This is a genomic window from Delftia sp. SD018, assembly GCF_017355445.1.
In the GTDB taxonomy this organism is placed as follows: domain Bacteria; phylum Pseudomonadota; class Gammaproteobacteria; order Burkholderiales; family Burkholderiaceae_C; genus Comamonas; species Comamonas acidovorans.
On record NZ_JADDRN010000015.1, the window covers coordinates 1 to 55,302 of the forward strand.

The 55,302-nt window shown below is 68.5% G+C and carries 54 protein-coding genes (1 of these 54 only partly in view); 32 read left to right on the plus strand and 22 right to left on the minus strand.

Annotated features, from left to right (window positions below; genetic code table 11):
- The 6 genes from INR38_RS15900 to INR38_RS15925 all read left to right on the plus strand — a co-directional run.
- The coding region (locus INR38_RS15900) for a hypothetical protein (RefSeq protein ID WP_207475976.1) at positions 1-208 on the plus strand (208 nt) is incomplete at its 5' end.
- Between the two features lie 26 nt (positions 209-234).
- Positions 235-555 carry a helix-turn-helix transcriptional regulator gene (locus tag INR38_RS15905; RefSeq protein ID WP_096914641.1) on the plus strand — a complete coding sequence of 107 codons (321 nt, stop codon included), beginning with the start codon at positions 235-237 and terminating at the stop codon, positions 553-555.
- Positions 539-1,792, plus strand: a complete 1,254-nt coding sequence (locus INR38_RS15910) for a type II toxin-antitoxin system HipA family toxin (RefSeq protein ID WP_207475977.1) — start codon at positions 539-541, stop codon at positions 1,790-1,792. The genes INR38_RS15905 and INR38_RS15910 overlap by 17 nt, the downstream gene beginning before the upstream one ends.
- 350 nt (positions 1,793-2,142) lie before the next feature.
- Positions 2,143-3,597 carry a SulP family inorganic anion transporter gene (locus INR38_RS15915; RefSeq protein ID WP_242699087.1) on the plus strand — a complete coding sequence of 485 codons (1,455 nt, stop codon included), beginning with the start codon at positions 2,143-2,145 and terminating at the stop codon, positions 3,595-3,597.
- Between the two features lie 397 nt (positions 3,598-3,994).
- The gene (locus INR38_RS28720; RefSeq protein WP_242699088.1) at positions 3,995-4,303 is read left to right on the plus strand and encodes a hypothetical protein; all 309 of its coding nucleotides are present in this window, start codon (positions 3,995-3,997) and stop codon (positions 4,301-4,303) included.
- 2 nt (positions 4,304-4,305) lie between these two features.
- Complete coding sequence (locus tag INR38_RS15925; protein ID WP_016449342.1) at positions 4,306-4,998, plus strand: hypothetical protein; 693 nt, start codon at positions 4,306-4,308, stop codon at positions 4,996-4,998.
- A 33-nt stretch (positions 4,999-5,031) separates the two neighbouring features.
- Here the strand turns inward: INR38_RS15925 and paaE are convergent, their stop codons facing one another.
- Genes paaE through paaK form a run of 6 tightly spaced genes read right to left on the minus strand, consistent with a single transcriptional unit; the run spans position 5,032 to position 10,180 of the window.
- A complete protein-coding gene (paaE, locus tag INR38_RS15930) occupies positions 5,032-6,129 on the minus strand; it encodes a 1,2-phenylacetyl-CoA epoxidase subunit PaaE (RefSeq protein WP_207444170.1) in 1,098 nt (365 codons plus the stop codon).
- Complete coding sequence (gene paaD / locus INR38_RS15935; protein WP_063327541.1) at positions 6,126-6,695, minus strand: 1,2-phenylacetyl-CoA epoxidase subunit PaaD; 570 nt, start codon at positions 6,693-6,695, stop codon at positions 6,126-6,128. The genes paaE and paaD overlap by 4 nt, the downstream gene beginning before the upstream one ends.
- Complete coding sequence (gene paaC / locus INR38_RS15940; RefSeq protein ID WP_043825951.1) at positions 6,695-7,477, minus strand: 1,2-phenylacetyl-CoA epoxidase subunit PaaC; 783 nt, start codon at positions 7,475-7,477, stop codon at positions 6,695-6,697. Before paaC ends, paaD begins: the two co-directional genes overlap by 1 nt.
- 13 nt (positions 7,478-7,490) lie before the next feature.
- The gene (gene paaB, locus INR38_RS15945) at positions 7,491-7,796 is read right to left on the minus strand and encodes a 1,2-phenylacetyl-CoA epoxidase subunit PaaB (RefSeq protein ID WP_012202743.1); all 306 of its coding nucleotides are present in this window, start codon (positions 7,794-7,796) and stop codon (positions 7,491-7,493) included.
- A complete protein-coding gene (gene paaA / locus INR38_RS15950) occupies positions 7,793-8,815 on the minus strand; it encodes a 1,2-phenylacetyl-CoA epoxidase subunit PaaA (protein ID WP_207444169.1) in 1,023 nt (340 codons plus the stop codon). The genes paaB and paaA overlap by 4 nt, the downstream gene beginning before the upstream one ends.
- A 45-nt stretch (positions 8,816-8,860) precedes the next feature.
- A complete protein-coding gene (paaK, locus tag INR38_RS15955; RefSeq protein WP_207444168.1) occupies positions 8,861-10,180 on the minus strand; it encodes a phenylacetate--CoA ligase PaaK in 1,320 nt (439 codons plus the stop codon).
- Between the two features lie 148 nt (positions 10,181-10,328).
- Between paaK and paaN the strand changes: the two genes are divergently transcribed.
- The gene (gene paaN / locus INR38_RS15960) at positions 10,329-11,987 is read left to right on the plus strand and encodes a phenylacetic acid degradation protein PaaN (protein WP_207444167.1); all 1,659 of its coding nucleotides are present in this window, start codon (positions 10,329-10,331) and stop codon (positions 11,985-11,987) included.
- 15 nt (positions 11,988-12,002) lie between these two features.
- On the opposite strand, the gene INR38_RS15965 is transcribed toward paaN, so the two are convergent.
- Complete coding sequence (locus tag INR38_RS15965) at positions 12,003-12,638, minus strand: TetR/AcrR family transcriptional regulator (RefSeq protein ID WP_207444166.1); 636 nt, start codon at positions 12,636-12,638, stop codon at positions 12,003-12,005.
- 191 nt (positions 12,639-12,829) lie between these two features.
- On the opposite strand from INR38_RS15965, the gene INR38_RS15970 reads away from it, so the two are divergent.
- Both INR38_RS15970 and INR38_RS15975 read left to right on the plus strand, forming a co-directional pair.
- Complete coding sequence (locus INR38_RS15970) at positions 12,830-13,513, plus strand: response regulator transcription factor (protein WP_016449578.1); 684 nt, start codon at positions 12,830-12,832, stop codon at positions 13,511-13,513.
- A 5-nt stretch (positions 13,514-13,518) separates the two neighbouring features.
- The gene (locus INR38_RS15975) at positions 13,519-15,495 is read left to right on the plus strand and encodes an ATP-binding protein (protein ID WP_207444165.1); all 1,977 of its coding nucleotides are present in this window, start codon (positions 13,519-13,521) and stop codon (positions 15,493-15,495) included.
- On the opposite strand, the gene INR38_RS15980 is transcribed toward INR38_RS15975, so the two are convergent.
- Both INR38_RS15980 and mnmA read right to left on the minus strand, forming a co-directional pair.
- Positions 15,464-17,023 carry a serine hydrolase gene (locus tag INR38_RS15980; RefSeq protein ID WP_207444164.1) on the minus strand — a complete coding sequence of 520 codons (1,560 nt, stop codon included), beginning with the start codon at positions 17,021-17,023 and terminating at the stop codon, positions 15,464-15,466. The genes INR38_RS15975 and INR38_RS15980 overlap by 32 nt on opposite strands.
- A 142-nt stretch (positions 17,024-17,165) precedes the next feature.
- On the minus strand, positions 17,166-18,284 hold the full coding sequence (gene mnmA / locus INR38_RS15985; RefSeq protein ID WP_063327547.1) for a tRNA 2-thiouridine(34) synthase MnmA: 1,119 nt from the start codon (positions 18,282-18,284) through the stop codon (positions 17,166-17,168).
- 242 nt (positions 18,285-18,526) lie between these two features.
- Between mnmA and INR38_RS15990 the strand changes: the two genes are divergently transcribed.
- The 3 genes from INR38_RS15990 (at position 18,527) to INR38_RS16000 (ending at position 20,981) form a co-directional block, all read left to right on the plus strand.
- Positions 18,527-19,105 (plus strand): hypothetical protein, encoded by a 579-nt coding sequence (locus tag INR38_RS15990; protein ID WP_202760243.1) that lies wholly within the window; start codon positions 18,527-18,529, stop codon positions 19,103-19,105.
- Positions 19,106-19,220: 115 nt separating this feature from the next.
- The gene (locus INR38_RS15995; RefSeq protein ID WP_192367478.1) at positions 19,221-19,934 is read left to right on the plus strand and encodes a Bax inhibitor-1 family protein; all 714 of its coding nucleotides are present in this window, start codon (positions 19,221-19,223) and stop codon (positions 19,932-19,934) included.
- Positions 19,935-20,054: 120 nt separating this feature from the next.
- Complete coding sequence (locus INR38_RS16000; protein ID WP_207444163.1) at positions 20,055-20,981, plus strand: LysR family transcriptional regulator; 927 nt, start codon at positions 20,055-20,057, stop codon at positions 20,979-20,981.
- Positions 20,982-20,983: 2 nt separating this feature from the next.
- Here the strand turns inward: INR38_RS16000 and INR38_RS16005 are convergent, their stop codons facing one another.
- The 6 genes from INR38_RS16005 to INR38_RS16030 all read right to left on the minus strand — a co-directional run bounded on the left by INR38_RS16005 (position 20,984) and on the right by INR38_RS16030 (position 27,789).
- A complete protein-coding gene (locus INR38_RS16005) occupies positions 20,984-21,766 on the minus strand; it encodes an enoyl-CoA hydratase (RefSeq protein WP_013804640.1) in 783 nt (260 codons plus the stop codon).
- A gap of 11 nt (positions 21,767-21,777) precedes the next feature.
- Entirely contained in the window at positions 21,778-22,782 is a 1,005-nt protein-coding gene (locus INR38_RS16010) for a tripartite tricarboxylate transporter substrate binding protein (RefSeq protein ID WP_207444162.1), read from the minus strand.
- A gap of 36 nt (positions 22,783-22,818) precedes the next feature.
- Positions 22,819-23,985: a CoA transferase gene (locus tag INR38_RS16015; RefSeq protein WP_207444161.1), complete on the minus strand. Its 1,167-nt coding sequence runs from the start codon at positions 23,983-23,985 to the stop codon at positions 22,819-22,821.
- A gap of 417 nt (positions 23,986-24,402) precedes the next feature.
- Positions 24,403-25,164, minus strand: coding sequence for a citryl-CoA lyase (locus tag INR38_RS16020; protein WP_207444160.1), 762 nt, complete (start codon positions 25,162-25,164; stop codon positions 24,403-24,405).
- A gap of 31 nt (positions 25,165-25,195) precedes the next feature.
- The gene (locus INR38_RS16025; RefSeq protein WP_207444159.1) at positions 25,196-26,695 is read right to left on the minus strand and encodes an AMP-binding protein; all 1,500 of its coding nucleotides are present in this window, start codon (positions 26,693-26,695) and stop codon (positions 25,196-25,198) included.
- A gap of 56 nt (positions 26,696-26,751) precedes the next feature.
- Positions 26,752-27,789 carry a tripartite tricarboxylate transporter substrate binding protein gene (locus INR38_RS16030; RefSeq protein WP_207444158.1) on the minus strand — a complete coding sequence of 346 codons (1,038 nt, stop codon included), beginning with the start codon at positions 27,787-27,789 and terminating at the stop codon, positions 26,752-26,754.
- Positions 27,790-27,942: 153 nt separating this feature from the next.
- Between INR38_RS16030 and INR38_RS16035 the strand changes: the two genes are divergently transcribed.
- The 5 genes from INR38_RS16035 to INR38_RS16055 all read left to right on the plus strand — a co-directional run bounded on the left by INR38_RS16035 (position 27,943) and on the right by INR38_RS16055 (position 33,555).
- A complete protein-coding gene (locus tag INR38_RS16035; protein ID WP_013804645.1) occupies positions 27,943-28,749 on the plus strand; it encodes an IclR family transcriptional regulator C-terminal domain-containing protein in 807 nt (268 codons plus the stop codon).
- 100 nt (positions 28,750-28,849) lie between these two features.
- Positions 28,850-29,812, plus strand: coding sequence for a LysR substrate-binding domain-containing protein (locus INR38_RS16040; protein WP_012202727.1), 963 nt, complete (start codon positions 28,850-28,852; stop codon positions 29,810-29,812).
- Between the two features lie 87 nt (positions 29,813-29,899).
- On the plus strand, positions 29,900-31,324 hold the full coding sequence (gene tcuA, locus INR38_RS16045; RefSeq protein ID WP_207444157.1) for an FAD-dependent tricarballylate dehydrogenase TcuA: 1,425 nt from the start codon (positions 29,900-29,902) through the stop codon (positions 31,322-31,324).
- A 5-nt stretch (positions 31,325-31,329) separates the two neighbouring features.
- Complete coding sequence (gene tcuB / locus INR38_RS16050; protein WP_207444156.1) at positions 31,330-32,532, plus strand: tricarballylate utilization 4Fe-4S protein TcuB; 1,203 nt, start codon at positions 31,330-31,332, stop codon at positions 32,530-32,532.
- Between the two features lie 42 nt (positions 32,533-32,574).
- On the plus strand, positions 32,575-33,555 hold the full coding sequence (locus tag INR38_RS16055) for a tripartite tricarboxylate transporter substrate binding protein (RefSeq protein WP_207444155.1): 981 nt from the start codon (positions 32,575-32,577) through the stop codon (positions 33,553-33,555).
- 15 nt (positions 33,556-33,570) lie between these two features.
- Here INR38_RS16055 and INR38_RS16060 read toward each other — a convergent pair whose 3' ends face one another.
- The 3 genes from INR38_RS16060 to INR38_RS16070 all read right to left on the minus strand — a co-directional run bounded on the left by INR38_RS16060 (position 33,571) and on the right by INR38_RS16070 (position 36,486).
- Positions 33,571-34,074, minus strand: coding sequence for a carboxymuconolactone decarboxylase family protein (locus INR38_RS16060; protein WP_207444154.1), 504 nt, complete (start codon positions 34,072-34,074; stop codon positions 33,571-33,573).
- 138 nt (positions 34,075-34,212) lie between these two features.
- Complete coding sequence (locus tag INR38_RS16065) at positions 34,213-35,199, minus strand: tripartite tricarboxylate transporter substrate binding protein BugE (RefSeq protein ID WP_207444153.1); 987 nt, start codon at positions 35,197-35,199, stop codon at positions 34,213-34,215.
- A gap of 51 nt (positions 35,200-35,250) precedes the next feature.
- Positions 35,251-36,486, minus strand: a complete 1,236-nt coding sequence (locus tag INR38_RS16070; protein WP_207444152.1) for an alpha-hydroxy acid oxidase — start codon at positions 36,484-36,486, stop codon at positions 35,251-35,253.
- Positions 36,487-36,597: 111 nt separating this feature from the next.
- Between INR38_RS16070 and INR38_RS16075 the strand changes: the two genes are divergently transcribed.
- Genes INR38_RS16075 through INR38_RS16085 form a run of 3 tightly spaced genes read left to right on the plus strand, consistent with a single transcriptional unit; the run spans position 36,598 to position 39,174 of the window.
- On the plus strand, positions 36,598-37,635 hold the full coding sequence (locus INR38_RS16075; RefSeq protein WP_047328020.1) for a LysR family transcriptional regulator: 1,038 nt from the start codon (positions 36,598-36,600) through the stop codon (positions 37,633-37,635).
- Positions 37,616-38,344 carry a HipA family kinase gene (locus INR38_RS16080; protein WP_207444151.1) on the plus strand — a complete coding sequence of 243 codons (729 nt, stop codon included), beginning with the start codon at positions 37,616-37,618 and terminating at the stop codon, positions 38,342-38,344. Before INR38_RS16075 ends, INR38_RS16080 begins: the two co-directional genes overlap by 20 nt.
- Complete coding sequence (locus tag INR38_RS16085) at positions 38,341-39,174, plus strand: DUF3037 domain-containing protein (RefSeq protein WP_207444150.1); 834 nt, start codon at positions 38,341-38,343, stop codon at positions 39,172-39,174. Before INR38_RS16080 ends, INR38_RS16085 begins: the two co-directional genes overlap by 4 nt.
- A gap of 49 nt (positions 39,175-39,223) precedes the next feature.
- Here the strand turns inward: INR38_RS16085 and INR38_RS16090 are convergent, their stop codons facing one another.
- Complete coding sequence (locus INR38_RS16090; RefSeq protein ID WP_347566758.1) at positions 39,224-40,243, minus strand: LacI family DNA-binding transcriptional regulator; 1,020 nt, start codon at positions 40,241-40,243, stop codon at positions 39,224-39,226.
- 178 nt (positions 40,244-40,421) lie between these two features.
- Here INR38_RS16090 and INR38_RS16095 point away from each other — a divergent pair, with 178 nt between their 5' ends.
- Genes INR38_RS16095 through INR38_RS16120 form a run of 6 tightly spaced genes read left to right on the plus strand, consistent with a single transcriptional unit; the run spans position 40,422 to position 46,489 of the window.
- Positions 40,422-41,411, plus strand: a complete 990-nt coding sequence (locus INR38_RS16095; protein WP_207444148.1) for a substrate-binding domain-containing protein — start codon at positions 40,422-40,424, stop codon at positions 41,409-41,411.
- Positions 41,412-41,424: 13 nt separating this feature from the next.
- On the plus strand, positions 41,425-42,924 hold the full coding sequence (locus tag INR38_RS16100; protein WP_207444147.1) for a sugar ABC transporter ATP-binding protein: 1,500 nt from the start codon (positions 41,425-41,427) through the stop codon (positions 42,922-42,924).
- Positions 42,917-43,951: an ABC transporter permease gene (locus INR38_RS16105; RefSeq protein ID WP_207444146.1), complete on the plus strand. Its 1,035-nt coding sequence runs from the start codon at positions 42,917-42,919 to the stop codon at positions 43,949-43,951. The genes INR38_RS16100 and INR38_RS16105 overlap by 8 nt, the downstream gene beginning before the upstream one ends.
- Complete coding sequence (locus INR38_RS16110) at positions 43,948-44,985, plus strand: ABC transporter permease (protein ID WP_207444145.1); 1,038 nt, start codon at positions 43,948-43,950, stop codon at positions 44,983-44,985. The genes INR38_RS16105 and INR38_RS16110 overlap by 4 nt, the downstream gene beginning before the upstream one ends.
- On the plus strand, positions 44,982-45,851 hold the full coding sequence (locus tag INR38_RS16115; RefSeq protein WP_207444144.1) for a sugar phosphate isomerase/epimerase family protein: 870 nt from the start codon (positions 44,982-44,984) through the stop codon (positions 45,849-45,851). The genes INR38_RS16110 and INR38_RS16115 overlap by 4 nt, the downstream gene beginning before the upstream one ends.
- A complete protein-coding gene (locus INR38_RS16120) occupies positions 45,848-46,489 on the plus strand; it encodes a nucleoside/nucleotide kinase family protein (protein ID WP_207444143.1) in 642 nt (213 codons plus the stop codon). Before INR38_RS16115 ends, INR38_RS16120 begins: the two co-directional genes overlap by 4 nt.
- 22 nt (positions 46,490-46,511) lie before the next feature.
- Here INR38_RS16120 and INR38_RS16125 read toward each other — a convergent pair whose 3' ends face one another.
- Positions 46,512-48,113 carry a gamma-glutamyltransferase family protein gene (locus INR38_RS16125; protein ID WP_207444142.1) on the minus strand — a complete coding sequence of 534 codons (1,602 nt, stop codon included), beginning with the start codon at positions 48,111-48,113 and terminating at the stop codon, positions 46,512-46,514.
- 18 nt (positions 48,114-48,131) lie between these two features.
- On the minus strand, positions 48,132-49,139 hold the full coding sequence (locus INR38_RS16130; protein WP_207444141.1) for a tripartite tricarboxylate transporter substrate binding protein: 1,008 nt from the start codon (positions 49,137-49,139) through the stop codon (positions 48,132-48,134).
- Between the two features lie 153 nt (positions 49,140-49,292).
- Between INR38_RS16130 and INR38_RS16135 the strand changes: the two genes are divergently transcribed.
- The 5 genes from INR38_RS16135 (at position 49,293) to INR38_RS16155 (ending at position 52,691) form a co-directional block, all read left to right on the plus strand.
- Entirely contained in the window at positions 49,293-50,213 is a 921-nt protein-coding gene (locus INR38_RS16135) for a LysR family transcriptional regulator (RefSeq protein ID WP_034389667.1), read from the plus strand.
- 436 nt (positions 50,214-50,649) lie between these two features.
- Entirely contained in the window at positions 50,650-51,318 is a 669-nt protein-coding gene (locus INR38_RS16140; RefSeq protein WP_034389665.1) for a hypothetical protein, read from the plus strand.
- The gene (locus INR38_RS16145; RefSeq protein ID WP_034389663.1) at positions 51,315-51,863 is read left to right on the plus strand and encodes an ATP/GTP-binding protein; all 549 of its coding nucleotides are present in this window, start codon (positions 51,315-51,317) and stop codon (positions 51,861-51,863) included. Before INR38_RS16140 ends, INR38_RS16145 begins: the two co-directional genes overlap by 4 nt.
- Positions 51,853-52,236: a roadblock/LC7 domain-containing protein gene (locus INR38_RS16150; protein ID WP_016449547.1), complete on the plus strand. Its 384-nt coding sequence runs from the start codon at positions 51,853-51,855 to the stop codon at positions 52,234-52,236. The genes INR38_RS16145 and INR38_RS16150 overlap by 11 nt, the downstream gene beginning before the upstream one ends.
- A 95-nt stretch (positions 52,237-52,331) precedes the next feature.
- A complete protein-coding gene (locus INR38_RS16155) occupies positions 52,332-52,691 on the plus strand; it encodes a hypothetical protein (RefSeq protein WP_099734941.1) in 360 nt (119 codons plus the stop codon).
- A gap of 27 nt (positions 52,692-52,718) precedes the next feature.
- On the opposite strand, the gene INR38_RS16160 is transcribed toward INR38_RS16155, so the two are convergent.
- Positions 52,719-53,432, minus strand: a complete 714-nt coding sequence (locus INR38_RS16160; protein WP_099734942.1) for a Crp/Fnr family transcriptional regulator — start codon at positions 53,430-53,432, stop codon at positions 52,719-52,721.
- Between the two features lie 87 nt (positions 53,433-53,519).
- On the opposite strand from INR38_RS16160, the gene INR38_RS16165 reads away from it, so the two are divergent.
- A protein-coding gene (locus INR38_RS16165; RefSeq protein ID WP_207443007.1) for an alkyl sulfatase dimerization domain-containing protein crosses the window boundary here: on the plus strand, positions 53,520-55,302 show its 5' portion. It continues 251 nt past the right edge of the window; only the first 1,783 of its 2,034 coding nucleotides appear in the window; it begins with the start codon at positions 53,520-53,522; its stop codon lies off the right edge, out of view.

The following is a 55,302-nucleotide window of genomic DNA, read 5'->3' on the forward strand; positions in this document are numbered from 1 at the left end:
ACATTCCGTTCTAAATCCGACAAGGATTGTTTTTGTTGATTCGGGCCCGCCTGCTCTTCGGAGAGGCGGGCTTTTTCTTTACCTGTCGCATGCCGACCCCGCTGAAGCGAACCGAGGCCCAGGCCGCAGCGGATGTGCCGCAGCTGTGCAAGCCAGCCAGACCTTGATCATCTCCTGTATAAAGAATAAAATATTTATCTTTGGATGAGTCTTTAATATTTAAAGACAAAAATAATGAATCTTGGGCTTTACTCTTCCTCACAGATCGCGGCAGAGCTATCGTCACGGCTGCGCAAGCATCGCATCGCCCAAAGGTTCACTCAGGCGGAACTGGCCAGCCGTGTAGGCGTATCCAAGGCCACCATCGTCAACATGGAGGCAGGCAAGAACGTCTCATTCGAGACCGTGATTGCCGTTGTACAGGTGCTGGGCCTTGCCATTCAGCTTGAAGAGCTGTTTCTTTATCAACCACGCACGATTGAAGAGCTTGAAAGGATTTCAACTCTTCCTCAGCGGGTGCGTTCCCCGAAAGCTTCACATGGTTCAGAAGATTAATGTCTACTACGAAGGCTGGGGCGACAAATTCCATTGGGCTACCCTTGGTGCAGCCGACGCCAGAAGCAGCATTATTTTTGAATATACCGACGAGGCTTTTTCCAAGGGACTGGAGCTATCGCCCTACCTTTTCCCGCTTGTAAAGGGACGCGATTTCTCCAAATCTCTACCAAGACACCAATTAGGTCTGCCAGGCCCAGTCTACGATTCCTTGCCGGATGGATGGGGTTTGCTCCTGATGGACAAACTATTCCAAAAGCGTGGTTTGGATCCTGCTCGGTTATCTGCGCTGGATCGATTGGCATATGTCGGCGACAGCGCATTAGGTGCAATGACATTTGCACCTGCTGATAGTTTCATGAAACAGCCTCAAGCAGATATTCCTATGGCAATGCTTGCACAAGAAGTGCAACAAGTGCTTGAGGACAAGGACACAGCTCTGCTCGCGCAACTCGCCCTGGTGGGTGGTTCGCCTCATGGGGCTCGGCCCAAGGCGCTGGTCTATCTGAATAGCGAGACACATCGCGCGAGCACCGTACCCATGGAGGGTGCTGAACCTTGGCTGGTGAAATTTCCCGCAATGAATGAACACTCCGAGGTTTGTGCCATTGAGGACCTCTACGTCAAGTCTGCCAGTGCATGCGGGCTTGAGGCGCCGCCTACCGTGAGCTTGGATCTGGGACAGGGTCTGTCTGCCTTTGGCATCAAACGCTTCGACAGAGAAGGCAAGTACCGCGTTCCTGTCCACACCTTGGCTGCATTTGTTGGCGCTGATTTCCGGGTAGCCGGGTCCATCGGCTATATCACCTTGATTCAGGCAACACGATTCCTGACCAGAGATTCAAGGGAAGTGAAAAAAGCCTTTGAACGCGCTGTGTTCAACGTGATTTTCAACAATCGGGATGACCACGGAAAGAATTTCTCCTTCAGGATGGGAAAGGATGGCCATTGGAAGCTTGCCCCGGTTTATGACATAACCTTCAATCGAGGGCCGGGCGGCTACCATCAAATGGACGTGGCAGGCGAGGCATCCATTATTCGATTGGCGCATCTGCACCAGCTCGGCAAGGAAGCTGGAGTCAGCAAGAAAGAAACAATGGAAGTCATTTCGAGAGTTGCGCAGGAGGCATCTTTATTCTCTGCACGAGTGCAGGAATACGATGGCGCCATCCGCAGGCAAACAGAACAGAATATCTCGAGAATTCTTCAAGCGAATATCAAAGCGGCCACATCATAGGCGCCGCATCCATAGCGCCTTCATGATCGGCGCGGCGCTTCCCGCCCCCGCACACCCACCCCCTCTTACAATCGCGCCCGTGATTTCAGTCCACCGGCACCGTCAACCCGAGGCTCGCCAAGCGCGCAGCCGCGATGCCGCACGCCTTCACAGCTTCACGCTGGCCCGCATCGCGCGCGGCTCGCAGAGCCGGCGCTCGGGCTGCACCCGCCTGGCGCCGCCGTAGCACGGCCGAACCGTACAAGCCGCCAGGTTGTTTCGGGCATCGCCCGACGCCCGGCATGTTCATTCCCGTCTACAAAATCCTGCCCCGCCCTGTCACATCCAGCGCGGCGGGGCTGGCCATTTCCATGTCGAAACACCCCCATCCCTTTCGCGCCGAGTGGGCGCCCAGCATTCCGCGCGAGCTCATGGCCGGCGCCGTGGCCACCTTTGCGCTGATCCCCGAGGTCATCGCCTTTTCCTTCGTGGCTGGCGTCGATCCCGCCGTCGGGCTGTTCGCCTCCTTCATCATCAGCATCGTCATCGCCTTCACGGGCGCGCGCCCGGCCATGGTGTCGGCGGCTGCGGGCTCGGTCGCCCTGGTGGCGGCGCCGCTGGTGCATGCGCATGGCGTGCAGTATCTTTTTGCGGCCGGCATTCTTGCGGGGGCCGTGCAGATCCTGTTCGGCCTGCTGCGCCTGGGCGTGCTGATGCGCTATGTGTCGGGCTCGGTGCGCACGGGCTTCGTCAATGCGCTGGCCATCCTGATCTTCTCGGCCCAGATGCCGCACCTGATCGGCGCCAATGCCGCCACCTGGGCCATGGTGGGCGCCGGCCTGCTGATCATCTACGGCCTGCCCCGGCTGACCACGGCCGTGCCCTCGCCCCTGGTCTGCATCGTGGTGCTGACGGTGGCGGCGCAATGGCTGGACCTGCCCCTGAAGACGGTGGCCGACCTGGGCCTGCTGCCGGACGGCCTGCCCAGCTTCGGGCTGCCGCAGGTGCCTTGGTCGCTGGAGACGCTGCGCCTGATCGCCCTGCCCGCGCTGGCGATCGCCATGGTGGGATTGCTGGAGTCCATGATGACGGCCAGCGTGGTCGATGAACTCACGGACACGCCCAGCTCCAAGAACCGCGAGTGCAGCGGCATCGGCGTGGCCAACATCGCGGCCAGCCTGTTCGGCGGCATTGCCGGCTGCGCCATGATCGGCCAGACCGTGGGCAATGTGCGCTACGGCGGCCGCGGCCGGCTTTCCACGCTGTTCGCGGGCGCCTTCCTGCTGATCCTGATGGTGCTGCTCAAGCCCTGGGTGTCCCAGGTGCCGGTGGCGGCGCTGGTGGCCATCATGGTGATGGTGTCGGCCTCCACGCTGGACTGGGGATCGGCCCGCGCCCTGCTCAGGCATCCCAAGCTGTCCAGCGCCGTCATGCTGGCCACCGTGGTGGTCACCGTGGCCACGGACAACCTGGCCGCCGGCGTGGGCGTCGGCGTGCTGCTCAGCGGGGTGTTCTTCACCTTCAAGGTCTCAAGGCTGCTGTCCGTCGAGAAGAAGGAGGACGGCGCAGGCCTGACCTACCGCGTCTCCGGCCAGGTCTTCTTTGCATCGGCCGACCAGCTGGTCGATGCCTTCGACGTGCGCGACATCGAAGGCCGGCCGGTGCGCATCGAACTGACCAACGCGCATTTCTGGGACATCACGGCCGTCAATGCGCTGGACAAGGTCTGCCAGCGCCTGCGCAAGCACGGCAGCACGGTCGAGGTGACGGGCCTGAACGAACACGGCCGGGCATTGGTGTCGCGGCTGGATATCGGCATCGAGTAGGAAACCTGCCCCGGGCATGGTTTTCCAGCGCTGGCAGACCACTTGCTTTCCTGGGGCAGACGCGGCCTGCTCGTTCGCAAAGAGAAATCCGTCAAATATCGAATGGGTCATTCAAGAAAATTCTCTATTTCAAAGAGTTACTCTTTTGAAATAAAGATTTCAGCCCGCTCATTTAGGATCTGGACCGCCGTCATCTCCCCGAACCCGTCCCACCTCTTCCATGCGACTCAGATCCGTTATCTTGGGCCTTGTCCTCCTGGTCTTTGCCGCATCCGCATCCTGGTTGGCCGTGTTTGGGTTTCTCATCTCCCAGGAGGACTACTCGCCTGAGAGGGGATCGCTCAGATATTACGTAGGCATCTCTTCCCTGATACGCAATGCGCCAGCGACAGGGACGATGGCGCAGCCCGCCTACTTCGGCTCCGTCGGTGATGGCAACAAGCCCCCGCAGTCCGAGATGACCTTCGAGACCAGCGCCAAGGACATCACCGAGGCCACTGCGGCCATCAACAGCTACCTGCGCCAGAAGGATTTCCACCAGAGATCCATCGATGCCGGAAATGCCGCCGCATCGTTTGTCCCCGAGGGAGAGCGCCTTGTCCAATACGCGCAATACGCGTCATCGGCCGGCGAAGTTGCCGTACTGGCGGTCACCCAGGCAATCGCAACAGGGCTGTGCAAAGTCACGCTCACCCATTACGACTGAACATGTCCAGCAGATCCCACATACCCCGAAGACTCATCTATACCTGCAACTGCGGATGGATTGACCTGGGCCACCTCCAATCGGTCGAGAGCCATCGCAATCGCTACGCCAGTGCGGCCTATCTCTGGAAAGACATACTGCATGAGCGCGGCATCGGGATTCCCGGTCACTCCGACAGCCATCTGATTCAATACAAGCAATCCATGGGGCGCTTTGGCCTGACCCAGGAATTTGCCAAGTTCTATCTCGTCAAGAAAGGCCTGTCTCTTTCAGCGAAGCGCTCCGTGGCCCTGGCCATATTCATGGAGGTTTCCATGGGCTTCGAGAGCCTGCAGGCATCCATGTCGCTCCTCACAGACAGTGGATTCAGCCAGGAAGACCTCGTTTCCAACCTGATTGGCTTTTACATGGTCGTGCACGGGGCACTGGACTGGAAGAACCTGTGCAAGCCGGTTTCCACCGAGGCATCGCTTGCCGTCTGGGATGCCAACGGTCCCGTGGGAAGCCATAAAAACAAAGTCTTCCAGCCGCAGTTCCACGCCTGCGAGGAATGCAAGAGCAAGCACCATGTGCAGTTGCCCCGCTTTCCTTCTGCGTTTCAGTCCATACAGCCCGCATCCAAGGGTCTGCACTTCATCGAAGCATCTGATGGACTGCCAGTGCCAAAGCACATGCTTTCGACACTGTTTCCCTGAGTCTTCCTGCCCTGCGCCAGAACGCAGGCGCCCTCACCGCTCATCGAACGACAGCACCACGCGCTCGGTCAGCGGATGCGCCTGGCAGGTCAGCACGAAGCCGCAGGCGACTTCGTTCTTGTCGAGGGCAAAGTTGCGCTCCATGCGCACCTCGCCCTCGACCACCTTGGCGCGGCAGGTGCCGCAGACGCCCGAGGTGCAGGAATAGGGCACTTCCAGCCCGGCCGAGGAGGCCGCGTCCAGGATGCTGGCCTGGCCGCGCGTGAAGGGGATCTCGCGCGAGAGGCCGTCGCGCACCAGGGTGATGCGGGCGGTGGCGGCGTCGCCGGGCTGGGCCTCGTGCACCACGGCGCCCACCGTGCCCTGGCCTGCGGCCGGCAGGGCCACGCCGAAGCGCTCGATGTGGATGCGCTCCTCGGCCACGCCGGCGGCCAGCAGGGCGGCCTCGGCCTCGTCGTTCATCTGGAAGGGTCCGCAGATGTAGACATGGTCGATGTGCGCGGCCGGCACCACGCCCTGCAGGAATTCGGCGATCTTGCTGCGGTCCATCACGCCCATGTTCAACGGCAGGTCGGTGTGCTCGTCCGAGAACACATGCTGCAGCGACAGCCGCGACATGTAGCGGTTCTTGAGGTCCTCTATCTCCTCCTTGAACATGGTGGACTGCAGCTGGCGGTTGCCGTAGATCAGCGTGAAGCGGCTGGCGGGCTCGCGCGCCAGCACGGTCTTCATGATGGACAGGATGGGCGTGATGCCGCTGCCGCCGGCGATGCCCACATGGTGGCGCGCGGCCCCGGGCTCGATGGGCACGAAGAAGCGGCCCTGGGGCGCCATGACCTGCAGCGTGTCGCCGGGGCGCAGATGCTCGTTGATCCAGTTGGAGAACTGGCCGCCGCGCACCTTGCGCACGCCCACGCGCAGCTCGCCGTCATCCACGCCTGCGCAGATGGAGTAGCTGCGGCGCAGGTCCTGGCCGTCGATCTGGTGGCGCAGCGTCAGGTACTGGCCCTGGGTGAAGCCGAAGACCTCGCGCAGCTCGGGGGGCACGTCGAAGGAGACGACCACGGCCTCGGCCGTGTCGGGCGCAATGCTGCGCACGCGCAGCGGGTGGAACATCGTGGTCGTGGTCATATCGGCTTGAAGTGTTCGAAGGGTTCGCGGCAGTCCAGGCAGCGGTGCAGGGCCTTGCAGGCCGTGGCGCCGAAGGCCGACAGCCGCTCGGTGTGCACGCTGCCGCAGTGCGGGCAGGCAACGGGCTCGGGCACGGCAATGCCCTGGCGGCGGCGCACCAGGCGAATGGGCGAAGTGCCCTCCGGCAGGCCGGAGTCGCCGCAGCGCCCGGGGGGCGCGATGCCGTACTCGCGCAGCTTGCGCCGGCCGTCGTCGCTGATCCAGTCCGTGGTCCAGGCGGGGGCGCGGCGCAGCACGGCACGCGCGGGGCCCAGGCCTGCGGCCTCGATGGCATCGAGCACGCTGCGCTCGATGACCTCGGTGGCCGGGCAGCCCGAGTAGGTGGGCGTGAGCACGATCTCCATGCCCTGGCCTTCGGGCAGGGCATGGACCTCGCGCACGATGCCCAGCTCGCAGACCGAGATCACGGGCACCTCGGGATCGGGCACGTCCTGCAGCGCGGCCCAGGCCAGGCGCTCGCGCTCGGCCGAGGCGGATGTGACGGCCACAAGCCGTGCGGCAGCCATCACCACACCCCGCCCGGATAGGCGCGCTGCAGGTGCTGCATCTCGGCCAGGATGAAGCCCATGTGCTCGCTGTGCACGCCGTTGCGGCCCGTGCTGCGGAAGGCGGATTCGGCCGGCATGTCCAGCGTGGCCTCCTGCAGCAGGGCGGCCATTTCGGCCTGCCAGGGCTCGCGCAGCTCGGACCAGGCCGGGCCCAGGCCGCTGGCGCGCGCGGCAGCGTCCGTGGCGTCGTCGGTGAACAGCTCGGCCGCATAGCGCCACAGCTGGGCCAGCGCCGCCTCCATGCGCTGGCGCGATTCCTCGGTGCCGTCGCCCAGGCGCACCACCCAGTCGCCCGCGTGCTGCTCGTGGTAGCGCGCTTCCTTGAGCGCCTTGGCGGCGATAGCGGCCAGCTCGGCGTCGCTGGAGTGCACCAGGCGCTCCCACATCAGGCGCAGCCAGGTGGCGGCCATGGCGTTGCGCAGCACGGTGAAGGCGAAGTCGCCGCGCGGCAGCTCGGCCAGCGTGGCGTTGAAGTAGTCGCGCTCGTCGCGCAGAAAGGCCAACTGGTCCTCGTCGTGCGCGCGGCCTTCAAGCTGGCCGGCGCGGGTGAGCAGCGCACGTGCCTGGCCGACCAGGTCCAGCGCCATGTTGGTCATGGCGATGTCTTCTTCGAGGATGGGCGCGTGGCCGCACCACTGGCCCAGGCGCTGGGCCAGGATCAGGCAGGTATCGCCCAGGCGCAGCAGGTACTGCACCTCGGGCCGGGCGTCGATGGCGATGGAGGAGGCGGAGGCGTTCATGGCTGCGCCCCGCTCACATGTGGTCCACCGAGGGCGGCAGCTGGTAGAAGGTCGGATGGCGGTAGACCTTGTCCTGGGCCGGGTCGAAGAACATGTCCTTGTCGCCGGGGTCGCTGGCCACGATCTGGTCCGAGCGCACCACCCAGACGCTCACGCCCTCCTGGCGCCGCGTGTAGACATCGCGCGCCATCTGCAGAGCCATCTGCGGGTCGGCCGCATGCAGGCTGCCGCAGTGCTTGTGGTCCAGGCCGGCCTTGCTGCGGACGAAGACTTCCCACAGCGGCCATTCGTTGGTGATGTTCTGTTCGACGGCGGTCATGCGGCCTCCTTGCGGGTCTGGTTTCTCTGTGTCTGCTTGCGGGCATGGGCCAGGGCGGCCTCGCGCACCCAGGCGCCTTCGTCCCAGGCCTTGACGCGGGCGCCCAGGCGCTCGCGGTTGCAGGGGCCGTCTCCGGCGATCACGCGCCAGAACTCGTCCCAGTCGATGGGGCCATGGTCATGGGCCTGGCGGGCCTCGTTCCATTTCAGGTCGGGGTCGGGCAGGGTCACGCCCAGCACCTTGGCCTGGTCCACCGTGGCGTCGATGAACTTCTGGCGCAGCGCGTCGTTGGAGATGCGCTTGATGCCCCAGCGCATGGACTGCGCGCTGTTGGGCGACTGGTCGTCGGGCGGGCCGAACATCATGATGGACGGCCACCACCAGCGGTTGACAGCGTCCTGCACCATGGCCTTCTGCGCCTCGGTGCCCTGCTGCATCATGGTCAGCAGCGCCTCGTAGCCCTGGCGCTGGTGAAAGCTCTCCTCGCGGCAGATGCGCACCATGGCGCGTGCATAGGGCGCATAGGAGCAGCGGCAGATGGGCACCTGGTTCATGATGGCCGCGCCATCCACCAGCCAGCCGATGGTGCCCATGTCGGCCCAGGTCAGCGTGGGGTAGTTGAAGATGGAGCTGTACTTGGCCTTGCCCGTGTGCAGCGCGTGCAGCATCTGGTCGCGGCTGCTGCCCAGCGTCTCGGCGGCGGCGTAGAGGTACAGGCCATGGCCGCCCTCGTCCTGCACCTTGGCCAGCAGGATGGCCTTGCGCTTGAGCGTGGGCGCGCGGCTGATCCAGTTGCCCTCGGGCAGCATGCCGACGATCTCGCTGTGCGCGTGCTGGCTGATCTGGCGCAGCAGCGTCTTGCGGTAGTTGTCGGGCATCCAGTCCTTGGCCTCGATGAATTCGCCGGCATCGATGCGCTCGTCAAAGCGCTGCTGCAGGCGCAATTCGTCGGCCGAGCGCACGGCCTTGCCGCCATCGCCCGCTTCCTTGCCCATGGTGTCCATGGCCTGGGTATACATGTGCGATCTCCTTGAATGAAATGGTTGACGACGGCCGGCGGTGCCTCAACGCGGCCGCTTGTCGTACACGCGCCGGGCCTTGCCGGTCTGCGTGCGCTCGATGGTGTCGGGATCGAAGACGCGCACCGCCGTGGAAATGCCCACCAGGGTCTTGATGCGCTGCTGCACCCACTGCGCGATCTCGCCGCGCTCGGCATCGCCCAGGCCGCGCCGCTGCGGCTGCAGCTCGCAGTGCACCTCGACGGTGTCCAGCAGGCCTTCACGGCTGATGTGCATCTGGTACAGGCCCGTGAGGCTGGCATTGGCCAGCACGATTTCCTCGATCTGGGTCGGAAAGACGTTGACGCCGCGGATGATCATCATGTCGTCGCTGCGACCCACGATCTTTCCCATGCGCCGGAAGCTGCGCGAGGTCGGCGCCAGCAGCCGCGTCAGGTCACGCGTGCGGTAGCGAATGATGGGCATGGCTTCCTTGGACAGCGACGTGAAGACCAGCTCCCCCTCGCTTCCATCGGGCAGCACCTCGCCCGTGTCGGGGTCGATGATCTCGGGGTAGAAATGGTCTTCCCAGATCACCGGCCCGTCCTTGCTCTCCACGCATTCGCTGGCCACGCCCGGGCCCATGACTTCGGACAGGCCGTAGATGTCCACGGCATCCAGCCCCGCCTTGCCCTCGATCTCGCGGCGCATGGCCTCGGTCCAGGGTTCGGCGCCGAAGATGCCGATCTTGAGCGAGCTCTCGCGCGGGTCCATCCCCTGGCGCTGCATCTCCTCCACGATCACCTGCATGTAGCTGGGCGTGACCATGATGATGTCGGGCCGGAAGTCCTGGATCAGCTGCACCTGCTTTTCGGTCTGCCCGCCCGACATGGGCACCACCGTGCAGCCCGCGCGCTCGGCTCCGTAGTGCGCGCCCAGCCCGCCCGTGAACAGGCCGTAGCCGTAGGCCACATGCACCATGTCGCCGGGCCGCCCGCCCGCCGCGCGGATGGAGCGCGCCACCAGGCTCGCCCAGTTGTCGATGTCCTTCAACGTGTAGCCCACGACCGTGGGCTTGCCCGTGGTGCCCGAGGAGGCATGCACGCGCGCCACCTTCTGGCGCGGCACGGCGAACATGCCGAACGGATAGTTCTCGCGCAGGTCCTTCTTGGTGGTGAAGGGAAAGCGGGCCAGGTCGGACAGCGTGCGCAGGTCGGACGGATGCACGCCCTTTTCATCGAAGGCACGGCGGTAGTGCGGCACGTTGTCGTAGGCATGCTGCAGCGACCAGCGCAGGCGCTGCAGCTGCAACGAGGCGATCTCGTCGCGGCTGGCGGTTTCGATGGCGTCGAGGTCGCCGGGGGCGGGGCGCAGGTCTTTGTTCATCGGGGTTCTGGCGTCGTGAGGCAAGGGGTTCAGAATAATTGACCGACCGGACGGTAGGATTATAAGATGCAGCTTTCTTGAGCAACAAGGCTTGTTGTCCGGTACTAACCCTGATAGCGACGCCACATTCCAAACCAGGAGACATCCCATGCCCGCCCACGCCCTCTACGAACGCCACCGCCCCCTGCTCGACGACGCCCTGCAGGCCCTGTCCCGCCGGGGCCACTGGTCGCCCTTCCCCGAGGCGCCCTCGCCCAAGGTGTATGGCGAGACCGCCCAGGCCCAGGGCCACGCCGCCGTGCAGGCGCTGTTCGGCAAGGACTATCCGCTGCAGCAGCCCGGTGAACGCGCCCGCGTGGCCACCGAGCAGTCGCCCTATGGCGTGGCCCTGGACATCCGCTACCCCGAGTGCGATGCCCAGGCGCTGGTGGATGCCGCCCAGGCGGCCGAGCCCGCATGGCAGGCGCTGGGACCCCAGGGTCGCACCGGAGTGCTGCTGGAGGCGCTGACGCGCATCCACCAGCGCAGCTTCGAGATCGCGCATGCCGTGATGCTGACCACGGGCCAGGGCGCGATGATGGCCTTCCAGGCCGGCGGCCCCCATGCCCAGGACCGTGCCCTGGAAGCCATTGCCGTGGCCTGGAAGGCCATGGCCGACGTGCCTGCCGAGGCCGTCTGGGAAAAGCCCCAGGGCAAGCATGCGCCCGCCGTGCTGCACAAGCGCTTCGAGATCGTGGGGCGTGGCGTGGCCCTGGTCATCGGCTGCGCCACCTTCCCGACCTGGAACACCTACCCGGGCCTGTTCGCCGCGCTGGCCACGGGCAACCCCGTGATCGTCAAGCCCCACCCCAACGCCGTGCTGCCGGCCGCGCTCACCGTGAGCGTGCTGCGCGATGTGCTGACCGAGCAGGGCCTGGACCCCAACCTCGTGACCCTGGCCGTGAGCGACAAGCCCGAATTGACCCAGGCCCTGGCCACGCATGCGGCCGTGGCCTCCATCGACTTCACGGGCGGCAATGCCTTCGGCCAGTGGCTGCAGTCCAACGCGCCGCAGGCACGCCTGTATGCCGAGATGGCCGGCGTGAACCTGGTGGTGATCGAGTCCACCGATGCCTACGCAGGCATGCTGCGCAATCTGGCCCTGTCACTGTCGCTGTACAGCGGCCAGATGTGCACCACCACGCAGAACCTGCTGATTCCGGCTGGCGGCATAGAGACTGACCAGGGCCACAAGAGCTTCGAGCAGGTCGGCGCCGATCTGGCCGCCGCCATCGACCAGTTGCTGGCCGATCCCAAGGTGGCCTTCACCGTGCTGGGCGCCATAGGCTCTGCGCAGACCGTGGAGCGCGTGGAACAGGCCGCCACCGTGGGCCGCGCCGTGCGCGCCTCGCAAAAGCTCACCCATCCCGAGTACCCGCAGGCCGAGGTGCGCACGCCCGCGCTGCGCGCGCTGGACGTGGCGGACGCCGCCATCTACGAGCGCGAATGCTTCGGCCCCGTCTCCTACCTGGTGGCCGTGCCCTCGGCCCAGGCTGCGCGCGAGCTAGCCGAGCGCAGCGTGCGCGCGCATGGCGCGATGACCCTGGGCCTGTACTCCACGGATGCGGCCTTTGTCGATGCCGTGGCGGCCTCGGCGCTGCGCTCGCGCGTGGCCCTGTCCATCAACCTCACGCAGGGCGTGATGGTCAACCAGTCGGCAGGCTTCTCGGACTTCCACGCCACGGGCGGCAATCCCGCGGCCAATGCCAGCTACACCACGCTGGCCTTCGTGGCCGACCGCTTCGTGGTCGTGCAGCGCAGGTGGTGAGGGACCGGGCCGAGCCTAGGCCTGGCGGGCCTTGCGCGGCTTCTTGCCGTCAGGCACGCTGACCGCGCGCACGCCGCCGAAGAACAGCTGGGACACCATGGTGCCTATGGCGTCATGGTCCAGCGTGCCGCCCGGCTTGAGCCAGGTGAAGGTCCAGTTGATCATGCCGAACAGCAGCATGGCCAGGGGCTTGCCCAGGACGCTGTCGGCGGGCTCGCCGCGCACCTGGGCAATGGTCTGCGCAAAGGCGGCGACCACGCGGCGCTCCACGTCCAGGATGCGCTGCTGGTCTTCCTCGCGCAGGAAACGCACGTCCTCGGTCAGCACGCGGTGGGCATTCTGGGCCTGGGCGTACTCCTGGCCGAAGCCGCGGATCAGTGCATGCAGGCGCTGCTCGGGATCGGCATGGGCCTGCAGGGTGTCGTTGACCAGGGCTTCGAGGCGCAGCACATGCTCTTCGGCAATGCGCACGGCCAGGTCGTGCTTGTCGATCACATAGTGGTAGAGCGTGGCCTTGGAGACGCCGCAGGCCGCAGCCACCTCGTTCATGGAGGTGCCCGCATAGCCGCGCTGCGCGAACAGCTGGGCGGCGTGGGAGAGGATCATTTCACGCTGGCCATCGTAGCCAGCAGGGTCACGTACGCGTGCCATGCGGCGGCGTCCTTTCGGTAGGTGTCGTTGCCAGGGTCCGCCCGTGCGGCCCGGGCCGGAATTATGGACGGCGCAGCGGCGCGCGCCCCCGCGATTACCAGTTTTCAGGGATATGCAAAGATGCGGGCTTCGCCCACAGTCGGGCGGCCATCCTGCCCCTTATTACGCCCGCCGCTGCGCACGCCTTTTCCATGCCCGCCCACCTGCTTGTCCCAGAGTCCACGCTTCCGGCCCCGGTGCTGGTGGTGGAGGACGAGCCGCTGATCCGCCAGCGGCTGCAGTCCGTGCTGGGCCAGCTGGGCTACACGCCCGATGCCCTGCTGTTCGCCGGCTCCCTGGCCCAGGCGCGCGCCTGCCTGGCCGAGCCCGTGGCGCTGGCCCTGGTGGACCTGGGCCTGCCCGACGGCAGCGGCATCGACCTGATCGCCGAGATGCGCAGCGCAGACCCGGCCGTGGGCATCCTGGTGATCTCGGCCTGGAGCACGGAGGACGCCATCCTGGCGGCGCTGCGCGCAGGCGCCACCGGCTATGTGCTCAAGGAACGCGACGACCTGGAAGTGTCGCTGTCCATCCGCAGCGTGCTGCGCGGCGGCGCCCCCATCGACCCCTTCATCGCGCGCCGCGTGATCGCCGAGCTGCAGGGCGCGGCACCCGCCACGCCGGAGAGCACCGGCACCGAGTCCACGCTGAGCGCGCGCGAAAGCCAGATCCTGCGCCTGGTGGCCGATGGCCTGACCAACCGCGAGATCGCCGAGCAGCTGCACCTGTCGCGCTACACGGTGGAATGCCACATCAAGCACATCTACCGCAAGCTGGCCGTGTCCTCGCGCACGCGCGCCGTCAACACGGCACGCGTGCGCGGATTGCTGGGCTGACGGCCATGGGCGGGTGGCGCCGGTGGTTCGGCCCGGTGCGGCACTTCGCCCTGGGCCTGGGCCTGGCGGTCCTCCTGTGCAGTACCTGCGCCCTGGCCCAGGCCTGCCTGCCGCAGATCCTGTCCATCCAGTCCGCCAAGGCCGCAGGCCTGGGACCGCCGCCCATCGCCAGCGCGGTACGCGACTGGCACAACGTGACCCTGCCCGACCACTGGCTTGACCGCTGGCCCGGCTACAGCGGCGCCGCCTGGTACCGCATCGACTGGCAGCGCGGCTGCCCTCACCCCGCTGCCGCTTCTGCCACCGCTCCCGCCGCCGCCGATCCCGTGGCGCTGGCCCTGCACTCCATGGTCATGGCCGGCGAGGTCTTCGTGAACGGCGACCTGCTGTGGCGCGACCGGCACCTGGTCGAGCCCCTGTCGCGCAGCTGGAACATGCCGCGCTTTTGGCTGCTGCCCGAATCCGCCCTGCATGCGGGCACCAACAGCGTGTGGATCCGCGTGCACGGCCTGGCCGAGCAGACGCCGGGCCTGGGCGAGGTGCGCCTGGGCGAGCCCGAGGCGCTGCGCCAGTGGCACGAGCAGACCTGGTGGAACCAGCGCACGCTGTTTGCCATGAACATCGTGGTCTCGCTGGTGCTGGGCGTGCTGTTCGCCTTTGCCTGGCTGCAGCGGCGCGCCAGCAAGGCCTTTGGCTGGTACGCGCTCAATGCCTTCTGCTGGGCGCTGTTCCTGGCCAATATCCTGGCCACCGAGGCCTGGCCCTTCCCCGACACCCTGGCCGTGGCACGCGGCAATTTGCTGGTCTTCTTGCTGTTCGGCCAGAGCTTTTGCCTGTTCACCTGGCGCTTCGGCAGGCTGCACCTGCCCCGGCTGGAAAAGCTGCTGTGGGCGCTGACGCTGGCCGGCATGGCCGCCGCCATCTTCGCGCCCTGGTCGCTGGTGGACGGCGTGCTGCACATCGGACTGGTGTACTTCGGCATCTGCGTGGCCGTGTCGCTGCACTTTCCGCTGCACGCCTGGCGCACGCGGGAGCCGGGCCACCTGGTCTACGCGGCCTGCCTGCTGGTCTTCCTGTGCGCGGGCCTGCACGACATGCTGGCGCTCAAGAAGGTGATCGGCCCCGCCACGCCCTGGATGCCCTATACCGCACCGCTGACCATGCTGGCCCTGTCCATGGTGCTGGGCCGACAGTTCGTGCTCAGCATGCGCCGCATCGAACAGTTCAACCAGGAGCTGACCGACAGCGTGGCGCGTGCCTGCGACGAGCTCGGCGGCACGCTGGCGCGCGAGCATGCGCTGGCACTCAGCCACTCGCGGCTGCAGGAACGGATGCAGCTGGCGCACGACCTGCACGACAGCCTGGGCGGCTCCCTGGTGCGCTCCATCGCCATGGTGGAGCAGGCGGGCGGCCCCATGCACAACCGCCAGTTCCTGTCCGTGCTCAAGCTGCTGCGCGACGACCTGCGCCAGATGATCGACAGCGGCACCAGCGTCTCCGTCACCGTGCCGGACACGCCCCAGGCCTGGATCGCGCCGCTGCGCCACCGCTTTGCCAGCCTGTTCGACGCGCTGGACATGCAGTCCGACTGGCAGGTGCCTGCCGCCTGGCCGCAGCCGCCCGGTGCGCTGCAGTGCCTGGCGCTGACGCGCGTGCTGGAGGAGGCACTGGCCAATGTGATCAAGCACAGCCGCGCCCAGTGCGTGCAGGTGCAGCTGCAGTGGCCCGAGCCGCATTGGCTGATGCTGCGCATCACCGACGACGGCGCAGGCTTTGACGTGGCCGCCGTGCAGCAGGCCGGCATGGGAGTGGGCCTGCGCAGCATGCAGGCGCGCCTGCAGCGCCTGGGCGGCCATCTGGACATGGATTCAGAGCCCGGCGCCACCGTGCTGGCCGCCTGGCTGCCCGTGCCCGGCGATCACCTGCACGACGGCACGGAGCAGGCCACCCTCAGCGCGAAAAGCGCCCTATCCCCGCACTGACGCCGGCCGGGGTCAGCACATCGTCGAAATACTCCAGCGTGAGCTGGTTGCCGTCGAATGTGGCCTTGGACAGGCTGCCCGGCGAATCGCCCTCGGGCACGAAGCTGAAGACCTCGCCATCCCAGTGGCTGAGCAGCATGCGCTGCGAACCCAGGCTGACCTGCAGTCCACCGCCACCCGTCTGCAGGCTGACCTGGGCCGGCCCGTAGAAGCGGTTGGCGTAGCTGCCCACATAGGCGCCCAGCGGCCGGGGCGGTCGGGGGAAAGGGGGCCGGGTCTTGCCTACCAGCTCGCCATGCGGCTGCATGATGGGTGCCAGCCGCTTGGTCCAGATGCTCTCCCAGTCCTGGCGCTGGCGGCCCCATTCGACCTGGTCCAGGAACTGCGAGACCACGATCTCGGGCACGCCGATGGGCATGCCGTTGGTCAGCACCACGATGCCCAGCTTGAGCTCGGGCATGACTGTGAAGCTGGTCGCGCTGCCCGTGCCGAAGGCGCCCGAGTGGCTGTAGGTGGTGCGCCCTGCCTCGGACACGCCCACGTTGAAGCCGAAGCCGTAGTAGCGCGCAGGCTCGCCGTTGCCGGCCGGCGACTGCAGCATCTGCGGCGACAGCGCCGTGCGCAGGGCCTGCGCATCGACCACCTGGCGGCCCTCGAAGCGGCCCTCGTCCAGCAGCATGGTCATCCAGCGCGCCATGTCGCGCACCGTGGAGCTGACGCCGCCTGCAGCCGACTGCGCATCGGGCCGGCGCACCGGCCCGGCCTGCCACACGCCGTTGACGCGCAGGTGGCCGGTCGCGCGGTTGGCGCGCGCCTCGAAATCGGCAAACAGCGAACTGGTCTGCGTCATGCCCAGCGGGCCGTAGACGGCTTGCTGCGACAGCGCAGCCCAGGACTGGCCCGCGATGGCAGCCACCGCCTCGGCGCCCGTGGTCAGGCCGAAGTTGCTGTAGGCGTACTGGGTGCCCACGGGCCGCAGCGGCAGATAGCGCAGGCGCTCCAGGATCTGGCGCTGGCTGTAGCCCAGCTCCTCCAGCGCATCGCCGGCCTGGCCGGGCAGGCCCGAGCGGTGGGCATACATGTCGCCCACGGTGATGCGCTGGGCAGCGTCGGCGTCCTCCAGCGTCCACCAGGGCAGGCCCTGCTGCACGCGCGTGTCCCAGGACACGCGGCGCTGGCCCACCTGCTGCGCCACCACGGTGGCGCCCACGGACTTGGAGACGGAGGCGAGCTGGAACACCGTGTCCGCATCCACGGCCAGCGACGAGCCCAGACGGCGCACGCCCATGCCCTGGGCATAGACCAGGCGCCCTTCATGCACCACCGCCACGGCCACGCCGGGCACGCCCGTGCGCCGCATCTGCGCGCGCACCTGGCCGTCGAGTTGATCGAGCGCACGCTTGACGCGGTCCGTCACGGGCGGATCGATGGGATCGCCCCAGGACACCTCGCCGTTGCATCCGGCCGTGGCCACGGCGCCCAGGGCCGCTCCCAGAAAATGCCGGCGCGCAAGAATCGATGAAGCCATGGGGTCTCCTGTGGTGCTGTCGTGAAGAACAAAAGGAAAAAGAAAAAGGGGCGGTTGTGCCGCCCCCCGTGACGATAGCAAAACGCGCCGGGCCGAATCCTGCCCGGCATCAATGCCGCGTCAGTGCCGCATCAGTGCTGCATCAGTGCGGATCCACCGCCGCGATGATGCCGCCGCCCAGGCACACGTCGCCGTCGTAGAGCACGGCCGACTGGCCGGGCGTGACGGCCCATTGCGGCTCGGGAAAATCCAGCCGGAAGCCTTCGGGCGTGGCGCCCGAGATCAGGGCCGGCGAGTCGGGCTGGCGGTAGCGCGTCTTGGAGCCGTAGGCCTTGCCCTCGGCGGGCGCGTGGCCGGCCACCCAGCTGACCTGGTCGGCCAGCAGCGACTGCGACAGCAGCCAGGGATGGTCATGGCCCTGCACCACGCGCAGCGTGTTGGTGTCCAGCTCCTTGCGCGCCACGAACCAGGGCTCGTGGTCGCCGCCACCGCGCGGCGCGCCCTTTTCCTTGACGCCGCCGATGCCCAGGCCCGAGCGCTGGCCCAGCGTGTAGAACGACAGGCCCACATGCTTGCCCAGCTTGCGGTTGCGGTCGTCGAGGATGTTGCCGGGCTCCTTGCTGATGTAGCGGTTCAGGAAGTCGCGGAAGGGCCGCTCGCCGATGAAGCAGATGCCCGTGGAGTCCTTCTTCTTCGCGTTGGGCAGGCCGATCTCCTCGGCAATGCGGCGCACCTCGGTCTTCTTCAGCTCGCCCACGGGGAACATGGACTTGGACAGCTGGGCCTGGTTGAGGCGGTGCAGGAAGTAGCTCTGGTCCTTCGCCGGGTCCAGCCCCTTGAGCAGCTCGAACAGCTGCGTGTCGGGGTTCTGGCGCACGCGGGCGTAATGGCCCGTGGCGATCTTCTCGGCGCCCAGGCGCATGGCGTGGTCCAGGAAGGCCTTGAACTTGATCTCGGCATTGCACAGCACGTCGGGGTTGGGCGTGCGGCCGGCCTGGTACTCGCGCAGGAACTCGGCAAAGACGCGGTCCTTGTACTCGGAGGCGAAGTTCACATGCTCGATCTCGATGCCGACCACGTCGGCCACGGCGGCGGCATCGACGAAATCGACATTGGACGAGCAGTATTCGCTGTCGTCGTCATCTTCCCAGTTCTTCATGAAGATGCCGACCACTTCATGGCCCTGTTGCTTGAGGAGATGGGCCGTGACAGCGGAGTCCACACCGCCCGACAGGCCCACCACGACGCGGTGTTTAGTCATGGGCAGCGATTATCCCCGCGCCCTTCAAAGGCTGCGCGCCACGGGCTTTGCGAGCGCTTTCTACACCGGCGCGGCCGCCCTGCACCCCGCCAGGATGTCCAGTGCGGTACGGCACCCACATTGAAACAATCATTTACACAAGCAACAGCCGGTTCGCAGATGATCGGGCGCAGCCAAGCTCTGCCCCTTCGCAGGCGCCCAGCCAGGCACATATCAATTCACAACAGCAAAGAGGGGGTTCCATGCCCGGTTTCGTCCGCAAGATCCTTATTTTCATCACCGGCTACGCGTGGCTGGTTCTCTTGGCAGGCCCTGGTCTGGCCGCACTGTCGCTGTACAGCGGCTGGAAGGCCGAAGGTGACCATGCCTACGTGGCCCGCGAGCAACTGGCCACGGTCACGGGCAAGGTGGTCGAAGCCGCCGAGGTCACCGTCAAGAAAAAGCGCCGCTCCACCAAGCACTACTACCAGATCAGCGTGCAGCCTGATGGCGGCGGCGAGGTGCGCAAGCTGCGCATCGACTACAGCACACCCCAGCAGCTGGTGGCGTCCCTGATCGACGAGCAGGTCACCGCGCTGGCCGACCCGGATGACAGCGACCTGACCTATGAGGTCAGCGTGGCCGGCAAGGCCCTGATCAGCTACGAGGAAACACGCCAGCGCCTGCTGGCCGAAGCCAGCGCCTCGGCCCAGTCCTTCAGCGGAGCAGGGCTGTGGATTGCCGCCCTGATCCTGACGCTGATCGGCGCCGGCGGCGTCTGGCTCAACCGCCGGCTGCGCGCCGCACAGGCCAGCGCCGAAAGTCAGGCCGTGGCCGCCTGAGCCGCGCGGCTCGCTGCACAGCGCGGCACGCACACATCCCATCACGAGAGAGAGAGGGGGCCGGGCGCCTGCGCGCCCCGTCCCTGTGGTCCTGCAACCTTTGGAGAAGTGATCCATGAATCCCAACGTCCTGACCCCCGAGTCGCCCGACGGCGCACCATTCGAGCGCCGTGATTTCATCGTCGCCACCTACAAGCACCTGGGCGCGGCCATCCTGGCCTTCGTCGTGCTGTCCGCGCTGCTGATGGTCAGCGGCTTTTCCGGCGCCACCGCCAAGATGCTGGTGGCCAGCGGCAGCAAGTTCCTGTGGCTGGGCGTGATGGGCGCCTTCATGCTGGTGGGATGGCTGGCCTCGCACCTGGCCGACAACGCCGAAAGCCCGCAGACCCAGTTGATGGGCCTGGGCCTGTACGTGCTGGCCGAGGGCCTGATCTTCGCGCCCATGTTCGGCATTGCCCAGCTGGTGGCGCCGGGCGCCATTGGTGCGGCGGCCTTCATCACGCTGCTGCTGGTGGGCGCGCTGACCTGGACGGCGTTCACCAGCAAGACCGATTTTTCCTTCCTGGGCGGCACCCTCAAGGTGGTGGGCCTGGTGGCCCTGGGCACCATCATCGCGGGGGCCATCTTCGGCTTCAAGCTGGGCATCTGGTTCTCGGGAATCATGGTGGCCTTCGCGGGTGCCTGCGTGCTCTACGACACCTCGCGCATCATCCGCGACTACCCGGCCGACCGGCCTGCAGGCGCGGCCCTGCACCTGTTCGCCTCTATCGCCCTCATGCTCTGGTATGTGCTGCGCATCCTGATCAGCCTGGCCAGCAGCGACGACTGATCACGGCACACGGCAACGCAGACGACACGGGCGGCATGCGCAGGCATGCCGCCCGTGTCGTCTTTTCTTTGGCCACCCTGAAATAATGACCGCTTCCCGACCCCTGCACCGCCAGCCCGCATGCGCTACGACCTGACCGATCTCAAGCTGTTCATGGCCATCGCCCAGGCCGGCAATCTCTCGCGTGCCAGCCAGGCGCGGCACCTGACGCCCTCGGCCGCCAGCCAGCGGCTGCGCAATCTGGAGCAGGCCCTGGGCTGCCAGCTGTTCACGCGCGAGCACAAGGGCATGCGGCTGACCGAGGAAGGCCACGCCATGCTCGAGCATGCGCGCGGCGTGTTCGCCGCCATCGACGGCATGGAGGCCGAGGCCGCCCTGCTGGGCAGCAGCCTGCAGGGCAAGGTGACGCTGGCGGCCAACAGCTCCTCGCTGCACGGCTTCATCGGTCCGCACATCGGCGAGTTCCTGACCGCCTTTCCCGAGGTGAACCTGACCCTGGTGGAGCAGACCAGCGAGACGATTGCCGCCAGCGTGGCCGAGGGCGAGGCCGACCTGGGCGTCTACGCGGGCGAGCCCATGGCGGGCGCCGTGGCCTGCGAGACCTTTGCGCTGGACCGCCTGGTGGTGATTGCCCCGCCCGGCCATCCGCTGGTGCCCCAGCCGGGCGAGAGGCAAGACGACGGCGAAGGCCCTTCCTGCCGGTTCTTCGACACCCTGTCCCATGCCTTCGTGGGCATGGCGCTGACCAGCAGCAACTACGCCTTTCTGCGCGAGCTGGCCAAGCGCCATGGCCGGCCGCTGCGCTGCCGCATCCACGTGGACGATTTCACCTCCATCGTGCGGCTGGTCTCGCAGGGCGTGGGCCTGGCCATCATTCCGCACAGCATCTACCGCAGGCTCGGCACCGCGCATGCGGTGGCCTGCCTTCCGCTGGAGGAAACCTGGGCACGGCGCCCGCTGCAGCTGGTGCGCTCCAGCGAACGGCCGCTGACGCCCACCGCGCAGCGGCTGCGCAGCTTTCTGAAAGGGCTGGCCGACAAGGCGTAGGTTCAGGGCTGGGGCTGGGCTTGGGCCTTGGCCTGCTTGCGCTCCAGGAAGGCATTCATGTGATGCTGCGGCTCGCCCGTGTTGAAGGCCGCGCCGAACTCGGCCACGCTGTCGGTGATGGCCGAGTCCACGCCCATGCCTTCCCAGCGGCGCAGCAGGCGCTTTTGCTGGCGCAGCGCCTCGATGCCGATCCCGCCCAGCCCCTCGGCAATCTGCGCGATGCGCGCATCGAGCTGGTCGCCGGGCACGCATTCGTTGAGCAGGCCCCAGCGCTCGGCCTGCAGGGCGCCGATGTTCTCGCCCGTGAGCAGCAGCCAGCTGGCGCGCGTGCCGCCGATCTGCGCGGGCATCATGGCCGCGTGGATCACCGAGGGAATGCCGACCTTGACCTCGGGCATGCCCACCACGGCATCATCGGCCGCGATGCGCAGGTCGGCCGCCATGGCCAGCTCCAGCCCGCCGCCCAGCGTATGGCCCTGCAGCCTGGCGATCACGGGCACGGGGAAATGCCGCACCGCGTTGCACAGGTCGCGCAGCCCGCTGATGAAGGCGCGTGCCGAGGCGGCGTTGAGCGACGCCATCTCGCGGATGTCGGCCCCCGCCACGAAGGCGCGCGTGCCCGATCCGCGCAGCACCAGGCAGTGCAGATCGGGGCGCTCGGCCAGCTCGGCCAATTGCGCGGTCAGCGCGCGGATCACGGGCGTGCCCAGGATGTTCAGCGGCCCGCCGCCGGTGATGGTGAGCACGGCGGTCTGCGGGGTGGGAAAGGTCACTTGTGCATGCACGGCAGATCTCCTCAAAGTTTCTCGAATCCGATGTCGCGGATCAGCTGGGACCAGGCGCGGTTGGAGCGCTCCACCGTCTGCCTGAACTGCGCAGGCTCCTGGAAGTCCACGACGGCGCCCTGCTGCTCTATGGTCCTGATCAGCTCGGGCTTTTGCAAGGTCTTGCGCATGGCTTCGCTGAGCCTGGCAAGAATGGCGGGATCGAGCCTGGCAGGCGCGCCCAGGCCGTACCAGGACATGTCGTTCATGGGCTTGAGCCCGGCCTCGGCATAGGTGGGCACGCCGGGCAGGGCCGGCAGGCGCACGGGGCTGGACACGGCCAGCGCACGCAGCTGGCCGCCTGCGATGAGCGCACCGGAAGACGGCATGTTGTCGAACACCACATCGAGCTGCCCCGCCATCAGGTCGTTGAGCGCCGGCCCCAGGCCCTTGTAGGGCACATGGGTGAGGGTGGTGCCCGTGGTGCTGCCGAACAGCGCACCGCTCAGGTGGCTGAGCCCGCCATTGCCCGAGGAGCCGTAGTTGAGCTTGCCCGGCGCGGCGCGCGCCGCGTCGCTCACATCCTTGGCGCTCTTGTAGGCCGAGCCTGCGCTGACCACCATCACGCCCGGCACGTTGGCGATGTTGGTGATGGGGGTGAAGTCCTTCACCGGGTCATACGCGGGCTTGGCGTAGACGTTGGGGTTCACGGCATGCGAGCTCTCCACCATCATCACCAGGGTGTAGCCGTCGGCCGGCTGCTTGGCCGCATAGGCCGAGCCCGTGCTGCCGCCCGCGCCGGGGCGGTTTTCCACCACTACGGGCTGGCCCAGCGTCTCGCCCAGGTAGCGGGCCGCCACGCGCGCGATCACATCGGTGGCGCCGCCCACCGCATAGGGCACGACCAGGCGTACGGGCCGCTCGGGATAGCTTCCTGCCCCTGCCGCCCCCGCTGCCCCTGCTGCATATGCCAGCGGCATCCCCGCCAGCGCGGCGGCTGCCACGGCGGCCTTCAGTGCTTTCATGCGTTTCGTCATCCTTGTCTCCTTCTTGGCTTGTCGATGTCTAGTGATTCAGGGGTCCTGCGGCGCCGCTCCGAGCACGGGCGGCGGCGGCACCTGGGCGCCGCTGCCGGCCGGCACCATGGGGTTGCGCACCAGCTTCAGCGTGCCCAGCTGCGGGTGCTCCACCGTCTGCAGCATCTGGCGGTGCCGGACCTGCGGATGGGCGAAGACCTGTTCCATGGTGTTGATGCAGCCCCAGGGCACCTGGGCGGTGTCCAGCGCATCGGTCAGGGCCTGCAGCGGCCAGCGGCCCAGCGCCGCGTGCAGCAGCGGGCGCAGCTGCGGCATGCCGGTCAGGCGCGCGGCATTGGTGGCAAAGCGCGCGTCCAGGTGCCAGTCCGTGCCCAGCACGGAGCACAGGGCGGCGAACTGCCCGTCATTGCCGATGGCCAGGATGAAATGCCCGTCTTCGCAGGCAAACACCTCGTAGGGCGCGCAATTGGGATGGGCGTTGCCCGTGCGGCGCGGGTTCTCGCCGCTGACCAGGTAGTTGGCCGCCTGGTTGGCATTCATGGCCACGGCCACGTCCAGCAGCGCCAGGTCGATGTGCTGGCCGTGCCCCGTGCGCTGGCGCTGCACCACGGCCGCCAGCACGGCGCTGGTGGCATACATGCCCGTCATCAGGTCCACCACGGCCACGCCCGTGCGCAGCGGGCCCGCGCCCTCCTCGCCATCGGCCACGCCCGTGTAGCCCATGAGGCCGCCCAGCCCCTGGAACACATAGTCGTAGCCGGGCTTGTGCGCAAACGGGCCGCTCTGGCCGAAGCCCGTGATCGACAGGTAGATCAGCCCGGGGTTGATGGCGGCCAGCGCCGCGTAGTCCAGGCCGTGGCGCGCCAGCGCGCCGGCCTTGTAGTTTTCCACCAGCACGTCGGCCTCGCGGATCTGGCGCAGCAGCCAGGCATGCGAGGCCGGCTCGGTGAAGTCCAGCGCCACCGACTGCTTGCCGCGGTTGCAGGACAGGAAATAGGCCGACACGGCCTCGCCACCGGGCGCCTGCACGAAGGGCGGGCCCCAGGCGCGCGTGTCGTCGCCCGTGCCGGGACGCTCGATCTTGAGCACCGATGCGCCCAGGTCGGCAAGGTTCTGGGTGCACCAGGGTCCCGCCAGGATGCGGGACAGGTCCACCACGCGCAGGCCGTCGAGGGCGCCGGACAATCCATGGGTTTGTTGCATGGGGGTGATGGTCGCGGCAGGGGGGCTGGCGGTCCATCGGTCATTGCTTCATGCTGCGTTCGCGTGGGCTTCATGCTGCTTGTGCCTTGGCGTGTCCAGCGGCTTGCCTGCGCGGCAGGCAGGGGCCGGGTCTCGGCCCGGCGGCCGACCCCCTTTCTTGATCGCCAAGAAAGGGGGACAAAGAAGGCGACCCCGAATGTCCGCGACCCTTCGCTTCGCTGCGGGCAACCTGCACCGGGCCGCCTGCGGGGTTCGCCGTGAAACTCACTTCGCGCTACGCGCTCCGTTCAGACAATCACGGCGAGTCAGAAGACGAAGCAGTCCTGTCCTTCGGCAGGACTGCAACCCCGCAGACAACCCGGCGCAGGCGCTGACATACGGGGGAGTTGCTGCGGGCCGTCGCTGCGCTCGGCCCCTTTACCGGGCATGCGCTACTGCTTCCTCCACCGTTTCCCAGATGAACCGGCCCGACGGGCTTTGCTGCTCCTCCACCACATGCGCCACCAGCCCGGCCGCCCGCGAGATGACGGCAAAGCCGCGCATCACGGCCGTGGGCACGCCGATCTCGCCCAGCAGGGCGGCCACGGCCCCCGTGGCGTTGATGGTGATGGGCCGGCCCGCTGCGGCGTCCACGGCGGCGGACAGGGTTTCGAGCGCGCGGATTCTGCTGCCCGCCAGTTCGGGTTCGGCGCGGCCCATGTCCAGCAGCTTGTAGGCGCGCGGGTCCACGGGCTTGTGCAGGTGGTGGCCGAAGCCGGGCACGGGGCTTTTCAACGCCTTGTGGTGCCGGGCGATGGCGCAGGCCTCGGCCTCGAAGTCGGCGGCGGCGGCAATGCGGTCGAGCAGCGCGGCGCAGTTCTCCATGGTGCCCACGAAGGAGCTGCCCACGGCCAGCAGGCCGGCCGAGACGGCGCCCTGCAGGTTCTCCGGCGCGCTCATGTAGATGAGGCGCGTGGCGATGGCGCTGGGCGTGAGGCCATGCTCCATGAGCACGATAAGCACCACATCGGCGATGCGCAGGTCCACGGGGCGCGGCGTGCGCCCCAGGATCTGCATCAGCATCACCTCGGTGAAGGTCTTCTTGCCCATCAGGTCCTCGACCAGGTCGGCATCGCGGTAATGCAGGCTGGTGAGGGTGTGGGTGCACAGGCGGGTGACGGGGGGTTGGGGGGTTGCCATGGCCAGGGTTTCCTTGTGATGGTATGCGGGATCAACGGGGTGCCAGCGCAAGCTCGCGCACGGCCGTCTTGAGCAGCTTGCCCACGGGCGAGCGCGGCAGGCTGGCGTGAAAGTGGATGTGCTTGGGTGTCTGCACGGGGCCCAGGCGCTGGCGCACGAAGGCGATCAGCTCGGCCTCGTCAGGCCGCTGGTCGGGGCGCAGTTCGGCGCGCAATTGCACGGCGGCCTGCACGGCCTCGCCCCAGTGATCGTCGGGGATGCCGAAGACCACGCACTCGTGCACGGCCGGGTGCTGGCCCAGGGCGTTTTCCACATCCACGGGATAGACGTTGAAGCCGCCCGTGATGACCAGGTCCTTCAGGCGGTCCTTGAGGTGCAGGTAGCCCTGCGCATCGATCAGGCCCCGGTCCCCCGTGTGCAGCCAGCCGTTCACCAGGGTCTCGGCCGTCTTGCCTGGCAGGCGCCAGTAGCCGCTCATCAGCAGATCGCCGCGCGCCACGACCTCGCCCACCTCGCCCCGGGGCAGCAGGCGGCCGTCGGGCGCCATGATGGCCAGGTCGCTGAACCAGGTGGTCCGGCCCACGGAGGTCCACAGGCCTTCGTCCTCGAAGTCCTCGGGCCGCATGGCCGTGAGTATCTGCGGCGCCTCGGTCTGGCCATAGGTGGTGGCCAGCACGGGGCCGAAGAAGGCGCGCACCTGGCGGATTTTCTCGGGCGGCATGGCGGCGCCGCCGTAGATGAGGCGGCGCAGGCCGGGGAAGTCCGCACGGCTGGCGCCCGGCAGCGCCATCAGCATGTAGATCAGGGTGGGCGGCATGAAGCACACGGTGCCGCCGCGCAGGGCAAAGGCGCTGCGCACGGCCTCGGCACCCGCACCATCCAGCAGCACATGGCAGCCGCCCTGCGCCAGGATGGGCAGCAGGTAGGTGGACGTGCCATGCGTGATGGGCGCGGCCATGACGTAGCGGTCATGCTCATCGAACCCCCAGGCCTGGATCTGGTTGGCAATGCCGGCCATCCAGGCGCGGCAGGGCTGCATCACGCCCTTGGGCAGGCCCGTGGTGCCGCCCGTGAACTTGATGGCCTGGATGGCATCGGCGGGCAGGTCGGGCATCACAGGCAAAGCGCCGGTCTGCGCCTGCTCCAGCGCCGCCGTGCCCTCGCCCAGCACCAGGTGGATGCCCGGCGCCCCTTGCACCAGTGCAGCGCCACCCGCATCGCACAGCACGATGGAGGGCTCGGTGGCATCGATGATGCGGCGCACCTCGGACTGCGTGCTCTTGGGATTGAGCGGCACCCAGACCTTGCCGCTGGCCATCACTGCCAGCAGGGCGGCGATGTGGTCTGCACTGTTGCCCGCGCAGATGCCCACGCGGCTTTGCACGGCGGGCTCCAGCGCCTGCAGGCCGGCCGCAAGCGCGGCCACCTTGCGGGCCAGCGCGTCATAGCGGATGCAGCCGCCCGGCGCGTCGATGGCGATGCGCTGCGGCCAGCGCTCGGCCGCGCGCCAGAAAAAATCAATGGGTTGCATGGGGGTCGTCTCCTTGTGGGGCGGTTGTGTTGAGCTTTTGCCGAACGTGTGTCGAACTACTGGGCGGTGGCGCCCGAGGCCTTGACCACCTCGCGCCAGCGCTTGATCTCCGACGCCGCAAAGCTGCGCATCTGCGCCGGGGTGCCGGGCTCGGGCGTGGCGGCCATCTCGCCCAGGCGCTGGCGCAGCTCGGGTGCGGCCAAGGCGGTATTCAGGGCATGGTTCAGGCGCTCGATCACGGCGGGCGGCGTGCCCGCAGGGGCGGCCAGGCCGAACCACGACTGCACGTCGAATCCCGCATAGCCCGACTCCGCCAGCGTGGGCACATCGGGCAGCAGCGCCGAGCGCCGGGCGCTGGTGATGGCGATCGCGCGCAGCTTGCCGGCCTGCACGTGGGGCAGGGCCGAGGGCGCGTTGTCGAACATGGAATCCACCTGCCCGCCCAGCAGGTCGGTGATGGCCGGTGCGCTGCCCCGGTAGGGCACGTGCAGCATGCGCAGGCCCGACAGCTGCCGGAACATCTCGCCCGACAGGTGGATCGACGAGCCGCTGCCCGACGAGGCGAAGCTGATGCCCTGCGCACTCTGCCGGGCGTAGCGCACATAGTCGGCCACGTTCTGTATGGGCAGGCGCGGGTTGACCACGAGGATGTTGGGAATCTTGGCGATCAGGCCGATGGGCTCGAAGTCCTTGACCGGGTCATAGCCGAGCCGGGGGTAGAGCGAGGCATTGATGGTGTTGGCAATGGTGTAGACATACAGCGTGTAGCCGTCCGCAGGCGCCCGCGCCACGGCTTCGGCGCCCACATTGCTGTTGGCGCCCGTGCGGTTGTCCACCACCACGCTCTGGCCCAGCTGCTCGCCCATCCGGGCGGCCACCAGGCGTGCGATCACGTCGGTGGCGCCGCCCGCCGCATAGCCCACCACCAGCCGCACGGGCCGGGCAGGCCAGGCCGCCGGCTGCGCCAGCACGGGCGCGGGCGCCATCGCCACGGTCGCGACAGTCGCGGCGGCCATGCCGGCCAGTGCGCAGGTGAAGGAACAGGCCAGCAGGCGCCGGCGCGCCCACGGATTGAAACGGGCAGGGATTGTCATGTCTTGTCTCCAGGTGATCGTTCTGATGTCTGCTTATGTCTGCTTGTGTCCGCTTATGTCTGCCTGTGTGGGCTTTCGACGGCCTGCGGCACACTGCGCGCTGCACGCAGGCCCTTTTCTGCCCTGCCTGCAATCACCGGGAAATTCTTTTCCATGCCTTCGCGCAGCACCAATCCAAACGTCCGGCCAGCGGACATTCCAGTCTCCGCCGACGATGCCGGCAGCCGCACGCTGCGCCGTGGCCTGCAGGTGCTGGACGCCGTGCTGGCCGCAGGCCGCGAGGGCCTGCGCGTCGCTGACCTGTGCCGCGCCACGGGGCTGGAGCGCGCCACGGTGTACCGCCTGCTGTCCACCCTGGTGGACAGCGGCTATGTGGCGCACAGGGGGCGCTTCGGCTATGCGGCCGGCCACCGGCTGGCGGCCACGGCCGCCAGCGCGGGCCAGCCCAACATGGCCGTGCGGCTGCAGCCCGTGCTGGAGCGCGTGAGCGCGGGCTGCGCGGACGCGGCCTTTGCCATCGTGCGCGAAGGCGCGGCATCGCACTGCATCGCCCGCCATGTGGGCACGCATCCGGTGCAGATCCTGGTGATCCAGGTGGGCACGCGCCAGCCGCTGGGCGTGGGAGCGGCGGGCCTGGCCCTGCTGGCCGCCCTGCCCGATGCCGAGGTGCAGGCCGCGATGGCGGCCAACGCGCCCGTGCTGGAGCAGTACGGCGGCATGACGCCCGAGCGCATGGCCCTGCTGGTGAAGGCCACGCGCCAGCGCGGCTGGTCCGTCATCGGCAACCACGCCACGCGCGGCGTGCTGGCCGTGGGCATGGCGGTGCGCAATGCCGAAGGCGAGCCCGTGGCCGCCGTCAGCGTGGCCTCCACGCTGGAGCGCATGCCCGGCGAGCGCCAGAAGCTGATTGCGCGCTCGATAGGCGAAGCCCTGGCGGCCCTGCTGCCGCGCGGCATCTGAGGCCAAGCCCCCGGTGCAGCGGCCCGCCCGGTCTGCACCGAGAATCTGCACCGACGATCTGCACCGACAATCGCCGCTGCCATCCACAAGCGCCGCCCCCATGGAACTGAGACAACTCCGCTACTTCGTCCGCATCGTCGAACTGGGCTCCATGAGCCGCGCCGCCCTGGACCTGGACATGGTCCAGTCCGCGCTGAGCCAGCAGGTCAGCCGCCTGGAAAGCGAGCTGTCCACCCGGCTGCTGCAGCGCACGCCGCGCGGCGTGGTCCCCACCGAGGCGGGCGTGGCCTTCTTCCGCGAGGCCCAGCTCACGCTGCGCCATGCCGAGCAGGCCGTGCGCAGCGCGCAGCAGGCGCGGCTGTCGGGCTCGGTCAGCGTGGGCCTGGCGCCCACCACCTCGGCCATGCTGGGCCTGCCCATGATGCAGGCCATGCGCGCGCGCTACCCCGATGTGCGCCTGCACATGGTGGAGGGCATGTCCGGCCACCTGACCGACATGCTCAATGCGCGCGCGCTGGACATGGCCGTGCTGTTCGACGCCCGCCTGCACGGCGGCCAGGCCCGCGCAGGCGGGCGGCGCTGGCAGGTGCACCCGCTGATCGAGGAAGAACTGTTCCTGATCCGCGCGCGCGGCCACCACCCCGAGCCGCTGCCGCCGCAGATGGCGCTGGCCGACCTGGCCGGCGAATCGCTGATCCTGCCCACGGGCCTGCACGGCCTGCGCAGCACGCTGGACACGGCCTTCTCGCAGGCGCGCTTCACGCCGCATCTGGTGCTGGAGGTGGACTCGCTGTCCATGGTCATGGCGGCCGTGGATGCAGGCCTGGGCAGCACGGTGCAGCCCTGGGCCTCCATGGGCCGCTATGCCGATGCCGCGCAGCGCTTCGAGTGGTCGCGTATCACGGACAAAGATGCCCTGCGCACCAACCTGCTGTGCAGCCTGTCCGAGGATGAGCTGTCGCCCGCCGCCCTGGCCGCGCGCGTGGTGCTGATCGACTGCGTGCGCCAGCTGCTGCGCGGCGGCGCCTGGGCCGGCACGGCCCTCATCCATCACGAAGACTGATACCCCCATGCCGGCGGGCCCCTGCCCGCCGCACGGCGTTCTCCCTACATTCGCAATCCCCACGATGGCGAATGCAAGGAGAACTCCATGGACCCCGATGTCCTGGTCATAGGCGGCGGCAATGCCGCCCTGTGCGCGGCCCTGATGGCGCGCGAGGCAGGCCGCAGCGTGCTGCTGCTGGAGGCGGCGCCGCGCGACTGGCGCGGCGGCAATTCCGGCCACACGCGCAACCTGCGCTGCATGCACGACGCGCCCCAGGACGTGCTGGTCGAGGCCTATCCCGAAGAGGAGTTCTGGCAGGACCTGCTCAAGGTCACGGGCGGCATCACCAACGAGCACCTGGCGCGCATGGTGATCCGTGCCTCCTCCACCTGCCGCGACTGGATGCGCCGCCACGGCGTGCATTTCCAGCCGCCGCTGTCGGGCGCCCTGCATGTGGCGCGCACCAATGCCTTCTTCATGGGCGGCGGCAAGGCCCTGGTCAATGCCTACTACCGCAGCGCCGAACGGCTGGGCGTGCAGGTGCGCTACGCGTCGCCCGTGGACCGGCTGGAGATCGAGGGCGGCGAGTTCAAGGCCGCCTGGGTGGGCGAGCAGCGCATCACCGCAAAGACCTGCGTGCTGGCGGCGGGCGGCTTCGAGTCCAACCGCGAGTGGCTGCGCGAGGCCTGGGGGCAGAACGCACGCGGCGAGTGGCCGTCCGACAACTTCCTGATCCGCGGCACGGCCTTCAACCGCGGCGTGCTGCTGCGCCACCTGCTCGAAGACCATGGCGCCGACCGCATCGGCGACCCCACCCAGGCCCACATGGTGGCCATCGATGCGCGCGCGCCGCTGTACGACGGCGGCATCTGCACGCGCATCGACTGCGTCTCGCTGGGCGTGGTGGTCAACCGCGAGGCCGAGCGCTTCTACGACGAGGGCGAGGACTTTTGGCCCAAGCGCTATGCCATCTGGGGCCGCCTGGTGGCCCAGCAGCCGGGCCAGACCGCCTGGTCCGTCATCGACGCCAAGGCCATTGGCCGCTTCATGCCGCCGGTCTTCCCGGGCGTGCGCGCCGACTCCCTGCCCGAGCTGGCACGCAAGCTGGGCCTGGACGAGGAACGCTTCATGCAGACCCTGGATGCCTACAACGGCGCCTGCCGCGTCGGCCACTTCGACCACACGGCGCTGGACGACTGCCATACCGAGGGCCTGGCGCCCGCCAAGACCCACTGGGCCCGCCCCATCGACACGGCGCCCTTCTACGGCTACCAGTTGCGCCCCGGCGTGACCTTCACCTACCTGGGCCTGGAGACCGACGACACGGCGGCCGTGCGCTTTGCCGGCCAGCCCAGCACCAGCCTGTTCGTGGCCGGCGAAATGATGGCCGGCAACGTGCTGGGCAAGGGCTATACGGCCGGCGTGGGCATGTCCATCGGCACGGCCTTCGGCCGCATCGCGGGCCGCAACGCGGCCCTTGCTGCCGCCGGACAACCCGCCGTGCGCGGCGCAGTGACAGAGAAGGCTTGACCGAGATGCAGACCCTGAACGCCCTGGCCCAAGAAGCCCAGGACCTGGCCGCCGGCCGGGTCATCCCCATCCTGCCGGTCTCCACCGAAACGGCCGCCGAAGGCGAGGTGGCGCGCGCCCTGCAGATCTGCAACGCCTGCCGCTACTGCGAAGGCTTTTGCGCGGTCTTCCCGGCCATGACGCGGCGCCTGGAGTTCGGCAAGGCCGATGTGCACTACCTGGCCAACCTGTGCCACAACTGCGGCGCCTGCCTGCATGCCTGCCAGTACGCGCCGCCGCATGAATTCGCCATCAACATCCCCAAGGCCATGGCCGAGGTGCGCGGCCAGACCTATGCCGACTACGCCTGGCCGCCCGCCCTGGGGCGCCTGTACCAGAGGAACGGGCTCACGCTGTCGCTGGCGCTGGCCGCAGGCCTGTCGCTGTTCCTGGTGCTGGCCGTGGCCCTGCAGGGCGGCCTGGGCCGGCTGTGGGGCGCCGACCTGGGCGCCAACTTCTACAACCTGTTCCCGCACAACCTGCTGGTGGGCATCTTCGCGCCCGTGTTCCTGTTCGTGGTGCTGGCGCTGGCCATGGGCGTGCGCCGCTTCTGGAAGGACGTCAAGCCCGCCACCGGCGGCGTGGACGTGGGCACGCCAGCGGCGGCCGAGGCCGCGCACGATGTGCTGCGCCTCAAATACCTGGACGGCGGCCACGGCGACGGCTGCCACAACGAGGACGATGCCTACACCCTGAGCCGCAGGCGCTTTCACCACCTGACCTTCTACGGCTTCCTGCTGTGCTTTGCGGCCACGGCGCTGGCCACGGTCTACCACTACGTGTTCGGCTGGGCGGCGCCCTACGAATTCCCCAGCCTGCCCAAGCTGCTGGGCGCCGTGGGCGGCACCAGCCTCATGCTGGGCACCGCAGGCCTGTGGCGCCTGAACCGCAGGCGCCACCCGCTGCATGGCGACGCGCGCCAGAAACCCATGGACCTGGGCTTCATCGCCCTGCTGTTCCTGGTCGCGGCCAGCGGCATGGCGCTGTGGCTGGGCCGCGGAACGCCGGCGCTGGCCCTGCTGCTGTGCCTGCACCTGGGCGCGGTGATCGCCCTGTTCGCCACCCTGCCCTACGGCAAGTTCGCGCACGGCGTGTTCCGCACGGCGTCCCTGCTGCGCCACAACACCGAAAAGCGCCAGCCCAGCCCCATCGGGCTGGGCGCCGACTAGCCGCATGCGCCCCGATTCCCAGCCAATGACGGAGACAACCCCATGATGAACAAGCGCAACTTCCTGCACGCCAGCGCCCTGGCCGCCTTCCTGCTCGCACTGGCCGCCAGTGCGCAGGCCCAGGACTTTCCTCCCAAGAAGCCCGTGTCCCTGGTCGTGGGCTTCGCCGCAGGCGGCGCCGCCGATGCGGCCGCGCGCCTGATCGCCAAGAAGCTGGGCGAGAACATCGGCCAGAGCGTGGTGGTGGAGAACAAGGGCGGCGCGGGCGGCAACATCGCCCACCAGCAGGTGGCCAATGCGGCGGCCGACGGCTCGGTGCTGCTGTTCGGCTCGGTGGGGCCGCTGACCATTGCGCCGCACCTGATGAAGCTGCCCTACGACCCCTTCAAGGACCTGGCACCCATCTCGGGCGGCGTGAACTTTCCCAACGTGCTGGTGGTGCACAAGGGCGCGGGCGTGAAGACCCTGGCCGAGTTCGTGGCCAAGGCCAGGAAGAACCCGGGCACGGTGGACTACGCCTCGACGGGCGCGGGCTCGGCCTCCCACCTGGCAGGCGAGCTGTTCAACCAGCGCGCGGGCATCGACATGGTGCACGTGCCCTACAAGGGCGGCGCGCCCGCGCTGCAGGACCTGCTGGGCGAGCGCGTGACCAGCTACTTCGCCGCGCCGCCCACGGCCCTGCCCCACATCGAGGCCGGCAAGCTGATCCCGCTGGCCACCACGGGGCTGACACGCCCGGCGTACATGCCCGACATCCCCACGGTGGCCGAAGCCGGCTATCCCGGCTTCGAGGCACTGAACTGGTATGCCTTCGTGGCACCCGGCAAGACGCCCAAGCCGATGCTGGACCGCTGGAACACCGAGATCGTCAAGGTACTCAATGACCCGGGCGTCAAGGAGGCGCTGAACAAGCACGGCCTCACCCCCCAGCCCACCACGCGCGCCGAGTTCGCGGCCTTCATGAAGAAGGAATACGAGCAGTGGGGCAGGCTGGTGAAGGAGCGAAAGCTCTCCGCGGAGTGAGCGGCTTGCAGGCGTTCAGAGCTTGATGGGCTTGCGTGCCACGGGGGCTGCAAAGCCCGCGCACAGGCGGTTCCAGACATTGATGCTGCCGATGGCATAGGTCAGCTCCACCATCTCGCGCTCGCTGAAATGCGGGCGCAGCGCCTCGAAATCCTGCTGCTCGGGATGGGCCTGGCTCAGGCGCGTGCAGCGCTCGGCCCAGCTCAGGGCGGCGCGCTCGCGCCCGTCGTAGAAATCCACCTCGGGCCAGGTGACGATGCTGTTGATGCGCTGCAGGTCCTCGCCCCGGGACAGCAGTTCGCGCGTGTGCATGTCCACGCAGAAGGCGCAGCCGTTGATCTGCGAGACGCGCAGGAACACCAGCTCCAGCAGCTGGATGCCCAGGCTGGACTGGTTGAGCAGCGCGTTGATGCCGGCCTGGGCCTTGTACAGCTCGGGGGCCACGGCCTGGAAGTTCAGGCGCGGCGTGGGGGCGGCAAGAGGACGGGCGCCGGTGGCAGCGGAAGACGAAGCGGTCATGGAAAACACTCCTTGAGGGATGTAGCAGCCGGCCGGAATGGCTGGCCCATACCTTCAAGACGCGCGGGGCGTGCGCGTTGTGACAGCGTTGGCGAAAATTTTTTCGCAGCCCCTATCCTCCCTTCCGCCGGCTGCCCCTCAATCCGCCACGATGCGCCGCTCCGTGGCGATCTTGCGGTACAGGGCGTTCTCGGCCGCAATCTCGCGCGCGAACTCCTCGGGGCGGTTGCCGATCACGCGCGAGCCCGTGTCCTCGATCTGGCGGCGCACCTCGGGGCTGGCCAGCGCGCGCTGGGCGGCCGCATGCAGGCGCGCCACGATCTCGGGCGGCAGCCCCTTGGGGCCGTAGATGCCATAGAAGGCGCTGCGGTTGACAGGCTCCAGCCCCAGCTCCTTGAAGGTGGGCACCTGGGGCAGCTGGGCCAGGCGCTCGGGCGCGGCCACCGCCAGCGCGGTAAGCCGGCCCGCCTTGATGAAGGGCAGGGCCGAGGGCAGGTTGTCGAAGACGATGGGCACCTGGCCCGCCACCGCATCGTTGAGCGCGGGGCCCGATCCCCGGTAGGGCACATGCGTGAGCGACAGCCCCGAGCGGCTGGACATCAGCTCCATCAGCATGTGGCCTATGGAGCCCGTGCCCGCCGTGCCGTAGGCATGCTTGCCGGGGTTCTTCTTCACCTCCTCCACGAAGGCCGCAAAGCTCTGCGCCTTGAAGCCCGGATGCACGGCCAGCACATTGGGCGTGGCCGCAATGTTGGTGATGGGCGTGAAATCGGTGAGCGGGTTGTAGGGCAGGCGCGGGTTGATGGCCGGATTGGTGGCCGTGGTGGACACGGTGGCCACGCCCAGCGTGTAGCCGTCGGGCTGGGCACGCGCGGCCTCGTGCGCGCCGATGGCGCCTCCGCCGCCGCCCTTGTTGTCCACCACCAGCGGCTGGCCCAGGGCCTCGGCCATGCGCGGCGCGATCGCGCGCGCCACGATGTCGGTGGTGCCGCCGGCCGCAAACGGCACGATCAGGCGCACCGGGCGCGTGGGATAGGCGCCGGCATCGGCCGCCATGGCGCCCGGTGCGGCACCAGCGGCCAGCAGGAGGGCGCACAGGCTGCGGCGTGAAGTGAAGTGGTTCATGGAATGTCTCCTGGAAATGGCTGTGTTTTGAACGGACGGTGGAGGGTTCTGTCAGGCCGATGCGCGGCGCACGATGTGCGAGCGGTCCAGCGCGCCGCAGGAGGAGGCGCCCAGCATGGCCAGGTTGCGGTCCACCTCGTCGCGCAGCAGGCCGATGGCGTGCAGCACGCCGGCCTCGCCGCCCACGGCGGCGGCATAGTTGAAGGGCCGGCCCACCAGCACCATGCGCGCGCCCAGCGCCACGGCCTTGAGCACATCGGAGCCGCGCCGAAAGCCCCCGTCGATCAGCACCGGATAGTCCGGCCCCAGGGCCGCCACCACGTCCTCAAGAATGCGCATGGCCGACACCGCGCCGTCGAGCTGGCGCCCGCCATGGTTGGACAGCACGATGCCGTCGGCCCCCACGCGCCGCGCCTGCAGCGCATCCTCCACGCTGAGCACGCCCTTGATGACCAGCGGCCCCTTCCAGCGGCGGCGGATGGCCTCGATGTGGCGCCAGCTCAGGTGGTCGCGTGCCGAAAAGTCGCGCATCACGCTGGACGACATGATGGGCGCGCCGCGCGTGGCAAAGGAGTTCTCGAAATGCGGCATGCCGTGGCGCAGCAGCGTGCGCAGGAAGGTGCCGGCCACCCAGCCCGGGCGCACCATGCCGTCCCAGGCCAGGCGCAGGCTGGGCTTGAGCGGCGTGGAAAAGCCGGTGCGGATGTTGTTCTCTCGGTTGGCGGAGATCGGTATGTCCACCGTCACCACCAGGGTGCGAAAGCCTGCGCGCTCCACGCGGTCGATCAGCGCGTCGATGCGGGCCTGGTCCCCGGGGATATAGGCCTGGAACCAGGTGGCCGGGCTCGCGCGCGCCACCTCCTCCATGGGGATCAGCGAAGTGCCGCTCATCACCGACACAATGCCCGCGCGCTGGGCCGCGCGGGCCAGTACCAGATCACCCCGGTAGGTGGACAGAGCATTGATGCCCATGGGCGCAATGCCGAAGGGGCTGGCATAGCGCTCGCCGAACAGCTCCACGGCCTGCGAGCGCTGCGACACATCGGCCAGCACGCGCGTGGTCAGGCCCCATTCGCCGAACACCTCGCGGTTGTCGCGCAGCGAGGCGTTGTCCTCTGCCGCCCCGGCGATGTAGCCGAAGATGGGCCGGGGCAGCCTGCGGCGCGCGGCCTCCTCGAAATCATGCAGCGACAGCATGCGGCGCAGCACGGCCGGGGCGCGCGGCGCCGGCAGGGCGGGTGCCGAAGGCGTGGAGGCAGAGGCAGAGGAGGAAGCGATGGCGGCCATGGTGCGGACCTCGGAATGTTCAGGAACCGGCGCCACTGTAGGCCGCGCATCCATTGAATGAAAGTGGATTATTTAGAATGCACTTGTTCGCTTTTTGCCAATGACAAACGCATGTCCACACCCTCGGTCAAGCAGCTCGAAGCCTTCTGGTGGGCCGCCACCTGCAGCAACTTCGCCACGGCAGCGCAGCGCGTGCACCTGTCCGTGTCCTCGCTGTCCAAGCGCATCACGGAACTGGAATCCGCGCTGGGCCAGCCGCTGTTCGACCGCAGCGGCCACCGCGCCGTGCTCACCGATGCCGGCCAGCGCCTGCTGCCCGCCGCGCTGGAGGTGCTCAACGCCATGGCCGCGCTGGGCCAGGCCCTGGACACGCGCGAGGCGCTGGCCGGGCATTGCCGCTTCGGCGTGGGCGACCTGTCGGCGCTGACCTGGCTGCCGGCCTTCGTGGCCGCCGCACGCCAGGCCCATCCGCAACTGGTGCTGGAGCCCCATGTGGACGTGGGCGGCGTGCTGGAGCAGCGCCTGGACGACGGCGAGCTGGACTTTGCCGTCATCGCGGGCCGCTCCTCGCGCAGCAGCCTGCTGTCCCGCCCCGTGGGCGCCGCGCGCTTTGCCTGGGCCGTGGCCCCCGGCCTGGCAGGCGCGGGCCGCCTGGGCGCCACGGCCCTGCTGCAGCGCCATGCACTGGTCACCCTGCCCCCGCAGGCAGGCACCACGCGCCTGCTGGACGACTGGCTGCTGGCCCAGGGCGCCAGCGTGCGCGAGCGCATCCTGTGCAACAGCTGGGGCGCCGTGGCCGGCATGCTGCGCGCCGGCCTGGGCGTAGGCTTCCTGCCCACCGGCTGGATCGCCGCCCTGGGCCTGCGCGCCGTCGGGGGCGCCCATCCCAAGGCCGCCCTGGCCCCCCTGCACTACGCCTTCCAATGGCGGCGCGGCGACGCCCGCGCCCTGATCCCGGCCATGCAGCAACTGGCGCAGGCGCAGGTGGATTTCACGGTGATGCCGGGGTTGGTGGGGACAGGGCCGCACGCCTCGCCGCATCACACTCGCAGCAAAGGCCATCCAGCCGAAATCGGGCAAGATGGCACTTGGAAGCAGACCTCCCGCAACCTGTACGACACAGACGAAGATGCCGCCTGCCATCGCTGAAGTCATTGAAATCCAGGGCCGCTCCGAGCAAGGCGCGCAAAAGCCGTTTCTGTGCCGGGCCGACGATGGCCGGACCTACTACGTTAAAGGACGGCAGACGGATCGGTCCAGCCTGTGCAACGAGTGGATCTGTGCGCATCTGGCCGTGCAGTTGGGCCTGCCGCTGCCGCCCTTCAAGCTGCTGCATGTCAGCCAGGAACTTCTGGACGAGGCGCCCAGGCCATGGCGTGAATTGGGCTGCGGCATAGCATTCGGCTCGCAGCGTCATCCCGGATGCACCTGGTTCGACAAAGCCCAGATCCTGCATGTACCGCAGGACCTGCAGGCCAACATCCTCGCCTTCGACTGGTGGGTACAGAACGTGGACCGCATGGACGGCAACTCCAACCTGCTGTGGGATGCGCATCGCAGCGCATTGGTGGTCATCGACCACAACCTCGCCTTCGACCCGCATCTGGACGCCGCAACCTTTATCGAGAATCACATTTTCAGAGGCTGCTGGCAGAAGACAGATCTTGTGTCGCGCGACCGGCTACAGGATCAACTTTCCGAGGCGATGGATGCCGTTTTCCGCTTTGCCTGCGACAATATTCCACCGGAATGGCATTGGAACAACCCGGAATGCGACATCCCCGCCAGGGTGGACATCAATGCCATTGCCGCGACGCTTGCGAAGTGCAAATCGCCCGACTTTTGGAGGTTCACATGAAGCCTCTTGCCTGCCGCTATTCGATAGTCCAATTTGTCCCGTATGCCGAGACCGGCGAGTTCGCCAACGTCGGCATTGTGCTGACCTGCCCGCAAAGCGGGTACTTCGGTTTTCTGCTGCAAAGCCGCAAGTCCAAGCGCGTCACCGATTTCTTCGATGCGCTTGACAGGGATTTTTACAAGAGCGCAGTCAAGGCCGTGGAGGAAGAGTTGTCGCGGCTCGAGACTCTCACCCACAGCCTTGCGCCGCAGGCGAAGACAGATGCTTTGAGGGGGATGATGGCCGCGCTCGAGCAGCCACGTGAAGCCATTGTGCGCTTCAGCCCCGCCAAAGTGGTGCTCACCCAGGATCCGGCCCGGGAGTTGCAGCAGCAGTTCGACCACTATGTCGACCATGCTTTTGCCACGCCCGAGTACGTGGAACGCACGATGAACGAACGCCTGAGGGCTTTGCTGGGCGGCCTCGAATTGGATGCGCCGTTCAGGCCGGCGCGCATAGGCAACGAATACGTCAGTGCCCGGTTCGACTTCGTGCAGACGGTGGGCGACAAGCCCCGCAAGATCATCAAGGCCCTGCATCTGGGCCAAAGCGATGCCAACGACATTGCTGCGCATGGCGACGTCTGGACCGGCAAGATCGCGCGACTGATCCGGCAGCGTGAATTGCCCGGAGACATCCTCGTCAACGTGAACCTGCCTCCACAGGACAAGCAGGCTCACAGGGAAGTCAGCCAGGACATCATGCGGGAGCTCGAGCACCACAAGGTGATCGTGGTGGCTGGCGAAGGCCAGTCCGCCATGCAGAGCATCAAGGAATTCGCGCAGCATTAGGCGCGGCCCTGCGGACCGCGCGTTTACTGTGCACAGCGCCGTCCAGCGGTCAGCCCTCCCCCCACTCCACCAACTGCGGCCGCACCTGCACCACCTGCCCCGCGCGCAGGCCGTCCCCATCGATGGCGCGGAAGGCCTCGGCCATCAGGCCTTCGACGTTCTGGCGCACCATGTGCACCGGAAAGCGCAGGCATTCGGCATAGGGATCCCAGTCATAGCTGCCAAAGCTGCATTGCGCCAGTTCCGCATCGGGCAGTCCACGCAGGAAGCGGATGGCGCCTTGCAGCGTGATGCCCGATGAAAACAGCAGCGCGCGCGGCAGGCCGCCCAGGCGCTGGTAGAGCGCGGCCATGGCAAGGCGGGCCGCTTCGGGGTCGTAGCCGCAGCAGAGGATGTGCTCGTCCGCCACCGGCGTGTGGGGCGCCAGGGCTTCGCGAAAGCCGGCCAGGCGCTGCTCGGTGGCGTACTCCTTGCGGACGCCGCCCAGAAAGCAGATGGCGTCCTGCGGCGCACCTGCCGGGGGCCTGGAGCGCGCCAGCAGCAGGCGCGTGAGTTCGGCCGCACCCCAGCGGTTGTCGCTGGTGACGGAGGGCGCCTTTTTCCCCGGCAGATCCACGTTGACATGGCGCACGCCGGCCTTACGGCATTCGGCGCTGATGGCGTCGGGCCGGGTGGCGCCCGTGACGATGAGGTGCTCCACGCGAAAGGCGATCAGCGAGCGCACGGTCTCCACCTCCAGCGCGCCGTCGCGCAGCGTGCTGACCACCAGCGGGCACAGGCCGCGCGCGTGGGCCAGGCGCTCGAAGGCCTGGGACAGCGCGCCGAAGAAGCGGTCCTCGTGCGTGGGAATCACCATGCCGATCAGCCCCGAGCGCTGGCGGCGCAGGCCGCTGGCCTGGCGGTTCACGGCAAAGCTGTGTTCCTGGGCGAGCTGCTGCACGCGGCGCGCGGTCTCCTCGCTGATGCGCCGCGACTGCCAGCTGCCGTTGAGGATGGCGCTGACCGTCGAGGCCGAGGTGCCGGCCAGTTCGGCCAGGTCGTAGATGGTGGAGGTTCGGGGGCGGTTCACGGTGCTCTGCAGGGGGTTGGGACGGGAGCGCTCGGCGGCCATCGTAGCCGCTGCGGCAGCGATTCGGGCGGACCGGCACCGGCACGCAGCAGCGGCCCGGGAAATCCCGCATCGGCAATGGAAGTCCATCTGTCTATAGTTTGCGCAATCGATTGTGCAAAACACAGGGAGGAGCGCCATGTTCCATGGATTCAGCCGGTTCTCGAGGGCACTGCTGGCCTGCACCCTGGCGGTGCTGGCAGGCGCGGCCGGTGCCGAGGATGTGTCGGTGGTGGCCAAGGTCGGGGGCATTCCGTGGTTCAACGCCATGGAGACCGGCATCCGCAAGGCAGGCCGCGAGCTGGGCATCTCCAGCGGCATGGTCGGCCCCACCGAGGCCGATGCGGCCCAGCAGGTGCGCGCGGTCGAGGACCTGATCGCGCGCCGCAGCAAGGTCATCGCCGTGGTGCCCAACGATGCCAGGGCACTGGAGCCCGTATTCCGGCGTGCGCGCAGCGCGGGCATCAAGGTGCTCACGCACGAGTCGCCCGACCAGAAGGGCGCCGACTGGAACATCGAGCTGAGCAGCGTCGCGGGCTTTGGCGAGCGCCACATGGACAGCCTGGGCAAGGCCATGGGTGGCGAAGGCAAGTACGTGGTCTTCGTGGGCTCGCTGACCGTGCCGCTGCACAACGCCTGGGCCGATGCGGCCATCGCCCACCAGAAAAAACAGTGGCCGAAGATGCAGCTGGTGTCCGAGCGCTTCGGCGTGGCCGAGAGCCTGGACGACTCCTACCGCAGCGCCCAGGACCTGATGCGCGCCCACCCCGACCTCAAGGGCTTTCTGGCCTTCGGCAGCCAGGGCCCCATTGGCGCGGGCCGTGCGGTGGCCGATGCGCGCAAAGCCGAGCGCATTGCCGTGGTGGGCTCGTTCTCGCCGGGCCAGGGGGCGAAGCTGGTGCGCGAGGGCGTGATCCGCGAAGGCTTCATCTGGAACCCCGCGCTGGCCGGCGAAGTGATCGTGCATGTGGGCAAGATGCTGATCGACGGCCGCGAGCCCACGGACGGCATGGAGATACCGGGCCTGGGCAAGGTGCAGGTGGACCGCGAGCGCCGCAACATCCAGGGCCAGAGGCTGGAGCCGATCAACCGGCAGACCATAGACCGGCTGGTCGGCCTGGGCCTGTGAGCCGGGCGCTGCCATGGATGCCACCACAACGGCGCTGGTCCGCATGCAGGCGGTCACCGTGCGCTTTGGCGACGCCACCGCGCTGCATGCGCTGGACTGGGACGTGATGCCCGGCGAGGTGCACTGCCTGATGGGCAGCAACGGCAGCGGCAAGAGCACGGCGATCAAGGTGCTCAGCGGCGTGCACGCGCCGCAGCCGGGCGCGCGCATCGACATCGGCGGACAGCCCGTGCAGCGGCTGGACCCGGCGCTGGCCAAGTCCCTGGGCATCCAGGTGATCTACCAGGACCTGTCGCTGTTTCCCAACCTGAGCGTGGCCGAGAACATTGCCTTCGACCAGGCCATGGGCCGCTGGTGGGCGCCCGTGCGCCGCAGGCGCCAGCGCGAGGCGGCCCAGGCCGTGTTGCGGCGCCTGGGCATTGCGCTGCCGCTGGATGCGCGGGTGGACGACCTGCCCATTGCGGGCCGCCAGCTTGTGGCCATCTGCCGGGGCATGGCGGCCCGGGCCAGGCTGCTGTTCATGGACGAGCCCACGGCCTCGCTCACACGTGCCGAGGTCGATGCGCTGCTGGCCGTGGTGCGCCGGCTCCAGGCCGATGGCATGGCCATCGTCTTCGTGAGCCACAAGCTGGATGAGGTCATGGAGATCGCCGACCGCGTCACCGTGCTGCGCGACGGGCGCAAGCTGGGCACCTGGCCCGCCGCGCAACTGTCGGGCCGGCAACTGGCCGCGCTGATGACCGGGCAGGAAGTGGATGAGCGCCTGCATGCGCGCGACATGTCCGCCGCGCCCGCGCTGCTGGAAGTGCGCGGCCTGGGCCGCGACGGCGACTACGAGGACGTGAGCTTCGACGTGCGCGAGGGCGAGATCCTGGGCCTGACCGGGCTGCTGGGCGCGGGCCGCACCGAGCTGGCCCTGGGCCTGTTCGGCATGCGCCGGCCCGACCGCGGCAGCATCCGCCTGGGCGGCCGCACGCTGGCGCTGCGCAGCAACCGCGACGCCATGGCGGCGGGCATTGCCTATGTGCCGGAGGACCGCCAGTCCATCGGCCTGAACCTGCGCCAGTCCGTGCAGGACAACCTGGTGCTGGCCATGCTGCCGCGCCTGTCCGGCCCGCTGGGCTGGCTGCCTGTCAGCCGCCGCGCCGCCACCGCAGCCCAGTGGCGCGACCGCCTGCACATGCGCCTGCCCGCGCTGGACGCGCCCGTGCACCAGCTGTCCGGCGGCAATGCCCAGCGCGTGGTGCTGGCCCGCTGGCTGGCGACCGCGCCACGCCTGCTGATTCTCGACTCGCCCACCGTGGGCGTGGACATCGGCAACCGCCAGGGCATCTTCGAGATCGTGCACGGGCTCGCCGCACAGGGCATGGCGGTGATCGTCATCTCGGACGAGGTGGCCGAGGTCCATGCCCACTGCGACCGCGTGCTGCACATGCGCGGCGGGCGCATGGCCGGCGAGTTCGTGCCGGGGGTGCATTCCGAAAGTCAGATCGAGGAGGCCGTCCATGCCTGAACACGCACACGCGCTGCTGCACCACCCCGTGGCCCGGCTGGGCCTGGCCATTGCCGCCATGGCCCTGCTGTTCGGCACCCTGGCGCCGGGCTTCTGGACGCTGGGCAACTGGATGGACGTGGCCGAGGGCGCATCGGTCACCGCCATCATGGCCGTGGGCCTGCTGGTGGTATTGGTCGCGGGCGGCATCGACATCTCGTTTGCGGCCACGGCCACGGTGGCGCAGTACCTTGCGGCCCTCGCGGCCACACGCCTGGGCTGGGCACCGGCGGCCAGCATCGCGCTGGGCCTGGCCACGGGACTGGCGCTGGGCGCATTCAACGCCCTGCTCATCCACCGCCTGCGCGCCACCTCCATCATCATCACCATCTCCACGCTGAACCTGTACTTCGCGCTGCTGATGCATGGCACGGGCGGCCGGTCCATCTACGACCTGCCGTCGTGGTGGAGCGATTCCGTGGTGCTGGCCCGCTTCGCAAGCGCCGACGGCGCAGACCCCGTGCGCCTGACCCTGCCCATCGCCGTGGCCGCTGCGGCCGCCGTGCTGACCGCGCTGCTGCTGGGACGCAGCGCGCTGGGGCGGCGCCTGTACGCCTTCGGCGGCAACCCCGAGGCCGCGCACCGCATGGGCATCGGGCTGGGCGCCATCCAGGGCGTGGCCTATGGCTGGCTCGGCATGATGGCGGCCATCGCAGGCCTGGTGCAGGCGCACCGCGTGGGCGAGTCGGTGCCCAACGCCCTGGTCGGCACGGAGCTGTTCGTGCTCGCGGCCGCCGTGCTGGGCGGCGCCAGCCTGTTCGGCGGCACGGGCAGCGTGGGCGGCGTGCTGATGGGCGTGCTGCTGCTGGCCGTGCTGCGCAACGGGCTGAACCTGCTGGGCGTGTCGCCGTATTTCTTCCAGGTGCTGCTGGGCGCCGTGGTGCTGGCCTGCGCCGCCGCAACGGGACTGCGGCGCACGCAGCGGCGCAACCAGCAGCGCAGCGCTGACGCCACTCCTGCAGCGCCTTTGGCGGGGGCTGCGCCATGAACCGCAGCCCTGGCGCGCCGCTGGGCCTGATCGCGCTGCTGGCACTGCTGTGCGCCGTGTTCACGCTGCTGCTGCCCGGCAGCTTCGCCACCCTGGGCACGCTGCAATCGGTGCTGCTTCAGATCCCCGAGCTGGGCCTGCTGGCACTGGCGCAGATGCTGCCGCTGGTCAGTGGCGGCATCAACCTGGCCGTGGTCGCCAGCGCCAACATGGCGGGCCTGGCCATGGCCTGGGTGCTGGTGGGAGGCCTGTCGGCGCTGGGCCTGGACCTGTCGGGCCATGAGGGCCTGCTCATCGCCGCGGCACTGACCGTGGGCGCCCTCGCCAGCCTGCTGGTGGGGCTGGCCAGCGGCTGGCTGGTGGCGCGCGTCCATGCCCATCCCATCCTCGTCACGCTGGGCACCATGTCGCTGATCAACGGCCTGTGCGTCTGGCTCACGCGCGGCAAGCCCATTGCAGGCTTTCCCGAGACCTTTCTGGCCCTGGGCTCCGCCCAGTGGCTGGGCCTGCCGCTGCCGTTCTGGATCTTCGCGGCCGTGTGCCTGCTGGTGGGCCTGTACCTGGGCAGCACACGCCACGGGCTGGCCATCTGCATGGTCGGCTCCAATGCCGAGGCCACGCGCCATGCGGGCATCGATACGCGCCGCGTGCTGATCGGCGTCTACACCCTGTCCACGCTGCTGTGCTGGATCGCGGCGGTGCTGATGATGGCGCGCTTCAACTCGGCCAGTGCGGGCTACGCCCAGTCCTACCTGCTGGTCACGGTGCTTGCGGCCATCCTGGGCGGCACCGATCCCATGGGCGGCTTCGGCCGGGTGTCGGGGCTGTTCGTCGCCCTGCTCATCCTGCAGGTGCTGTCCAGCGGAGTGAACCTGCTGGGCGCCAATGCCCAGCTCACGCAGGCCCTGTGGGGCGCCACCATGATCGCCGCCGTGGCCGCGCGCCACCTGCTCGCGCGCTGGCGGGGCCGTGCCCGGGCACCCGCCGAACCCTCCCCTTCACTCTCTCGCAGAGTCCACCCGGAGCCCCTATGAACCCCCTCGGCATCCACGCCCTTGTCTGGGCCGGCGACCTGTCGCCGGCCTCCACCCGCCATGTGATCGAGCAGACGCGCCAGGCCGGTTACGACCTGGTCGAGCTGTCCCTGCACGGCCCCCGGCTCATGGACCTGGCGCTCACGCGAGATCTGCTGCAGGAGCATGGCCTGGGCGTAGGCTGCTCGCGCGGGCTGACCTTCGAGGCCGATGTCTCCAGCGAAGACCCCGCCGTGGTCGCGCGCGGCCTGGCGCTGCTGCAAGAGGGCGTGGACATCACGGCGCGCCTGGGCGGGCGCTACTTTGGCGGCATCCTCTACGGCGCCATGGCGAAATACGGCCACCCCTGCACGCCGCAGGGCCGGCGCAACGCGATCGAGGCCGTGCGGCGCATTGCAGACTTCGCGGGCGAGCGCGGCGTCACGCTGGGCCTGGAGGTGGTCAACCGCTACGAAAGCAATCTGCTGAACACGGCCACGCAGGCGCTGGAGTTCATCGACGAAGTCGGCCAGCCCCATGTCTGCGTGCACCTGGACACCTACCACATGAACATCGAGGAAGCCGACCTCGCCGCGCCCGTGCTGGCCTGCGGACAGCGGCTGGGCTATGTGCACATCGGCGAGAACCACCGCGGCTACCTGGGCGCGGGCCACATCGACTTCGCGCAGTTCTTCGGTGCCCTCGCGCAGATCGGCTACCAGGGCACCGTCACCTTCGAGAGTTTCTCGTCCGCCATCGTCAACGAGCAGCTGTCGAACGCGCTGGCCATCTGGCGCCCCATGTGGGAAGACGGCATGGACCTGGCCCTGCACGCCCGCGGCTTCATGGCCGACGGGCTGGCCAGCGCGCAGCAGGCACGCGCATGACGGCCATCCTGCCGCCCGAGGCCCTGGCGCGTGCGTTTGCGCTGGCACGCTCCGGCCCCCGCCGCCTGCTGGGCCTGGCTGGCCCGCCCGGCGCAGGCAAGAGCACGGCCTGCGCCGCCCTGCTGCAGGCGCTGGGCCCGCTGGCGGCTGCCGTGCCCATGGACGGCTTCCACCTGGCGCAGTCCGCGCTGCAGCGCCTGGGCCGCGCGCAGCGCAAGGGCGCACCCGACACCTTCGACTCGGCCGGCTACGTGGCCCTGCTGCGCCGCCTGCACACGCCCGTGGCCGGTGAAACGGTCTACGCCCCAGAATTCCGGCGCGCCATCGAGGAGCCCATTGCAGGCGCCATCGCCACCGCGCCCGGCGTGCCCCTGGTCATCACCGAAGGCAACTACCTGCTGATGGAGGAACAGGATGCGCCGGGCACGCACTGGCATGCCGTGCGCGCGCTGCTGGACGAGGTCTGGTACGTGGACATGGACGACCGCCTTCGCATCGAACGCCTGACCCGCCGCCACGAACTCCACGGCCGCAGCCCCCAGGCCGCACGCGACTGGGTGGCGCAGGTGGACGAGCCCAATGCGCGCCGCATTGCGGCAACGCGGGGGCGGGCGGATTGGGTGTTGCGCTGGGGGTGAGGCTGCCGGACACAGCCCCCGCTCAGAACGCCACCACGCCCCCATCCTTGCGCGGGTCCGATCCGCCGATGTAGTGGTCGCCGTCGCGCAGCACCAGCTGCGCGCCGCCGAAGGCGAAGACGCCATGGCCTTCCTCCACCGTGACTTCGTGGCCGCGTGCGCGCAGGGCGGCGACAACCTCGGCGTCGAAGGCCGGCTCCACAGCCACGCCCTTGCCGCCCGTCACGCGCCAGCGCGGTGCGTCGGCGGCTGCCTGGGGGTTCTGGCCGTAGCGCAGCACGCGCAGGGCCATCTGCAGGTGGCCCTGGCTCTGCATGGGGCCGCCCATCACGCCGAAGGCCATCTGGGGCGTGCCGTCGGCGTTCATCGCAAAGGCCGGGATGATGGTGTGCGAGGGGCGCTTGCGCGGCGCGACCTCGTTGGCATGGCCGGCTTGCGTGGTGAAGCCGTGGCCGCGGTTTTGCAGGCTGATGCCGGTGCCCGGCACGACCACGCCCGAGCCGAAGCCCATGTAGTTGGACTGGATGAACGAGACCATCATGCCGCTGGCATCGGCCGCCGCCAGGTAAACGGTGCCGCCGGGGCGCGGTGCGCCGTAGGTGGGCGCGCTGGCGCGCTCGCGGTCAATGAGCGCCGCGCGTTCGCGCAGGTAGCCGGCGTCCAGCAGATGGGCGGATTCGACGCGCATGTGGTCGCCGTCGGCGTTGTATTCGTGCAGGTCGGCCAGCGCCAGCTTCATGGCCTCGACCTGCAGGTGCACGGACTCCACGCCGTCCAGCGGCTCGGCGCCCACGCCCAGTGCGTCCAGCATGCCCAGCGCCATCAGCGCGGCAATGCCCTGGCCGTTGGGCGGGATCTCGTGGATCACCGAGTCGCCAAAGGTCTGCGACACCGTGCCGACCCAGTCGGCCTGGTGGGCGGCCAGGTCGGCCTCGGTCATGGCGCCGCCGCAGGCCTTGGCGTGCTCGGCCATCGAGCGCGCCAGTGCGCCACGGTAGAAGGATTCGCCCTTGGTGGCGGCGATCTCCTCCAGCGTGCGCGCATGGGCTTCGCTGCGGAACACCTCGCCCGCCTTGGGGGCCTTGCCATCGGGCAGGAAGCACTCGGCAAAACCGGGCTGGTCGCCGAGCTTGGCTCCGCCCAGCGCCCACAGCGTGGCGATGGTGGGCGAGACCGCAAAGCCGTCGCGCGCATAGCGGATGGCGGGCTGGGCCAGTTGCTCGAACGGCAGCTTGCCGAAGCGGCGCGACAGCTCCACCCAGGCCGAGACGGCGCCGGGCACGGTGACGGCGTTCCAGCCCTTCTCGGGGATGCCGCCCAGCGCGGCGAAGTACTCGGGCGTCCAGGCTTCGGGCGAGCGGCCCGAGGCATTGAGGCCGTGCAGTTCCTTGCCATCCCACAGGATGCAGAAGGCATCGCTGCCCAGACCGCAGCCCGTGGGCTCGACCACGGTCAGCGCCATGGCCGTGGCAATGGCCGCATCCACGGCATTGCCGCCGGCCAGCAGCATGGACAGGCCGGCCTGCGCGGCCAGCGGCTGCGAGGTGGAGACCATGTTGCGGCCCAGCACCGAAGAGCGGTGCGAGGCGTAGGGAAGTGTCCAGTCCTTGATGGTGCTTGTCATGTCTCGATGGGGAAAAGGTTAGTCAAGGGTGATTTTGTTTTCTTTGATGACCTGCGCCCAGCGCGCGCTGTCGGCCTGCACCATGGCAGCGAACTGCGCGGGCGTGCGGGGCGATGCGGCCTCCACGCCCTGCTTGGCCAGGCTGGCCACCACCTCGGGATTCTGGATGGCCTTGTTGAAGGCCTGATTGATCCGCGCCACCAGCTCGGGCTTCATGCCGGCCGGGCCATAGACGCCGAACCAGGTGACCGAAGAATAGCCAGGCAGGCCGGACTCGGCCACCGTGGGCAGGTCGGGCGCCAGCGCGCTGCGCTTGTCGCCAGTCACGGCCAGGGCACGCAGGCGGCCGCTGGCCACATGGGGCATGCCGGTGGGAATGGAGTCGAACAGCAGGTGCACCTGGCCAGCGGCCAGGTCGGTGATGGACTGGGCCGTGCCCTTGTAGGGCACATGGGTCAGTTGCAGTCCCGCGCGCGCCGCGAAGGCCGCCGCGTTCAGGTGGACGATGGTGCCGTTGCCGCTGCTGGCGTAGTTGAGGGCGCCCGGATGGGCCTTGGCATAGGTGATCAGCTCCTGCACGTTGCGCACGGGCAGCGAGGGCGTGAGCAGCAGGATGCTGGCCGCGCCGCCGATCTCGGCAATGGGCGTGAAATCCTTGTCGGCCTTGTAGGCCAGACGGGTCATCAGATGCGGCGAGATGGCATGCGTGCTGCTGGTGGTGAACAGCAGCGTGTAGCCGTCCGGCGAGGCCTTGGCGGCCTCGCCCGTGCCGATGGTGCCGCCCGCGCCGGGGCGGTTGTCGATGACCAGCTGCTGGCCCAGGTCCTGCGACATGCGCTGCGCCACCACGCGCGCCACGAGGTCGGTGGCGCCGCTGGCCGGAAAGGGCACGACCAGGCGCACCGGGTGCGAGGGCCAGGACGCCTGGCCCTGTGCCACGGCGGGCAGGGCGATGGCGCCAGCCAGGGCACAGGCTGCAGCCAAGATGGCGCGGCGTGGAAGTAAAACGCTGGGCAATGCCTTCATGGGCACACTCCTGGACAGGGGTTGGACGGCTGCAGCCGCTGCTCCCCAGCAACGCCGCAACAGGCCATCGTAGAACCCTCGCCCCTTTGCCGCCATCAGCAAATTTGCAAACCTGCGTTGCCTCTGCGGCAAATTGATGACAATCGGGGCGACATGCCCGACGCCCGCCACCTTCTTTTGCAGGACACCGCATTGCGCTACTTCCACGAAGTGGCGCAATGCGGATCGCTGACCGAGGCCTCGGCGCGGCTGCATGTGGCGGCCTCGGCCATCAGCCGCCAGATCGCGGCGCTGGAGGGGCTGCTGGGCACGCCGCTGTTCGAACGCCACCCGCGCGGCATGGTGCTCAATGCGGCCGGTGAGATCCTGGCCGACCATGTGCGCCGCGCCGGCCTGGACGCCGAGCGCGCGCTGGGCGAGATCGAGGCCCTGCAGGGGCTGCGCAGCGGCCGCGTGCGCATCGCAAGCTCCGACGCCTTTGCCAACGAGTTCCTGCCGCGCCTGTGCGCAGCGTTCCAGCGCGCGCATGCCGGCATCGTCTTCGAGGTGATGGTGCTGCCCACGCCTGCCGTGCCAGAGGCCGTGCGCAGCGGCACGGCCGACATCGGCCTGTGCTTCAGCCGCGCGCCTGAAAAAGGCATTGCCGTGGCCTGCCGCGTGGCGGCGCCCCTGGTCGCCCTGGTCGCACCCGGCCATGCCTTGGCCCAGGCGCGCCGCCTGTCGCTGGCCCAATTGGTACGCCACCCCCTGGCACTCACACCGGCCGATACTGCCGTGCGCCAGTTGCTGGACGCGGCCTGCAGCCGCCAGGGCCTGATGCTGATGCCGGTGATGGAGAGCAACCACGGCAAGACCCTGCTGAACTTTGCAGCCCAGGGCGCCGCCGTGGCCGTGGCCAGCGAGATCGCCGCGCGCCACATGGTGGCCACAGGCGCACTGGTGGCCGTGGCGCTCAGCGACCGGGGCATGGACCTGCGCGACATCGAGGTGCAGACCCTGGCCGGCCGCACGCTGCCGCATGCGGCGCAGTCCTTCCTGGAAATGCTGCAGCTGCGGTTGCCCGGTCCCTGGTAACCGGAGGGCATCGCGGGCAGCGCCCGCCAGACACCACGGAAACAGGGCCGGCCAGAAAAGAGACCACAGTCCGAACATGGGCGGAGGGGCAAAACTCGGAAAGCTCCGGTTTTTACTGCCCTGCAGACCCGTGATTCCTCCATCGCCCTGATCGGTCCACCGAAGACGGGAGCGGATCGGGCATGAATCGGATAGGACTACTCTGATTCTGACTCAGCCGATTCGGATTCTCCTGCGCGACCGGACAGCCAGCCGCCGGCGCCGTTCCTATCATTCGCATCTCTGTCGCCGGGCTTCCTTTACGGAACCCCTTGACTCCCGCTCCTGAATGAATACACGGACAACCCGGCCATCGCCGGACCTGCAAACAAGAGGCAAGGCATGTACACGAACCAGGCCGGAGGGCGCAAGCGGCAATTGCAGCGGGAGGCACAGCATGGATGAGCGAACCGAACTGACCTTCATGCTGCATGGCCTGTCGGACCGCGACGCCAAGCTGTTCCGCTCCTATGTGCTGATGGTGAATCACCGCACACGGCACCGCTGGACGTGGCGCGAATCCCAGGCGGACATGACGGTGGCGCATGGCGAACTGGCCGAAGCGCCTGCCGCCCCGCCCGCGTTGACGCTGCGCGTGGGCGGGCAGCCCAAGGGGGCCTTTCCTGCGGGCGGCCATCTGAGCATGCCCCTGCGCGCCGATGCGCTGGAGGAATGCCTCAACACCATGGGCGCACGCATCCTGTCGGTGCACGGCAAACCGGCCAGCGCCAAGGCACACGCCAGCGGCCTGCACACGCAGCATCAGCTGATGCTGCTGCAGCTGCGGCGCTGGCCGTCGCCGCAACTGCTGACGAGATCCCACCATATCCGCCTGGCCACCTTGCTGACAGGCCAGCCCACGACGATGCAGACCCTGTGCCAGCGCTCGGGCCTGCCGCCCGAGATCTGTGCCGGTTTTCTGAACGAGCTGGACGCCGCCGGCCTGCTGCGCTGGGCCTCGGCCCGCCCGCCCGCCGCACCGCCCCCCGGCAACCCTGCGCCGGACAGGGGCGTGCTCGAACGCATACGCCTTCGCCTGGCCCGGTTTGCAGGAGCGCGCCCATGAGCGAACTCAAGATCCTGATCTCCGGCCCTCCAGGCGCAGGCAAGACCACGGCCATCCGCTGCGTCAGCGAGATCGCCCCCGTGAGCACCGACGTGCGCAACACCGATGACACCCTGGACAAGGCGCTGACGACGGCCGGCATGGACTATGGCGAGCTGACCCTGGACAACGGCGAGAAGCTGTACCTCTACGGCACGCCCGGGCAGGAGCGCTTTGACTTCATGTGGCGCATCCTCTCGCGCGGCGCGCTGGGCGTGATCTTGCTGATCGACAACAGCCGCTCCGATCCGCTGGCCGACCTGGATATCTATGTCCAGGGCCTGTCCGATGCCTTGCGCAGCACGGCATGCGTGGTGGCGGTATGCCGCATGCAGGAGTACACAGCGCCTGATCTGGACAGCTTTGCCGTGCACCTGCAATCGCGCGGCCTGCTGTGCCCCGTGGTGCCGGCCGATGTGCGCAACCCCCAGCAGGTGGTGGCCCTGATCGAGCTGTTGCTGCTGCAGATTGAAGCCCTTGCCCAGGAGAAGTCCCATGAAGAATGACGCTGCCTTGAAGGCTGCAGCCCAGGCGGCGGTGCAGTCGCTGATGAGCAGGTTGCACGGCGTGCGTGGCTGCGTGGTCAGCACCGAGGACGGCTTCGAGGTGGCCGCCCGTGCGCAAGGCCAGGGCAGCACGGCGCGGCTGTCGGCCATGGCCAGCTCGATGGCGGCGCTGGGCATGATCGCCGGCGAGGAGAACCAGCTCGGGCATTGCGCCAACGTGGTGGTCGAGGCGGCCGAGGGCTTCATCGTCATGCTGCAGGCACAGCGCCCGGGCCTGACGCTGGTCATCAGCGTGGTGGCCTCGCGCGAGGCCGTTCTGGGCCAGGTTCTCTATGTCTCGCGCGAGGCCGTGCGGACGCTGGAACAAGCGTGATGGCAAAGGCAGGCAAGGGCTGCTCATATGCATCCGGCAAGAAGGCACCGCGAAGGTGCAGAACATTTTCGCAACACAAGGGAGTTAGGAAAACAATGGCCAATATCAAGCAAACCATGGATGAACTGATGCGCTGTGACGGCGCCATGTGCGCTGCACTGGTGGACTACAACAGCGGCATGATCCTGGGGCAGGACGGATCGGGCGTGGACCTGGAGCTGGCTGCCGCCGGCAACACCGAACTGGTGCGCGCCAAACTCAAAACCATGCGCTCGCTGGGCCTGGAAGACACCATCGAGGACATCCTCATCACGCTGAGCAGGCAGTACCACATCCTGCGCCCCTCCACCCACCACGAGGGCCTGTTCCTGTACCTGGTGCTCGACAAGACCAAGGCCAATCTCGCGCTGGCGCGCCGCAAGGTGCAGGACGTGGAGAATGCGCTGGTGGTCTGAACAACAGCCCTTGACTGGCTGCGCCGCTCAGAACCGCTCGGCGCACAGCGCCTGCCACTGCAGGATCTCGATCTCGCCGCGCTGCACCCGGATGAGGCCGCGCGCCTGCAGGCCCTGCAGCAGCACGTTGGTGGTCTGGCGTGAGATCGACAGCATGCGCGCCAGTTGCTCCTGCGTGATATCCAGGCGCGGCCGGGCCGGCACATCGTCCAGCCGCTCGCCGTAGCCACGCGCCATGGCCACCAGGCGGCGCGCCAGGCGCTGGGGTGCGGGCAGCAGGGCCAGGTCCTCCAGCGCCGCGAAGGCCGCCCGCATGCGCCCCGACATCAGCACGCCCAGGTCATGCCAGTGCGCGGGGTGCTGCCGCAGCCAGTCCAGCAGCGGCTGGCGTGGCACCTGCAGCACCACGCTGGGCTCCATGGCGTGGGCATCATGGGTGCGCGGCGAACCGTCGAACAGCGCGATCTCGCCAAACCAGGTGGCCGGTCCCATGCGCGTGAGCAGCGCCTCGCGCGCCTGCTCGCTCTGGCCACCCACACCGGAGAAACCGATGCTGCCCCGGACCACGGCGAACAGCCCGCCCTCCAGCGCATCGCCGCGCAGGAACAGGGCTTCGCCCGTCTCCAGGCTGCGCGGCTGGGCCAGCGCCAGCAGCAAATCGGCAAACTGCGGCGCCAGTGCGCTGAACCAGCGGCCGGCGCGCAGCGTGGGCAGGTAGGAAGAGGCGAGGGAAGCTTGCATAGAAAGGGATGTCGGGTGGCTGACAGACACAGCCGGCGGGCCTGCGTATTTTCGCCGCTGACATCGAACATGCCAGGAGACCTTTCCATGCAAGCCTCACACCCCCTGCCCCGCGCGCTGGCGCGCCCTTCCCGCCTGCTGGCCAGCCTGGCCACAGCCGCTTTGCTGGGCGCTTGCGCCCACGGCAGCCTGCCCGTCTCCGACATGGCCAGGCCCCAGCCGGCCAGCGCCGCCACGCGCGCGGCCCAGCAGGCGGCCTTGGCGCAGCAGCCGCTGGACGATGCGCAGGCCATGGAGGACGCCCGGCGCGGCCTGATCGCACCGGCCGACACCCTGGTCGTGCGCAATGCCCAGGGCCGTCCCATCTGGAGCATGCAGTCCTATGCCTTCCTGGAGCAGGACCAGGCGCCCGACACCGTGCACCCCGCGCTGTGGCGCCAGGCCCAGCGCAACCGCGTCAGCGGCCTGTTCCAGGTGACGGACGGGCTCTACCAGGTGCGCGGCCTGGACCTGTCGAACATGAGCATCATCGAGGGCGAGACCGGCCTGATCGTGGTCGATCCGCTGATGTACACCGAGACCGCCCAGGCCGCCATGGACCTGTACTTCCAGCACCGCCCGCGCAAGCCCGTGGTGGCCGTCGTCTACTCGCACAGCCATGTGGACCATTTCGGCGGCGTGCGCGGCGTGGTGCGCCAGGAAGAGGTGGATGCAGGCCGCGTGCAGGTCATCGCCCCGGCGGGCTTCATGGCCGAGGCCGTGGGCGAGAACGTGATCGCCGGCCACGCCATGGGCCGGCGCGCGCTCTACCAGTTCGGCATGCTGCTGCCGCGCGATGCCAGGGGACAGGTGGACGCAGGGCTGGGCAAGGCGGGTGCGCCCGGCACCATGGGACTGATCGCGCCCACGCGCGTGATCGACAAGCCGCGCGAGACCCTGCGCATCGACGGCGTGGACATCGAGTTCGCGCTCACGCCCGGGGCCGAGGCGCCGGCCGAGATGATCATGTACTACCCCCAGCTCAAAGTGCTGAACATGGCCGAGATCGCCGTGCACACCCAGCACAACCTGCTGCCGCTGCGCGGCGCCCAGGTGCGCGATGCGCTGGGCTGGTCCCGCCACCTGAACGACGCCCTGCACGCCTATGGTGGCAAGGCCGAGATCATGATTGCCCAGCACCACTGGCCGGTCTGGGGCCAGCCCCGGCTGCAGCACCTGCTGGCCGGCCAGCGCGACACCTACAAATACCTGCACGACCAGACCGTGCGCCTCATGAACCACGGCTACGTGGGTTCGGAGATCGCCGAGATGCTGAAGATGCCCGAATCCCTGGCCCGCGACGGCGCAACGCATGCCTTCTACGGCCACCTGCGCCACAACATCCGCGCCATCTACCAGCATTACCTGGGCTACTACGAAGGCAACCCGGCCCAGCTGGAGGCGCTGCCGCCCGTGCCCGCCGCACGCAAGACCGTGGAATACATGGGGGGCGCCGACGCCGTGCTGCGCCGTGCGCAGGCCGACTACGAGCGCGGCGAATACCGCTGGGTGGCGCAGATCGCCTCGCAGCTGGTCTTTGCCGACCCGGCCAACCAGGCCGCGCGCCGCCTGGCGGCCAATGCCTATGAACAGCTGGGCTACCAGATGGAGTCGGCCACGGCCCGCAACGCCTTCCTGCAGGGTGCGGCGGAGCTGCGCCAGGGCGTGCCCCAGCTGCCCAGGCCCGGCAGCACCGCGCGCGATCTGGTGCGCAGCCTGCCGCTGGAGATGTTCTTCGACTACCTGGGCGTGCGGCTGGACGCCGGCAAGGCCGCAGGCCAGCGCATCGTGCTCAACTGGACCTTCACCGACACCGGCGAGCAACGCAGCC

Coding starts and splice junctions, on each gene's coding strand:
- INR38_RS16015 (WP_207444161.1), bottom strand. CDS start 23,985: ATGCAACAAACCCATGGATTGTCCGGCGCCCTCGACGGCCTGCGCGTG.
- INR38_RS16095 (WP_207444148.1), top strand. CDS start 40,422: ATGTTCCATGGATTCAGCCGGTTCTCGAGGGCACTGCTGGCCTGCACC.
- paaK (WP_207444168.1), bottom strand. CDS start 10,180: ATGAACAAAGACCTGCGCCCCGCCCCCGGCGACCTCGACGCCATCGAA.
- INR38_RS16105 (WP_207444146.1), top strand. CDS start 42,917: ATGCCTGAACACGCACACGCGCTGCTGCACCACCCCGTGGCCCGGCTG.
- INR38_RS16010 (WP_207444162.1), bottom strand. CDS start 22,782: ATGACGAAACGCATGAAAGCACTGAAGGCCGCCGTGGCAGCCGCCGCG.
- INR38_RS16025 (WP_207444159.1), bottom strand. CDS start 26,695: ATGCAACCCATTGATTTTTTCTGGCGCGCGGCCGAGCGCTGGCCGCAG.
- INR38_RS15965 (WP_207444166.1), bottom strand. CDS start 12,638: ATGGCACGCGTACGTGACCCTGCTGGCTACGATGGCCAGCGTGAAATG.
- mnmA (WP_063327547.1), bottom strand. CDS start 18,284: ATGACTAAACACCGCGTCGTGGTGGGCCTGTCGGGCGGTGTGGACTCC.
- tcuB (WP_207444156.1), top strand. CDS start 31,330: ATGCAGACCCTGAACGCCCTGGCCCAAGAAGCCCAGGACCTGGCCGCC.
- INR38_RS16135 (WP_034389667.1), top strand. CDS start 49,293: ATGCCCGACGCCCGCCACCTTCTTTTGCAGGACACCGCATTGCGCTAC.
- INR38_RS16150 (WP_016449547.1), top strand. CDS start 51,853: ATGAAGAATGACGCTGCCTTGAAGGCTGCAGCCCAGGCGGCGGTGCAG.
- paaE (WP_207444170.1), bottom strand. CDS start 6,129: ATGACCACGACCACGATGTTCCACCCGCTGCGCGTGCGCAGCATTGCG.
- INR38_RS28720 (WP_242699088.1), top strand. CDS start 3,995: ATGGCGCAGCCCGCCTACTTCGGCTCCGTCGGTGATGGCAACAAGCCC.
- paaB (WP_012202743.1), bottom strand. CDS start 7,796: ATGACCGCCGTCGAACAGAACATCACCAACGAATGGCCGCTGTGGGAA.
- paaA (WP_207444169.1), bottom strand. CDS start 8,815: ATGTATACCCAGGCCATGGACACCATGGGCAAGGAAGCGGGCGATGGC.
- INR38_RS16040 (WP_012202727.1), top strand. CDS start 28,850: ATGGAACTGAGACAACTCCGCTACTTCGTCCGCATCGTCGAACTGGGC.
- INR38_RS16110 (WP_207444145.1), top strand. CDS start 43,948: ATGAACCGCAGCCCTGGCGCGCCGCTGGGCCTGATCGCGCTGCTGGCA.
- INR38_RS15970 (WP_016449578.1), top strand. CDS start 12,830: ATGCCCGCCCACCTGCTTGTCCCAGAGTCCACGCTTCCGGCCCCGGTG.
- INR38_RS16145 (WP_034389663.1), top strand. CDS start 51,315: ATGAGCGAACTCAAGATCCTGATCTCCGGCCCTCCAGGCGCAGGCAAG.
- INR38_RS16020 (WP_207444160.1), bottom strand. CDS start 25,164: ATGGCAACCCCCCAACCCCCCGTCACCCGCCTGTGCACCCACACCCTC.
- INR38_RS16035 (WP_013804645.1), top strand. CDS start 27,943: ATGCCTTCGCGCAGCACCAATCCAAACGTCCGGCCAGCGGACATTCCA.
- INR38_RS15990 (WP_202760243.1), top strand. CDS start 18,527: ATGCCCGGTTTCGTCCGCAAGATCCTTATTTTCATCACCGGCTACGCG.
- paaD (WP_063327541.1), bottom strand. CDS start 6,695: ATGGCTGCCGCACGGCTTGTGGCCGTCACATCCGCCTCGGCCGAGCGC.
- INR38_RS16115 (WP_207444144.1), top strand. CDS start 44,982: ATGAACCCCCTCGGCATCCACGCCCTTGTCTGGGCCGGCGACCTGTCG.
- INR38_RS16140 (WP_034389665.1), top strand. CDS start 50,650: ATGGATGAGCGAACCGAACTGACCTTCATGCTGCATGGCCTGTCGGAC.
- INR38_RS16160 (WP_099734942.1), bottom strand. CDS start 53,432: ATGCAAGCTTCCCTCGCCTCTTCCTACCTGCCCACGCTGCGCGCCGGC.
- INR38_RS16155 (WP_099734941.1), top strand. CDS start 52,332: ATGGCCAATATCAAGCAAACCATGGATGAACTGATGCGCTGTGACGGC.
- INR38_RS15910 (WP_207475977.1), top strand. CDS start 539: ATGGTTCAGAAGATTAATGTCTACTACGAAGGCTGGGGCGACAAATTC.
- INR38_RS15925 (WP_016449342.1), top strand. CDS start 4,306: ATGTCCAGCAGATCCCACATACCCCGAAGACTCATCTATACCTGCAAC.
- INR38_RS16125 (WP_207444142.1), bottom strand. CDS start 48,113: ATGACAAGCACCATCAAGGACTGGACACTTCCCTACGCCTCGCACCGC.
- INR38_RS16100 (WP_207444147.1), top strand. CDS start 41,425: ATGGATGCCACCACAACGGCGCTGGTCCGCATGCAGGCGGTCACCGTG.
- INR38_RS16055 (WP_207444155.1), top strand. CDS start 32,575: ATGATGAACAAGCGCAACTTCCTGCACGCCAGCGCCCTGGCCGCCTTC.
- INR38_RS16060 (WP_207444154.1), bottom strand. CDS start 34,074: ATGACCGCTTCGTCTTCCGCTGCCACCGGCGCCCGTCCTCTTGCCGCC.
- INR38_RS15980 (WP_207444164.1), bottom strand. CDS start 17,023: ATGGCTTCATCGATTCTTGCGCGCCGGCATTTTCTGGGAGCGGCCCTG.
- INR38_RS16130 (WP_207444141.1), bottom strand. CDS start 49,139: ATGAAGGCATTGCCCAGCGTTTTACTTCCACGCCGCGCCATCTTGGCT.
- INR38_RS16065 (WP_207444153.1), bottom strand. CDS start 35,199: ATGAACCACTTCACTTCACGCCGCAGCCTGTGCGCCCTCCTGCTGGCC.
- paaN (WP_207444167.1), top strand. CDS start 10,329: ATGCCCGCCCACGCCCTCTACGAACGCCACCGCCCCCTGCTCGACGAC.
- INR38_RS16120 (WP_207444143.1), top strand. CDS start 45,848: ATGACGGCCATCCTGCCGCCCGAGGCCCTGGCGCGTGCGTTTGCGCTG.
- INR38_RS16075 (WP_047328020.1), top strand. CDS start 36,598: ATGTCCACACCCTCGGTCAAGCAGCTCGAAGCCTTCTGGTGGGCCGCC.
- INR38_RS15975 (WP_207444165.1), top strand. CDS start 13,519: ATGGGCGGGTGGCGCCGGTGGTTCGGCCCGGTGCGGCACTTCGCCCTG.
- INR38_RS16000 (WP_207444163.1), top strand. CDS start 20,055: ATGCGCTACGACCTGACCGATCTCAAGCTGTTCATGGCCATCGCCCAG.
- INR38_RS16085 (WP_207444150.1), top strand. CDS start 38,341: ATGAAGCCTCTTGCCTGCCGCTATTCGATAGTCCAATTTGTCCCGTAT.
- INR38_RS15905 (WP_096914641.1), top strand. CDS start 235: ATGAATCTTGGGCTTTACTCTTCCTCACAGATCGCGGCAGAGCTATCG.
- INR38_RS16030 (WP_207444158.1), bottom strand. CDS start 27,789: ATGACAATCCCTGCCCGTTTCAATCCGTGGGCGCGCCGGCGCCTGCTG.
- INR38_RS15995 (WP_192367478.1), top strand. CDS start 19,221: ATGAATCCCAACGTCCTGACCCCCGAGTCGCCCGACGGCGCACCATTC.
- INR38_RS16080 (WP_207444151.1), top strand. CDS start 37,616: ATGCCGCCTGCCATCGCTGAAGTCATTGAAATCCAGGGCCGCTCCGAG.
- INR38_RS16070 (WP_207444152.1), bottom strand. CDS start 36,486: ATGGCCGCCATCGCTTCCTCCTCTGCCTCTGCCTCCACGCCTTCGGCA.
- INR38_RS15915 (WP_242699087.1), top strand. CDS start 2,143: ATGTCGAAACACCCCCATCCCTTTCGCGCCGAGTGGGCGCCCAGCATT.
- tcuA (WP_207444157.1), top strand. CDS start 29,900: ATGGACCCCGATGTCCTGGTCATAGGCGGCGGCAATGCCGCCCTGTGC.
- paaC (WP_043825951.1), bottom strand. CDS start 7,477: ATGAACGCCTCCGCCTCCTCCATCGCCATCGACGCCCGGCCCGAGGTG.